We start from the raw sequence: 57,034 nt of genomic DNA, 5'->3' as shown, positions 1-57,034 counted from the left end.
CGTAGCGGGCGAGCAGGCGGCGTGGCCTCACAAAGTGGAAGGTATCAGTCGCTCGCGGGCAGCGGCTTGGCTTCCTTGAGAGACAGCGGTGTCGCGCCGACGCTCAGCGTGCCCGCGCCGGCTTTGGTGACGAGCACCTCGGCGCCGTTGTCGTCGACGTAGCGCTTGCCCATCGCGTTGCCCTCGGAGAACTCGGGGTCCAAGGCGGCGCCGGCATCCTTTTCGCCGTCCAGCGGGATCATCGGGACGCCGCCGGCGCGGAGGTCGTCGAGGCTGTCGGCGCTGCGCACCACGATCACCTGGGTGTCGCAGACCTGGCTCTGCAGTCGTGTGCCGTTCTTGATCATGTTCGGCTCCTTAGTTTTTCGCGCTTGTCTGCGAGTATTCGTCGACCAGTTCGCGGCGCAGCACCTTGCCCGTCGCGTTGGTGGGTAGTTCGTCTCGGAAGACCACCCGGTCCGGTGTGCGGGACCCGCGCAGCTGTCGCCGCACGAACTCACGCAGCTCGTCGGGGTCCGGGTCCGCCCGGCCATCGGACGTACTGGCGGGCACCACCACCGCAACGATGATCTGGCCCCACTCGGGATCCTCGGGTCCCACCACGGCGCAATCGTGCACCAGCGGATGTTCGACGAGAACGTCTTCGATTTCGGCCGGAGAGATGTTCTCCCCACCCCGAATGATGGTGTCGTCGGAGCGGCCGCCGATGAACAGGTAACCGGCGTCATCGAGCATGGCGATGTCCTTGGTGGGGAACCAGCCGTCGGCGTCGAGGACCGAGCCGATCTCCGCGTAGCGCCCCGACACCTGGTCCCCGCGGACGAACAGCTCGCCCGTCTCGCCGGGCCCGAGCACCTCGCCGCTCTCGCTGCGGATCTGCACCTCGATTCCCGGCACGGGCTGGCCGACCGAACCGAGCCGGCGCACAACGGCGTCGTCGGCTGCGTCGAGGGCGGCGCGATGGTCGTCGGGGGAGAGCACGGCAATGGTCGAGCTCGTCTCGGTGAGCCCGTACGCGTTGACGAACCCGACGTTGGGAAGCAGGTTAAGTGCCTTGCGCACCAACGGAAGGGCGACCTTGGAGCCGCCGTAGGCCAGGTTGCGCAGGGTGGGCAGTTCGGTCGGTTCGGCTTCGAGCGCCGTGACGATGCGGTCGAGCATCGTCGGCACCACGGTCGCGGTCGTGACGCCCTCGTCGCACACCAGCCGCACCCACCGGTGTGCGTCGAACTGGCGCAGATAGACCATCTTTCGGCCGGCATACAGGTTCGACAGCGCGGCGCCCACGCCGGCGATGTGGTAGGGCGGCACGCAGATCAACGCGGCGTCCGCGGGTTCCGCCGACGCGAACTCGACGGTGCCGGTGACGTAGCTGGTGAGATTGTTGTGCGTCAGCTCAACGGCTTTGGGCCGCGACGTGGTCCCGGAGGTGAAAAGCACGACGCCGACGTCGTCAGGATCGGGAAACTCTGCGGCGGGTTCGGCGGTGCGGGCAGCGGTGACGAACTCGGCGGCGTCGATCACTTGCTTACCCGCGCCGGCGATGGCGTCGCGGTACTCGCTGTCGGCGACCACCAGCGGGGCGGGCAACCGGTCGATCAGCTCACGCAACCCGTCGGCGCTGAGCCGGTAGTTCAGCGGTGTGAACGCCACGCCCGCGCGCGCGGACGCGAACAGCAACAGGGGCAACATGAAACCGCCGGTACCGACATAGGCGACGTGGGAGGCGCCGGAGGCGGCGATCACGCCTGCGCCGCCGTCGGCGAGCTCGCTCAGCTCGGTTGTGGTCAGGCGTAGTTCGTCTGACACCACGGCGGTTCGGTCGGGGTCGCTCGAGGACGCCATCTCGAGCAGGAGGGAGATGCTCATTTGTCGACGAAGATATCAAGGATGGGATCGTCCCCGCCGCCGTAGCGCGCGAGGTCGGTGGCGCCTGCCTCGGCGAGCAGAGCGGAGTCGATGTAGCACTGACCGTTGACGGCGGTGGGCGGGCGGGACAGGATCTCGACGGCCGCGTCACCCATGATCTGCGGGTCGCGCGATCGGGCTGCCAGGTTCGCGCCGTCGGCCAGGTTGGTCACCGCGGCCGTGGCGATATAGGTCTCGGGCCACAGGCAGGCAAAACCGATGCCCTGGTCGGCGTACTCGGCCGCCCAGCCCAGCGACAACAGCGTCATCCCGTATTTCGACAGCGTGTAGGAGGGGTGCGCGCCCAGCCAGTGCGGGCTCATGTTCAGCGGCGGCGCCAAGGTCACCACGTGCGCGTTGGCCGATTTGCGCAGATGCGGCAGTGCCGCCTTGGTGAGCAGGAATGTACCCCGGACGTTGATGTCCATCATCAGGTGGAACTTCTTGGCGCTCAGCTGCTCGGTCGGTTCGGTGGCGATGGCGCTGGCGTTGTTGACGACGATGTCGATGCCGCCGAAGCGCTCGACCGCGGTGTCGACCGCGCGCTGCACATCTTCTTCCTTGCGGACGTCACCCACGACGGGGACGCCCTTGCCGCCGGCGGCCTCGACGTCGGCGACCGCGGTGTGCACGGTGCCGGGCAGTTTGGGATGTGGTTCGGCCGTCTTGGCCAACAACACCACGTTCGCGCCGCGTCGGGCGGCCGCGAGCGCGATCGCCAACCCGATGCCGCGACTGCCGCCGGATATGACGAGCGTGCGGTCTGTGAGGGTGGACATGGACCTCCTCGGATGGCCGGCCTCGATGCTACGCGACGGCTGCTGGCGCCGGTAGTGGCGTTCTCATTTTACGCAAGTGCCATAACCGCTGTGTATCGGGTCTTCGGTGTGCGACGACCGGTCGCGTGTCGGCCTCACTCCGTGCGCGTTTGCCCCGTTCGGTATTGGCATTCTCATTTTTTGCAAGTACGTTATCCAGTGATGAGCGAGCCAGTACAGACCCCGTCCGGGATCCCGCTGGAGCCCGTTTACGGCCCCGGGGACCGGGCGGCGGACCCGCCTGCGCCGGGCACCTATCCGTTCACCCGCGGCAACTTCGCGAGCGGCTACCGCGGCAAGACGTGGACGTTTCGGCAGTACTCGGGGTTCGGGACGGCAGAGGAGTCCAACCGCCGCTACCGCTATCTGCTCGATCAGGGCGGCACCGGGCTGTCGGTGGCGCTGGACCTGCCGACCCAGTGCGGCTATGACTCCGATGACCCGGAGTACGGCGAGGAGGTCGGCCGTGTCGGGGTCGCCGTGGACACGCTGGCCGACGCCGAGATCCTGTTCGACGGCATACCCCTTGATCAGATCTCCACGAGTTTCACGATCAACGGCACAGCCGCGATTCTGTTGGCCTTCTATGTCGCGGCCGCGGAGAAGAAGGGTGTGCCGCGCGAGAAGCTCACCGGCACGATCCAGAACGACATCCTCAAGGAGTACGCGTCGCGCGGCACGTGGATCTGGCCACCGGAGCCGTCGTTGCGCCTGATCGCTGACACCATCGAGTTCTGCGCGGCAGAGGTGCCCCGGTTCAACGCGATCTCGGTGGCGGGCGCGCACTTCCGCGACGCAGGGGCCAACGCCGTTCAGGAGATGGCGTTCACCCTCGCCGACGGTGTGACGTACTGCGACACCGTGGTCGAGCGCGGCCGGATGACGATCGACAAGTTCGCCCCCCAGATCTCCTTCTTCTTCTACACGCATGGCGACTTTTTCGAGGAGATCGCCAAATACCGTGCGGGACGGCGGCGTTGGGCCACCATCGTGCGTGAGCGTTACGGCGCCACCACCGACAAGGCGTCGATGTTCCGGTTCGGCTGCGTGTCGGGCGGGGCATCGCTGTACGCGCCGCAGGCTCAGAACAACCTGGTGCGGGTCGCCTACGAGGCGATGGCCTCGGTGCTCGGCGGTGTGCAGTCCATGTTCACCGCGGCCTGGGATGAGCCGTTCGCGTTGCCAAGCGAGGAGTCGGCGACGCTGGCGCTGCGGACCCAGCAGATCCTCGCCTACGAGACGGGCGTGACCAAGGTGGCCGACCCGCTCGGCGGCTCCTATTTCGTCGAGGCGCTCACCGACGCCACCGAGGAGAAGATCATCGAGATCATGCACGATCTCGAAACCCACGGCGGCATGGTGCGTTGCATCGAGGACGGTTACCTGCAGGGCCTGATCGCCGACGAGGCGTTCAAGATCCACCAGGAGATCGAGTCGGGGGCGCGTCCCGTGGTGGGCGTCAACAAGTTCGTCGCCGACGAGCCGCCACCGGAGATCGCCACCTACGAACTCGACGCCGAGGGGCGCGATCTTCAGCTCAAGCGGCTGGCCAAGGTGAAGGCCGAGCGCAGCGACCTTTCGGTGAAGGAAGCCCTTGCGGCGCTGGCAAAATCGGCGGAAGGCGATCACAACCTGATGCACAAGCTGGTCGACTGCGCCAACGCCTACTGCACCGTCGGTGAGATGGTGTCCACGCTCAAGTCGGTGTGGGGCGAGTTCCAGCAGCCGGTGGTGTTCTGATGACATCCCCTGCGCCGAACCCGGTCCGCGTGCTGGTCGCCAAACCCGGCCTGGACGGCCATGACCGCGGCGCCAAGATCGTCGCGCGGACGCTGCGCGACGCCGGCTTCGAGGTGATCTACACCGGGATCCGGCAGCGCATCGAGGACATCGTGTCGATCGCCTTGCAGGAAGACGTTGCGCTGGTCGGACTTTCGATCCTCTCCGGCGCGCATGTCGCGCTGACCACCCGCACCGTCGACGCGCTGCGCGCAGCGGATGCCGGCGACATCGCCGTCGTCGTGGGCGGCACGATCCCGCAAGCAGACGTGCCCAAACTGCTCGAAGCCGGTGCGGCCGCGGTCTTTCCCACCGGAACGGCGCTGGACACACTCGTCGACGAGGTGCGCAAGCTGACCGCCGGCTCTCAGGTGGAGAGCTGATGGTGCTGAACTCCCGGAGGGGGAACTGACATGCGGCTCGGCGTGATGATCGGGGCCGAGCGCGGCGATATGACGCGCAAGGTCAAAAAGCTGCTCGACGACATCGAGTGGGCCGAGGCCGCCGGTATGGACACCGCGTGGATGCCGCAGGTGCCCAACGACTTCGACTGCCTGACCATGGTTACCTTGATGGGCAGCCGCACGTCGCGCATCGAGCTGGGCACGGCCGTCGTGCCGCTGCAGGCGCAACATCCGATCGCGCTGGCCCGCCAGGCGCTGTCGGTGCATGCCGGCGTCGGCAACCGGCTGGCGCTGGGTGTGGGACCGTCGCACCACTGGATCGTGCGCGACATGCTCGGCCTTCCCTACGACAAGCCCGCCGCCTACACCCGCGACTATCTCGAGGTGCTCAACGCGGCGCTGTCGGGTCCGGGCGACGTCGACGTGGAGAACGCCACGTTCACGGTGCACAACCCGACCGTGCTCGGCGCCGAGTCGCCGATGCCCGTGCTGGTCGCCGCGCTGGGGCCGGTGATGTTGCAGATCGCCGGTGAGCGCGCCGACGGCACCGTGTTGTGGATGGCCGACGAGAAGGCCATCGGTGAGCACATCGCGCCGAAGATCAACAAGGCCGCCGCGGAGGCGGGCCGCCCGGCGCCGCGCATCGTGGCCGGTATCCCGGTGTGCTTGTGTGCCAATTCGGAGATCGATGCGGCCAAGGACCGTGCCAACCGGATTCTGGCCGAGGCCGAGACGTCACCGAACTACCAGCGGCTGCTGGACCGCGGCGACGCCCGCAACGTCGGCGACCTCTGCGCGGCAGGCGATGAAGACGCCATCCTCGCGCGCTTCAAACAGTTCGCCGATGCCGGTGTCACCGACCTGTCGGTGCGGTTGCTGCCGATCGGGGACAACCGCGACGAGCTGATCGCGTCCAAGTACCGGACGCGTGAGGTGATCGCGGAGTTGGCCAAGGCGGTGCGGTGACCGCACCGCTGGCCGGTATCCGCATCCTGGAAGTCGGCGTCATGCTGGCCGGTCCGTACGCGACGATGCTGCTGGCCGATCTCGGCGCCGAGGTGATCAAGATCGAGCCGCCCGGCGGCGAGATCTCCCGGCAGGTATCGGACAGCTACTTCGCGAGCCTGAACCGCAACAAGAAGAGCGTCGTACTGGATCTGCGCTCGGCGGACGGACGGCAGCGGCTAGGTGAGCTTGTCGCGGAATCCCATGCGCTGCTGGTGAACATGAAGCCGTCGGCGATCAAGAAGCTCGGGCTGACCTACGAGTCGCTTCGGCAGTTCAACGAGGGCATCGTCTGCGTGGCGATGACCGGCTTCGGCCTCGACGGCGGTGACGACCCGGCGTTCGACTACGTCATCCAGGCGGCGACGGGTGTCGCGATGATGACCGGCGACCCGGCCGGTCCGCCGACGCTGCCCGGTTATTCGTCGGCGGACAACTCGACCGGGCTGGCGGCGGCGCTGGGTCTGCTGGCCCAGATCGTGTCGGGCCGCGGCGGTCAGGTGGACGTGTCGCTGCGCGACGTGATGCTGTCGCAGCTGAACTACCGTGCGTCGGCCTATCTCAACGACGGTGCGCCACCGCTGCGCTATCCCATGGGCGCGCATTCGTATTACGTTCCGGCGCAACTTTTCTTGACAGCCGACGGATATCTGGCGCTGTTCATCACCCACGACGCGTTCTGGCAGTCCTTCTGCGCGGAGGCCGGCATCGAGGGCTTCCCGACGATGGCCGAGCGCGCGGCCAGACGTGACGAGGTGCTGGCCGTGGTGTCAGCCGCATTGGCCACCGACACCGCAACCAGTTGGGAGGCGCGGCTACGTCCACTCGGGATTCCGGTGGCCGCGGTGCGGACGCTGCCCGAGGCGCTGGAGGCGACACCCGAGGTGGTCGTCACGGCGGGCGATTTCCGGTTGGTGGGCAGTCCCATTCGCGTCGCGGGCTACCGACCCGACTACCGGCCGCCACCACGCGTCGACGAACACGGCAGCGTCGGCCCGCGTACGGCTCACTCGTCGTAGGTGACGCTGACCGATGAGGTCTCCGGAACGGCCTGGCAGGTGAGGATGTATCCCTCTTCGACCTCATCGGGTTCGAGGGCGTCGTTGACGCGCATGGTGGCCTGGCCGGTGACCAGCTTGCCCATGCAGGTGCCGCAGTTTCCGGCTTCACATGAGAACGGCGGGGACAGGCCCGCCCGCCGGGCGCTCTCCAGCAGCGTTTCGTTCGCCACCTGCGGCACCGAAACCTTCTTTCGGTCCAGGATGATCGTCACCTCTCCGTCGCCGTCGCCGGCGGGCGGGGTCGGCATCGGATCTGCCGTCATCGAACCTCTCCTGGCATATAGATTCTATGAATAAGAGAATAGCATTCTCGTTAAGTGATACGCTATTCTCAGTACATCGTAGAAACTCGGCATGCGCCAGTGAGGACAGGGTGTGAGTGAGGCGACCGCGCTCGTTTTCGAGGAGCGCGAGTACACCCTGTCGCAGCTCGATGCGCTGGCCGCGGGGCTGGCCGGCACGCTGCAACGTCGCGGGGTAACCGCCGGACAGCGCGTGGCGCTGATGTCGTCGAACCGGCCCGAATTCGTGGTCGCGTTGCGCGCGATCTGGGGTCTCGGTGCTGCGGCGGTGTTGCTGAGCCCGGCGTGGCGGCGCGCCGAGGTGGAACATGCGCTGGCGCTGACCGCGCCCACGCATGCGGTCGGCGACCATCCGGTGCTCGCCGAGTTGATGCCGATGCTGCACCTCGACGAGCCGGTGACCCCGCAGCGCCGCGAACTGCCTGCGCCCGATCCCGCGGCCGACGCGCTGTTCGTGTTCAGCTCCGGCACCACCGGAATGCCCAAAGCGGTGCGGCACACCCACGGCGGCTTCGCCGTCGCCGTGCGGCACTGGCGCGACGCGCTCGGGCTCACGGCGGACGATCGCATGCAGATCACGACGCCGCCGTCGCACATTCTGGGACTTCTGAACATCGTGATGGCCCTCGACACCGGTGCATGGATCCGGTTGCACCGCCGGTTCGACATCGATGCGATGCTGGCGCACATCCAGGCCGACCGAATCACCATCGAAATGGCCGTCGCCCCTATTGCGCTGGCGCTGGCCGCCCATCCGAAGCTGGACTCCTATGACCTGTCGTCGCTGCGCTACATCATGTGGTGCGCGACCCCGGTGACCCAGAGCGTCGCCGAAGCCGTCACCGACAAGACCGGGGTGAACTGGGTGACCGCCTACGGCACAAGCGAATTGCCGGTGATCTCGTGCAACTCGCTGCAGGGGGCGCGGCTGGACACCGTGGGCCGTCCTGTGCGCGGCGTCGACGTGCGCATCGTCTCGCTGAAGGACGGCGCGCCGCTGCCGGCCGGTGAGGTGGGGGAGATCCAGGCCCGGTCGGATTCGGTGATGGGTGGCTACCTGCCGGATTCGGTGACGCCGCAGGCGTTTTCAGACGGCTGGTATCGCACGGGTGACGTCGGCTATCTCGACGCCGACGGTTGGCTGCGGATCACCGACCGGGCCAAGGAGATGATCAAGGTGCGCGGGTTTCAGATCGCGCCCGCCGAGATCGAGGCGGTCCTTCACGGGCACCCCGCCGTCGAAGACTGCGCGGTGTTCGGGGTCAGCCATCCCACCGACGGCGAGGCGGTGGTGGCCGCCGTCGCGTCGCGAGGTGAGGTCGATACCCAAGAGTTGAGTGACCTCGTCGGCGAGCGGTTGGCGTCCTACAAGCGTTTGAGCCGGGTCGTTGTTGTCCCGGAGATTCCGCGCTTACCTTCTGGGAAGGTATTGCGTCGAGTGCTTAAGGAGCAGCATGGATGTCCGACTGACGGCTGAACAGCAACAGCTGCGACAAGCGGCGGCGGCGCTGTCCGACGACCTCGGTCCCGGGTCGGTTGCCGACCTCGAGGATGTAGACCGGCTCGCGCGGCTGGAAAAAGCGGTGGACGCCACCGGCTTTCGTACGCTGCGCTCCGACGGCGCGTCGGGGGTGGAGGTGGCCATCGTGGCCGAGGAGTTTGCCCGGGGGTTGGTCGATGTCCCGTTCATCGGGCCGGTGCTCGCCGACGACCTGGGCCGCCGGCTCGGTCGCGACTGGACCGCCGGGCATGCGCAGCAAGACGGCGTCGATCTGACGAAAGCGCTTGCCGGGGTGGTGGAGTCGCCGGCCGAGCTGGGTGATCTCGACGCCGACAACGCCACCCGCTGGTACGCGTTGGCGCTGACCGCCACGTGCGCGGACCTGGTGGGTGCGGCACGCGGAACGCACGCCCTTGCGGTGGAGTACGCCAAGGTGCGCGAACAGTACGGCGCGACGATCGGGTCGTATCAGGCGGTCGGACACCTGTTGGCCGAAGCGCTCGCGCTCATCGAGGGTTCGATCAGCGTGCTGCGCCACGCGGCCTGGGCGGTCGACGAGTTGCCCGCCGCCGAGGCGGTCGAAGCCGCCCGGGTCGCCAAGATTTACTGTGCGCGGGCGGCGCTGACGGTCTGTGAGACGTCGATCCAGGTGCACGGAGGTATCGGAAACACCTGGGAGTGTCTTGCCCACGTGTATCTGCGGCGGGTGCTGGTCGCCACCGAGGCGTGGCCTGTCAAGCTGGAGGAGTTGACCATTGGACTTTCGTGATTCGTCCGAGGAGGCCGCGTTCCGCACCCGGCTGCGAAACTGGCTGACCGAGCAGAAGGGCAAGTTCCCGACATCGGGCGACGAGTACTGGGCCGCACAGGGCGCCTGGCATCAGGCGCTGTACGAGGCCGGCTTCTTCGGCACGTCGTGGCCGAAAAAGTACGGCGGACAAGACCTCCCTCCGGTGTACGACGTGATCGTCGACGAGGAGATCGCCAAGGCGGGCGCGCCCGCGCGGCCCAGCCTGGGATACCTCGTCGTCGGGCTGTCCCACCACGGCAACGAGGAACTGCGGCAACGGTTTCTGCCGGGCATGATCAACGGCACCGAACGGTGGTGCCAGGGCTTCTCGGAGCCGGGCGCAGGATCGGATCTGGCGTCGCTGACCACCACCGCCGTGCGCGACGGCGACGAGTACGTGATCTCCGGGCACAAGATCTGGACCAGCTACTCCGACGTCGCCGACTGGTGTCTGGTGTTGGCGCGCACTGACAAGGATGTTCCCAAGCACAAAGGCATCTCGGCGTTCATCGTCTCCATGCACCAGCCGGGCATCGAACAGCGGCCGCTGAAGATGATCAGCGGTGTCACCAAGGAGTTCGGTCAGGTCGCCTTCGACGGCGCCCGGGTACCCGTCGACCAGATGATCGGTGAGCCTGGAGACGGCTGGAAGCTGGCGATGACGGTCGTCAGCCATGAGCGCGAACCGTCGACGCTCGGTTTTTCGGCGCGGTACGGAAAGCTGGTCCGGCAGTTAGCCTCCCGGGTCGACGGCGCGACGCCCAATGAGCTGTCCTGGGCGTGGGTGCAGACCGAGATGTTGCGGTTGCACGTGCGCAGACGGTTGTCGGAGCAGCTCGACGGCCTCACCCACGGGCCTCAGGGGTCGCTCGACAAGCTGTTGATGACCTGGGTCGAGCAGTCCGTCGGGCACGCGGCGCTGGCGACCGTCGGCACCGGCGACCCGGAGTTGTTCGGCGCCTACATGTACAGCCGGGCGCAGAGCGTCATGGGCGGTACGTCACAGATTCAGAAGAACATCATCGCGCAGCGCATTCTCGGGTTAGGAGCCTAATTTGTACGACATGCCGGCAGAAATCGACGTGCAAGCCGACGGCGCGCTGCGCATCATCACGCTCAACCGGCCCGACGACCTGAACGCGGTCAACGACGCCCTGCATGTCGGGCTGGCGAAGCTCTGGGACGCGCTCAGCGAGGACGCCGACGCGCGCGCCGCGGTGATCACCGGTGCCGGCCGGGCGTTTTCGGCCGGTGGCGACTTCAACTACCTCGACGAGTTGCGCAACGACGAAGCCTTGCGCCAGAAGACGATCAAACACGGCCGCGACATCGTGATCGGCATGGTGCGCTGCCGCATCCCGGTGGTGGCCGCGGTCAACGGGCCGGCGGTCGGGTTGGGCTGCAGCCTCGCGGCGCTCTCAGACGTCGTCTACATTGCCGAAAACGCGTTCTTCGCCGACCCGCACGTCACGATCGGGCTCGTCGCCGCCGACGGCGGCCCGCTCGTGTGGGGTTCGCAGATCAGCCTGCTGCAGGCCAAGGAGTTCGCGCTCACGGGCGTGCGGATCAAGGCTCAGCGCGCCGTCGAACTCGGCATGGCCAACCACGTCGTGGAGGACCCGCTGGCCGAGGCCATCGCGTGTGCCAAGAAGCTGATCGAGCTTCCGCGCCAAGCCGTGGAGGCCACCAAGCGCCTGATGAATCTGCAGCTGGAGAAGTCGGTGCTGGCGTCGCTGGATTACGCGAACCTCGCCGAGTACGTGTCCTTCGGCACCACCGACTTCAACAAGATCGTCGACGGTCTGATCGACAAGTAACCCACTCTATTTTTGCGCGAGCGTGCGTGTCTGAGCCCGACACGCCGCTCGCGGGCGGCACTTTGCGCACGCTCACCGCGGGGGCAGTGGGCCGGTGAGGGTGCGCAAACTCGCTCTCTGTCACGGCGTGTCGTGTGCAAACACGCACGCTCGCGCTCGGAAGGTGAGTGCTCAGAAGGTGAGGGCCTCGGAGCGCTGGATGGTGCCGGTGACGCCGCTGGCGTCCTGCTGCGCCAGTCGCACCGCCGCGTTGGCCATCGCCTCCGGGGGTTCGACCATCTCGGGCGGCACCTGCATCCCGCCGCCGCCGGCCTGCCAACCCTCGGTCAGCACCACCCGTGACGGGGACAGGCAGTTCACCGCGATGTTGTCGGGCCGCAGATCGCTTGCCAGCCCGAGGTATAACCGCTCCACCGCGGCCTTGGATACCCAGTAGGCGTTGGCGCCGTGTTCGATCATCTCGACTCCGGTGGTCGTGATCGCGATCAGCGAACCGCCGCCGCGGGCGCGCACATGGGGGATGACGGCCTTCGTCACGAGAAACACCCCGGTCAGGTTCACGTTCAGGCACAGCTGCCATCGTTTGAGCGGTGTCGACTCGATCGGCCCCAGCCACAGCACCCCGGCGTTGGCGACCAGGATGTCGATGCCGCCGAACTCGGCAACCGTTGCCGCGACGGCAGTTTCGACCGACTCCTCGCTGGTGACATCACACGGCACCGGCAGCGCGCGCCCGCCTTCGGCCGTGATGCTCTCGGCGACACCAAAAATGGTGCCGGGAACCTTGCCTTCGCGCTCGGAGCGCGCGGCCACGGCGACTGCGGCGCCTTCACGGGCCAGCGCGGCCGCCACCGTCGCGCCGATGCCTCGGCTGGCGCCGGCGACGAACGCGACCTTGCCTGCCAACATCACTTGGGCGGGAACCGCAGCGCCCCGTCGAGGCGGATGATTTCGCCGTTCAGGTAGTCGTTTTCGACGATGCTCTGCGCCAGCTGCGCGTATTCGGTCGACCGGCCCATCCGCTTGGGGAACGGCACCTGGGGTCCCCAGTACTGCTCGAGTTGGTCGGCGGCCTGACCGTAGGCCGGGGTGTTGATGGTGCCGGGGGCGATGGTGACGACGCGGATCCCGAGCGGTGACAAATCGCGCGCCGCGTTCAGGGTCATGCCGATGACGCCACCTTTGGCCGCGGCGTAGGGCAGCTGACCGATCTGGCCTTCGTAGCCGGCGATCGATGCGGTGTTCACGATGACGCCGCGGCCGCCCTCCTCGAGCGGTTCGCTGCCGCCGATCGCCGCCGCGCTCAGCCGCATGATGTTGAACACCGCGGTCAGGTAGTACTTGATCGTGGTCTCGAAGGCGTCGAGCCCCATCGGGGTGCCGTCCTTACCGACCAAGCGCCCACCGCCGGCGGGGCCGCCGTGGGTGTCCACCGAGATCCGCAGCGGTGCCAGTGCCTGCGCCTCGGCGATCGCCGCGTTCACCGACTCCTCCGAGGTGGCATCGGTCGGCACGTAACGCACGCCGAGTTCGGACTCCAGCGCCTTGCCCTTATCGTCGGCGAGGTCGGCGACCACCACCTTCGCGCCCGCGCCGTGCAGGCGCCGAACCGTTGCTTCGCCAAGACCGCCCGCGCCGCCGACGACGATCGCCGAGCTACCTGCGATTTGCATATGGTTCCCCTTCTTGCAACTGGCACTCTCCAACTGAGAGAATAGCATTCTCGTCCTGCCTGAAACGGAGAATTCCATGCCCGAAGCCGTCATCGTTTCCGCGCTGCGCACTCCCATCGGTACCGCGATGAAGGGCACGCTGCGCGACACCGACGCCTACCAGCTTGCCGAGCACGTCGTGGGCGCGGCGGTCGGTGAACTCGGATCGCACCCGGTCGACGACGTGATGCTCGGTGAGGGTCTGTACGGCGGTGGGGTGGTGGCCCGACACGCGGCGATCACTGCGGGGTTGACCGCCGTGCCAGGTCTCGCGGTCAACCGGCACTGCGCGGCGGGCCAGGCCGCGGTGCAGGGGGCGGCGGCCAGCATCCGCGCGGGGATGGACCAGCTCATCATCGCCGGCGGGGTCAACTCGGCATCCACGTCGCCGAGGTTCAAACGCCGGGGCGGGGAAGGCGATTGGGTCGACTGGTTTCCGCCCACCCATCCCGACCGGCCGGACGCACCGAACATGGACATGTCGATCACCGTCGGCTGGAACGCGGCGGTCAAGGCCGGGGTCAGCCGCGCCGAGATGGATGAATGGGCGCTGGGCTCACACCGCAAAGCGATTCAGGCCATCGACGAGGGCCGGTTCAAGCACGAGATCGTTCCGGTGCAAACGCCGCACGGCTTGTTCGACACCGACGAGCATCCACGCCGCGACACCAGCATCGAAAAGCTCGCGAAACTCAAACCGCTGCACCCGGAAATCGACGGGTTCTCGATCACCGCGGGCAACGCCTGCGGCGCGAACGACGGTGCCGCGGTGCTCGCGATCGCCAGCGACCGCCTCGGGCTGCCGGCGCTGGCCACCGTGCGCGCCTGGGCCTCGGTGGGCGTCGACCCGGCGTCGACCGGGCTGGCGCCGGTGGAGGCAATCCCCAAAGCGCTTGCCCGGGCCCGGCTTTCCCTCGCCGACGTCGACGTGTTCGAGATCAACGAGGCGTTCGCGTCGATGTGTGTGGCCACCATCAAGTTGCTCGACATCGATCCGGAGCGCGTCAACGTCAGCGGCAGCGGGTGTTCGCTCTGCCACCCGGTGGCCGCCACCGGCGCGCGGATGCTCGTCACGCTGGTCCATGAGCTGCGCAGGCGCGGGGGCGGTATCGGGGTGGCCGCGATGTGTGCCGGCGGGGGAATGGGATCGGCCACGGTGATCGAGGTCGCGACACCGTAGACTGCGGAAGCCATGACGATCGACGAGCTGATAACGGCGGCGCGCAAAGGATCTGCCCGGGCCACCGGACGGTTGCTCACCCTGGTCGAAAGTCCCCGGCGCAGCGAGGTTCTCGACGCGCTCGGCCCGGTCGCCTCGCCGCGGATCGTGGGCCTGACGGGTCCGCCTGGCGCAGGCAAGTCGACGACGGTCGGGGTGCTGGTCGGCGCCTACCGCGAACGCGACATGCGGGTGGCGGTGCTGGCCGTGGATCCGTCCTCACCGTACAGCGGCGGCGCACTGCTGGGCGACCGGATCCGAATGGCCGCGCATATCAACGATCCCGATGTGCTGATCCGCTCGGTGGCGGCGCGTGGGCACCTCGGCGGCCTGGCCGCGGCGGTGCCTGCGGCGATCAGGCTGCTCTCCGCGCTGTCCTACGACCTGATCGTGCTGGAGACCGTCGGTGTCGGCCAGTCGGAGATCGAGATCGCCGCGGTGGCCGACCCGACGGTCGTCGTCCTCAATCCCGGTGGCGGCGACGCCGTTCAGGCGGCCAAGGCGGGTCTGTTGGAGGTCGCCGACATCGTGGTCATCAACAAGGCCGATCGCGAGGGCGCCGACCAAACCAAACGCGACCTACGAGGCGAGACCAAGGTGCCGATCCTCAAACTCGTTGCCACCCAAGGAGAGGGGATCACCGAACTGGTCGAGGCCATCGAGGCACATCACCGTGCGGACAACCCCGAGCGGCGCACAGCGCGTGCCCGGTCGCAGATCTTGTCGCTGGCGCAGACGCTGTTGCGTAACCATCCCGACCTGGATCGCCTCGCCCGGGCCGTGGCCGACGGCAGCGACGACGCCTACACCGCAGCCGAACGGCTGTTCGGCGTCCCCGCGCAGCAGTAGCGTGCGCTACGAACGCGCCGAGACGGCCAGGCCGGCCCGGTAGCCGAATACCATTGCGGGCCCGATGGTGCCGCCGGCGCCGCCGTAGGCCTTGCCGGTGGCGCCGGCCATCGCGTTGCCCGCGGCGAACAGCCCCGGGATGGCCGATCCGTTGACGTGCAGCACACGGCCATCGGCGTCGGTGCGGGGTCCGCCCTTGGTGCCCATCGCGCCGATCGACACCGGCACCGCGTAATAGGGCGGCGTATCGATCGGGCCCAGCGTCTTGCCCGCCGTCGTCGGCGCCGTGTCGTCACCCCAGTACCCGTCGTAAGTGCTTGACCCGCGGCCGAAGTCAGGGTCGAGTTCGTGGGCGACGTGGTCGTTCCACGCGGAAAGTGTGTGCGCCAGACCCTCGGCGTCGATGCCGGTCTTGGCTTCCAGCTCCGCCAGATCCGCCGATGCCGAAAACCATTCCGGCGCCTGGGCTCCTGGTTCCACGCCCAGGAACCCGTACCGCTTGAGATGCTGCGCGTCGAACACGATCCAGGCGGGATCGTTCGCGTAGCCGTGGCGCGGGTCCAGGTAGTGAAACGGGCCCGCCATCGAGTTGTACTCGCCTGCTTCGTTGAGAAACCGCCTGCCCGCGCGGTTGACGATGATGCTGCGCGGACGGGTGCGTTCCAGCCGAACGCTTCGGCTGCGCGGATGGCCTTCGTACGTGTCACCGGGTAGCTGCACGATCGGCACCCACCAGGCCTCGCCCATGTTGGCCAGGTCGGCACCGTGCGCCATCGCCATCCGCAGCCCGTCGCCGGTGTTGTTGGGCGGGGAGACCGCTCCGCGCATCGGGCCGCGCAGATAGGCCTCGACCAGTTTGGGATCCCATTCGAAACCACCGGTGCCCAGCACCACGCCGCGGCGGGCGCGCACGTTGAAATCCTTACCGTCCTGGGCAATCCGCACCCCCGTGATGCCCAAAGCGTCGGCGATGAGCTCGACTGCCCTGGCGTTGGTTCGTGGCACCACACCGCGGTCGAGCAGACCCTTCAACAGCCCGGCGATCAACGCGGTGCCGGCCACACAGTAGTCCCCGGAGTCGTCGTCGAGCGATGCGTGGATGCGGGCCCGGGTCTCGGCGTCGATACCGACGTTGCTGAAATCCGCGGGAAACGACGTGATGCGGTCACGCCATTCACCGAGGCGCGACAGGTCGACCGGTTTGGCGTTCAGGGACCGCCCGCCACCGGGGCGGCCGCCGGGCAGTTCCGGCTTGTAATCGGGGAAACCCTCGGCGATCTCGAATTGCAGGTCGCTGTTGGACTCCACGAACTCCAGCATCTTCGGACCGGTGCGCACGAACGTCTCCACCAGTTCGTCGTCCATGAAGCCCAGCGACTGCGCCCGCAGATACGCCATCGCATCCTCGACGGTCAGCTCGCCGTCGGCGGAGCGCGAATGCGCCGGAATCCACAGGATGCCACCGGAAACCGCCGTCGTGCCCCCGACCGTCGCAGCCTTTTCGTAGACCTCCACCGAAGCGCCGTTCACCGCAGCGGTGAGCGCCGACGTCAGGCCCGCGCCGCCACTGCCGAGGACGACGACGTCGACGTCGTGATCCCAGTCCGTCATCGGTAGCTCCTTTCGGATGCCGCGGCCCTCAGCTGAGGATCGCGGATAACTCGTTGGCCGCCTTGATCACTGCGTCGCGGCCGTCGACCACGACGTCCTCGCGATGCGAGATGAGGTTGATGCAGGTGGGCGGCGACGGCGGCCGTCGGCGTACCGGAACGGCCAGGCCGTACGTGTTCGGCTCCACCTCGCCGTGGGTGATCACCCAACCCTGCTGCCGGGCCAGCGGCACGAGGTCGCGTTCCCCCGGACGCTGCGGCATGCTGGCCAGCAGCGCGATGCCCGCCGCACCCCGCTCCAGCGGATAACGGCTGCCCTCGTGGAAGGACAGTTGGTAGAAGACGTTGGTCGGCACGACCACCGCGATCGCGACCTGCTGGTCGCCCTCGGCGACCAACAACGCCACGGTGCTGCCGATCTCGTCGGCCAGCGTGCGCAGCGTCGGCAGGCTGAGCTGGCGCACATTGTTGTCGAACGACGCCCCGAGCACGGCAAGGGCGGCGGCCGCGCGGTAGCGCCCGTCCTCGCCCTTGGCCACCAGCCGGAACTGCGACAGCGTGGACAGCAGCCGATAGGCGATCGTGCGATGCACCCCGATGCTGTCGGCGACCTCCTGGGCGTTGAGGCCTTGCTGCGCCGTCGCGACCAGCTGCAACGCGGCCAACCCACGTGCCAGTGTCTGTGATCCTGGAGCGCCGTTGGGCACACCGGAACCCGCTGCGGCCCTACGGCGTGCTCGGCCCTCTTGTCGGGCCTCGCCCTCACCCGGCGCCATCGCGGTCCCCTCCTGGGTTTCCCTTGACATTCCCCACTCGCGAGAGTGATGCTCTGACTATAGTGCACGTAGGTGTGCGATAAATGAGCAAAGTGCTTACAAATTACGAGAATTCAGTTCTCGCGGCCGAGAGGGTAAGCGTGTCGGAGTTCGAGAGCGTCTGGAGCGATCTTCAGGGCGTCGCGTTCTCGCAGGGCTACCTCGACGCCGGCGGGGTGCGCACCCGTTATCTGCACGCGGGTGACACCGACAAGCCGGCCGTGGTGTTCCTGCACGGCTCCGGCGGACATGCCGAGGCGTATGTCCGAAACCTCGAAGCACATGCCGAGCACTTCTCGGTGTGGTCGATCGACATGCTCGGCCACGGATACACCGACAAACCCGGGCATCCGCTCGAGGTGCACCACTACGTGAATCATCTGATCGCCGTGCTGGACGCCCTCGGCGCGAAACGCGCCCACATCAGCGGTGAATCGCTCGGCGGCTGGGTGGCGGCCAGGGCCGCAGTCGATCACCCCGACCGCATCGACAAACTGGTGCTCAACACCGCAGGCGGATCGCAGGCCGATCCCGAGGTGATGAAGCGCATCATCACGTTGTCGATGGCCGCGGCGGAGAACCCGACCTGGGAGACCGTGCAGGCCCGGATCAAATGGTTGATGGCCGACAAGTCCAAGGATTACGACGACATCGTCGCGAGCCGCCAGCGCGTGTACCGGCAGCCAGGGTTCGTCGCGGCGATGAAAGACATCATGGCGCTGCAGGATCCGGACATCCGCGCGCGCAACCTGCTCGGGCCCGAAGAGTACGGGGCCATCACCGCGCCGACGATGGTGGTATGGACAAGTGATGATCCGACGGCCGACGTCGCCGAGGGGCGCCGCATCGCGTCGATGATTCCCGGCGCGCGTTTCGAGCTGATGCCCGGCTGCGGGCACTGGCCCCAGTACGAGGACCCCAACACCTTCAACCGCCTGCACCTGGACTTCCTGCTGGGGCGCCAAGGATGACCGAGCAGGTCGATGTCGTCATCGTCGGCGCCGGGCCGTCGGGACTGACGCTTGCGAACATCCTTGGGCTGCAGGGTGTCCGGACGGTGGTGGTGGAGGAGCGCGACACGCTCATCGACTATCCCCGCGGCGTGGGTCTCGACGACGAGGCGCTGCGCACCTTTCAGTCCATCGGCCTGGTCGAGCGGGTGCTGCCGCACACCGTGCCGAACCAGATCCTGAGGTTCTTCGACGCCAACCGGCGGCTGCTCGCCGAGATGGCCCCGCCCGACGCACGGTTCGGGTGGCCCAAGCGCAACGGGTTCGTACAACCGATGGTCGACGCCGAATTGTTCGCCGGCCTCGAACGTTTCGACCACGTCGACGTCCGGTTCGGCCACCAGATGCAGACCTGCGTGGAAACCGACGACGGCGTGACGGTGACGTTCGCCGGCGGGCAGGACGGCCTGCACGCGCGCTACGTCGTCGGGTGCGACGGCGGGCGCAGCGCGACGCGCCGGCTGATGGGCGTGTCGTTCGACGGCACCACGTCCTCGACCCGCTGGCTGGTCGTCGACGTCGCCAACGACCCACTCGGCCATCCCAACAGCGAGGTGGGTGCCGACCCGGCCCGGCCGTATGTCTCTATCTCGATCGCCCACGGCATCCGGCGCTTCGAGTTCATGATCCACCCCGACGAGACCGACGCCAAGGCCGACGACCCCGCGTTCGTCAGAAGTATGCTGGCACAACGGGTTCCGCACCCGGAGAATGTCGACATCATCCGCCACCGGGTGTACACGCACCATTCGCGCATCGCAGGATCGTTCCGCAAGGGGCGGCTGCTGCTGGCCGGCGACGCCGCGCACCTCATGCCGGTGTGGCAGGGGCAGGGTTACAACAGCGGAATCCGCGACTCGGCCAACCTCGGATGGAAGCTGGCCGCCGTGGTGAACGGCCAGGCCGGTGACGCCCTGCTCGACACCTACGACATCGAACGCCGCAAACACGCCAGGGCCATGATCGACTTGTCCACCATGGTGGGGCGGGTCATCTCACCGACGAACCGACGGGTGGCCGCTCTGCGCGACCGGGTCATCCACGCCGCATCGGTGGTGCCGACGCTCAAACGCTACGTGCTCGAGATGCGGTTCAAGCCGATGCCGCGCTACCAGCAGGGCGCGGTCTTTCACGCCGAACACGCCGCGGCGAACTCACCGACCGGAACCCTGTTCATCCAACCCCGCGTCGACACCCGCGACCGGCAGAACGTGCTGCTCGACGACGTGCTCGGTGCCGGCTTCGCGGTGTTGTGCTGGAGCAACAACCTGCGAGCGATCCTGGGAGACAAGGCGTTCGACCGGTGGAAGGCGCTGGGTGCCCGGTTCATCGAGGCGCGGCCGATGACGCAGTTGTCGTGGCCGGGCCACGACGACGCCGACGTGACGGTGATCGGCGACAGAACCGGCGCGCTCAAGGGTTGGTTCGACACCTACACCGACTCGGTGTTGTTCCTGCGCCCCGACCGGTGCATCGCGGCGGCCTGCATCGCCCAACGTGCGGCCGAGACCAGCGAATCGCTCTTCGACGTGCTCTGTCTGACGCAGGGAGGAGGTTCAGGTTCTCATGGCAACACTGGCCCTGTGCTGTATGTCGCACAGCCCGCTGCTGGGTCTTCCGGGACCGTCGCGGGATCTCCTTGACGAGATCGACGCAGCGCTGACCGATGCGCGTCAGTTCGTCACCGACTACGACCCCGAACTGGTCGTCATCTTCTCGCCCGACCACTACAACGGCTTCTTCTACCGGACCATGCCGCCCTTCTGCATCGGCACCGCCGCGCAGGGAGTCGGTGACTACGGCACCCACGCCGGTCCGCTCGACGTGCCCGCCGACATCGCTACCGACTGTGCCCGAGCGGTTCTCGAGTCCGGGATCGACGTCGCGATCTCGGCGAGCATGGACGTCGACCACGGCACGGTGCAGCCGTTGCAGAAGCTGTTCGGCGATGCGACGGCGCGTCCGGTGATACCCATCTTCATCAACTCGGTCGCGGTCCCGCTGGGACCGCTGCGGCGGGTACGTGCGTTGGGTGCCGCGGTGGGCACCCATCTGGCGACGCTGGGCAAGCGGGTGCTGGTGGTGGGATCCGGTGGCCTTTCGCATGATCCGCCCGTCCCGACGTTGGCGAACGCACCGGCCGCCGCGCTGGAGCGCATCGTGCACGGGGCGCCGATGAGCACCGAGCAGCGCCAGGCCCGCCAGGTTGCGGTGATGCAGGCCGCGCAGACGTTCGCGCACGGTGACAGCCCGCTGCAACCGCTCAACCCCGACTGGGACGCCGCGTTCCTCGAGTTGATCGACGCCAACCGGCTCGCGGAGGTCGACGGTTGGTCCAACGCCTGGATCGAGAAGGAGGCCGGCCACTCGGCTCACGAGATCCGCACGTGGGTGGCGGCTTTCGGAGCGCTCGCTGCGCACGGGCCCTACCGCACCGGGCACCGGTTCTACCGCGCGGCACCCGAGTTGATCGCCGGCTTCGCGGTCAGGACGGCGGTGCTCGATGTCTGAGGTGTTCGACCACACCGTCGACGTGCTCATCGTCGGATCGGGCGGCGGCGGCATGACCGCCGCCTTGGCTGCCGACGCGTTCGGCCTCGACACGCTGATCGTCGAGAAGGCACCGCATTTCGGCGGCTCTACCGCGCTGTCCGGCGGCGGGATCTGGGTGCCGGGTGCGCCGGCGCAACGCAAAGCCGGCTACACCCCTGACCCCGAAGGCGTCGTGGAATATCTGCGCCGCATCACCGACGGCCTGGTCAGCGACGAGCGGCTGCGCCAGTACGTCGACACCGCGCCGGAGATGATGGAATTCCTGGAGAAGCTCAGCCCCTGGTTCGAGTTCGTCTGGAAACCCGGCTACGCCGACTACTACCCGGAGCTACCCGGCGGCTCCGAGCTGGGCAGCACCATCAACGTGCCGGAGATCGACCTTCGCAAGCTCGGCGACGAGGAACAACACCTGCTGCAGCCGTTGGCCCTCGCGCCGAAAGGAATCTGGTTCGCCCCCAAGGACCTTCGGCTGTTCTACCAAGTGCGGCAGAACTGGCGGGGCAAGGCCGTGCTCGTCAAGCTGATCTGGCGGATGGTGCGTGCCCGGGTGTTCGGCGACCGGATGGCCGCCATCGGGCAGTCCCTCGCCGCGCGCATGCGCCTGGCCCTCAAACAGCAGAACGTCCCGTTGTGGCTCGACACGCCCATGACCGAACTGATCACCGACGTCGACGGAACCGTGACGGGTGCGGTGGTCGAACGCGACGGCCGCCCGCAACGCATCGGCGCGCGCCGCGGCGTGATCTTGGCCGCAGGCGGCTTCGACCACGACATGCACTGGCGCACCCAGCATCTACCCGTGCTCAACCGCGTCCGTGAGCTCGCCGGTGAGGACACCGACTGGAGCTTCGGCAACCCGGCGAACATGGGTGAGGGCATCCGCGCGGGCGAGAAGGTCGGCGCCGCCACCGAACTGCTCGACGAGGCGTGGTGGTTCCCCGCCATCTGCTGGCCCGACGGCCGGCTGCAGTTCATGCTCAACGAGCGGATGATGCCGTCGCAATTCGTGGTCAACGGCGCCGGCAAGCGGTTCATCAACGAGGCCGCGCCGTACATGGATTTCGCGCACGCGATGATCGAGGGCCACGAGTCCGGGGTCACCCACATCCCGTGCTGGCTGATCACCGACATCCGGTCGTTTCACCGCTATGTCGTCGCCGGCCACCTGCCGATCCCGAAGATCCCCTTCGCGCCGGTACCGACCGGATGGAAGGTACCCAAGGCCTGGCTGGAATCCGGCGTCGTGCAGGAGGGCACCAGCTGGGAAGAGCTGGCCGACAAGATCGGCGTACCGAGAGGCCAACTGCGTGAAACCGCCGAGCGGTTCAACGAGCTGGCGCGCAAGGGCCACGACGACGACTTCAACCGCGGCGATTCGGCCTACGACAATTACTACGGCGACCCGACGCTGCCCAACCCGAACCTGCACCCGTTGGGCAAACCGCCGTACTACGCGTTTCAGATCATCCTCGGCGACCTCGGAACCTCCGGTGGTCTGCGCACCGATGAACACGCCCGAGTGCTGCGCGATGACGATAACGTCGTGGCGAACCTCTACGCGGTGGGCAACACCTCGGCTGCGGTGATGGGCCGTAGCTACGCCGGAGCCGGCGCAACCATCGGCCCGGCAATGACATTCGGCTATGTGGCGGCCAAACACATCGCCGACCAGTCGACCGACACCCCGACCGTCGATAAAGATCGAAAGGTAACCAAATGAAGATCTCGCTGTTCTACGAATTCCCGCTGCCGCGGCCGTGGAGTGACGACGACGAACACCAGCTTTTCCAGGACGGTCTCGACGAGGTGGAGCTTGCCGACAAGGCGGGCTTCTCGACGGTGTGGCTGACCGAGCACCACTTCCTCGAGGAGTACTGCCACTCCACCGCGCCGGAGATCTTCCTGTCGGCAGCCAGCCAACGCACCAACAACATTCGGCTCGGCTTCGGCATCATGCACCTGCCGCCGGCCGTCAACCACCCTGCACGCGTCGCCGAGCGCGTCGCGACCCTCGACCTCATCTCGAACGGCCGCGTCGAGTTCGGCACCGGCGAGTCCTCGTCGGTGGGCGAACTGGGCGGCTTCGGGATCGACCCCGCCGACAAACGCGCCATGTGGGAGGAGGCCCTCGAGGTCTCGATCCGCTGCATGACCGAGGAACCGTTCACCGGATATTCCGGCGAGCACATCGAGATGCCGCCCCGTAACGTCGTGCCCAAGCCGCTGCAGAAGCCGCACCCGCCGGTGTGGGTGGCGTGCACCCGGCCGGCGTCGGTGTCGATGGCGGCGCAAAAAGGCCTCGGCGCACTGAGTTTCGCCTACACTGGCCCCGGCCCGCTGACCGAGCGGGTCAATGGATACTACAAGGAGTTCGAGGAGAGCTGTGTCCCGGTGACACCGCAGATGAACCCGAACATCCTCGCGATCGGGGGCGATCTGTCGATGATGGTGGCCCCGACCGACGAGCAAGCCATCGAACGGCTCGGGATGGGCGGCGGGTTCTTCGCGTTCGGAATCATGCACTACTACATGACCGGGATGCACACGCCGGGCCGCACCGGTGTGTGGAAGCGTCACCTCGAGGAGATCGAGAAAGACCCGAGCGTGGTCTACGGCCCCGACCGTGGCCCGATCGGCAGCCCGGAAACCGTGCGCAACTTCCTGCGCGGCTACGAGCAGAGCGGCGTGGATGAGCTGATCCTGCTGCTGACGCCTCGCAGGCACGAGGAGACGATGGAGTCCATCGAGCTGATGGGCAAGGAGGTGCTGCCCGAGTTCATCGAACGCGATGAGAAGGCCTCCGCCGATAAGGCCAAGCGTCTGGCACCGATCCTGGAGAAGGCCGAGGCCCGGCGGCCCGAGTCGACGGCGCCGGTGTTCGATGAGAGCTACGCCTTCGGCGGGTTGCCGACGGGCCGGCAGAACTACACCGCCAACGAGGTCGCGCTGGCGATGGATGAAATGACCGAGGGCATCGAGGCCGCCGCCAAGAAGCTCAAGTCAGGGGAGGGGTGGACGAGCCGCAACCCGGCCGCCGACCAGAGCTGACTCATGGGGCAGATCGCCGACTTGTGGCGCTACGACGGCCGCAGGGTCGTGGTCACCGGATGTTCCTCGGGTATCGGGGAGCAGGTCGCGCGCCACGTCGCCGAACTCGGCGCCGACGTGATAGGGCTCGATATACGCCCGCCCGCAGCGTCATTCGGTGAGTTCATCACGCTCGACCTGTCCGATCCGGCATCGATCGACGCGGCGGTCGCGTCGATCGGCGGCCGCGTCGACGCGCTGTTCAACGTCGCCGGCGTGTCGTCGGGTATCGGGGATCCGCTGCGGGTTGTCACCATCAACTTCCTCGGTACGCGCACGTTCACCGAGGCGTTGGTGCCGTTGATGCCGCCGGGGTCCTCGATCGCGAACGTGTCGTCGCTGGCGGCATCGGGCTACCGGCTGAACGCCGACGTCACCGCCGGGCTGGTAGCCACCACGACGATGGCCGACGGGATCGAGTGGTGCCAAAGCCATCCCGACGCGGTCGCCGATGGCGGCGGCTACCGGCTGTCCAAGGAGGCGATCATCCTCTACGGCATGGCCAACGTCGCGGCGTTGGGTACCAGAGGAATCCGGATCAACTGCACCGCGCCCGGCGTCACCGACACGCCGATCCTCGACCAACTGCGCAGCGCCTACGGGCAGGAGTTCCTGGACGCGTTTCAGACGCCGCTGGGCCGGACCGCGACCCCCGACGAACAAGCCAGCGTGCTGGTCTTTTTGAACAGCCGCGCCGCCAGCTACGTCACCGGACAGGTGATCTGGGTCGATGGTGGCACAATCGGCGAGACCGACCTCGCCGGGTCGGTGCTGCGACAATGATGACGAGGAAGCAATGACGGCCAGTATGAAGGATTTTCGCCGCGTCGCCGACGAGGTTCGCAACTGGGGCCGGTGGGGCGACGACGACGAGCTGGGCACGCTGAACTTCATCACCCAGGACAAGGTCGCCGAGGCGGCGGCCACGGTGCGGCAGGGTAAGGTCATCTCGCTCGGTGGCGACTTCGGGTCGTCGGGACCGCAGGGCGCGTTCCAGTTCCGGCAGAACCCCATCCACGTCATGACCGTTGACGGCGGCGATGCGAACACCCTGTGTCAGTACGCACCTAACTGGCTGCGCAACTCCGTTGCCCAACAGCTCAGCTCGTTCTTCGCCGACAACCCGTTCCGCTTCAACGACGACATGATCGTGATGCCGCTGCAGGCGGCCACCCAGTGGGACGCCCTGTCTCACGTCTACTACGAAGACAAGCTCTACAACGGTTTCCCGGCGGACTCGGTCACCAGCTTCGGCGCCTTCCACTGCGGCATCGACAAGGTCGACGTCAAGGGCATCACCTCGCGCGGCGTGCTGCTCGACGTGGTAGCGCACCGCGGTGCCGAGGTGTTTTGTGAGCCCGGAAACCCCATCACCCCAGCAGAACTCGACGACATCGCGGCCAAGCAGAATGTGCAGATCCGGCGCGGGGACATCGTCGTCGTGCATACAGGATGGTGGACACGGTTCCTGTCCACCGGTGACGGCGAGGAACCCGGTTCCGGGCTCGACTGGACGTGCGCGTCGTGGCTGCACGACCTCGAGGTAGCCGCCGTCGCCGCCGACAACCTCATGGTGGAAGACCCCGACCCGGCCAACGGCGTGGAGGGCACCTTCCTACCGATGCACATGCTGTGCCTGCGCGATATGGGCATGATGTTGGGCGAGTACTGGGACCTGACCGGGCTGGCCGCCGACTGCGCCGCCGACGGGGTGTACGAATTCCAGTTGATCGCACCGCCGTTGAAGGTGGTGGGCGCGGTCGGCGCACCCGTCAGCCCGATCGCGATCAAGTAGGTGGGCGGGGTGGCGGCATTCTCACGCAAGTCTGTCCTGGTCGACGGGCTCGTCACGAGTTATCTCGAGGCCGGACAGGGTGATCCGGTGGTGTTGCTGCACGGCGGGGAGTTCGGCGCCGGCGCCGAACTCGGCTGGGAGCGCAACATCGCCGCGTTGGCCGCGCACCACCGAGTGCTCGCGCCCGACATGCTCGGCTTCGGCGACACGGCCAAGGTCGTCGACTTCACCGACGGCCGCGGCATGCGGATCCGGCACATCGCGCGGTTCTGTGAGCAGGTGGGCGTGGACTCCGCGTACTTCGTCGGCAATTCGATGGGCGCGGTCAACCTGTTCGTCGACATCACCTCCGAATCGGCGGTGCTGCCCGTGCGCGGCATGGTGGCGATCTGCGGCGGCGGTGAGATTCAGCGCAACGAGTTCTCGGCGGCGCTCTACGACTACGACGCCACGCTGCCCGCCATGCGCAAGATCGTCGAAGCGCTGTTCTACAGCCCGTCGTATCCCGCCGATGAGGCGTACGTGCAGCGGCGCTACCAGGCCAGCATCGCACCCGGCGCGTGGGAGGCGTTGGCCGCAGCGAGGTTTCGGCGCCCCGGGCTGGAGGCTCCGCCGTTGCCGTCGAGCACCCGTGCCTACGAGCGCATCACGGTGCCGACGCTGGTGGTGGAGGGCGGCGGGGACAAGCTGCTGCCTGCCGGTTGGGCTGCCGACATCGCCGGGCAGATCCGCGGTGCGCGATCGGCCGTGGTGGATTCCGCCGGGCATTGCCCGCAGATCGAACAGCCCGACGCCGTCAACGCGCTGCTGCTGGAGTTTCTGGCCGAGCACAAGGTCACGTCGACATGAGCGCATCTAGCCGCCGAAAGGGACATTTGGGCGGTTTCTACCCGCATTCTTTGTGCCCAATGTCCCTTTGGGCGAGAGAAGAGGGAGGGTCATGACGGGTGAGCTCGAGAGCAAGGTCGCGGTCGTCACCGGCGGCGCGTCGGGCCTCGGCGAAGGCCTGGCACGCCGCTTCGCCGCCGAGGGCGCCCAGGTGCTCATCGGCGACGTCGACCGCGACGGCGGCACGGCCCTGGCCGCCGACATCGGCGCCAACGCCCACTTCGTCGAAGCCGACGTCACCGACATCGAACAGGTCAGTGGCCTGGTGTCGACGGCCATCGACCGGTTCGACGGACTGCACGTCATGGTCAATAACGCCGGTGTATCGGGCACCATGCACCGCCGCTTCCTCGACGACGACCTGGCCGACTTCGACCACGTGATGCGCATCAACGTGCGCGCGGTCATGGCGGGCACCCGCGACGCCGCCCGGCACATGTCGCAGCACGGCGGCGGGTCGATCATCAACCTCACCTCGATCGGCGGCATCCAGGCCGGCGGCGGCGTGATGACTTACCGGGCCTCGAAGGCAGCCGTCATCCAGTTCACGAAGTCCGCGGCAATCGAGTTGGCCCACTATGAGATACGCGTCAACGCGATTGCGCCGGGCAACATCCGCACCGCCATCGTGCGCAAGTCGGCCACCGGCGAGGATCGCGAAAAGCTCGAGCAGTTCGAGGCCAAGATCCGCGAACAGATGCGCAACGACCGTCCGCTGAAGCGCGAAGGCACCATGGAGGATGTCGCGGAGGCGGCGCTCTACTTCGCCACCGACCGCTCGCGGTACGTGACCGGCACGATCCTTCCGGTCGACGGTGGCACCGTCGCGGGCAAAGTCATTGTGCGCAAACCGAAGTCCGACAACGAAGCCTAGCGGCCGTCAGCGCCGTCGGCATGTTCCCGAACCAACTGCGGAAACCTGCGGCGGTCCGGGCGGAAGATGTCGTGAGGCGAGTCGCCGAACTCGACCAACGTCGCATCAGGGAACTCGTCCCGATACCGCGACCACTGCTCGTCGGTAACCAGAACACGTTCGCCGCTGCGCACCACGAGCAACGGAATCTGCAGCGCAGCAAGCTCATTCCAGAACGACCGGGCACGAGCGGCCGCAAACGTCTTCATCGCCGCCTCGCGGTCGAGGCGCTCGCGCACCGGAGTACCCCGCCAGCGCCCGTCGAGCAGACGGCGCGGCGCACCCGGCGGCAACAGCCGTTCCTCGGGGATGTAGTCGCCGATCGCGAGCGAGCGCACCCGGTCGGGATTACGCAGCGCCCACCCGAGCGCATAGGCCGTACCGCGGGAGAACGTGACCAGGTGGACCGGTCCACTGGTCACCGCGTCGACGACCGCACCGACGTCGGAGCTCAACACCGCCTCGTCGTAGCCGTCGGCCGGGGCGGCGCTGCGGCCGTGCCCCCTTAGCTCCACGACCACGGTGCGCCTGCCGAAGGCCGGCAGCACTTCTTCGTAGTCCTCCGCGACGCACGTCATCCCCGGCACGAACACGATCGGTGCGCCGCCGTCGTCGCCCCCGGAGTCGACGAAGTGCAGCCAGACGCCACCGTTGTCGGTGAATCGGGAAACCGCCATGGTCCAGCAACTCTAGAGACCACACACGCCCTTCGACCGGACAACCAGACTTTAAATCAGTCGCTTGACTTAAGCCGCCGGGAGCGGTTGACTAGTGACCGTGACCACAGCCCGCAGTGTTCGCACCGACCGCGCGAGCGTGACGCGCGAAGCGATCCTGACGGCGGCCGAGCGACTGTTCGCCGAGCACGGCGTGTACGCCGTCTCCAACCGCCAGGTCAGTGAGGCCGCCGGACAGGGCAACAACGCCGCGGTCGGCTACCACTTCGGCACCAAACTCGACCTGGTGCGCGCGATCGAGCAGAAGCACCGGATCTCCATCGAGCAACTGCTGGAGCGCATGGTCGCCCAAACCGCGGACTCCACGGAGTTGCGCGACTGGATCGCCTGCATGGTGTGTTCGCTGACCGAGCACCTCGAACAGCTCGGGAACCCCACCTGGTACGCGCGCTTCGCGGCCCAAGCGTTGGCCGATCCGGCCTACCAGAAGATCGTGGTGCGCGACGCGCTCGCATCGCCGGCGTTGCAGCAAGTGGTCGGCGGCATCACCCGCTGTCTGCCCAACCTGCCGATGGCCGTCGTCACCGAACGCAACATCATGGTGCGCAACCTGATGATGCACACCTGCGCGGACTTCGAGCGCGCGTTCGCCGAAGGCGCCGACACCGCACGCACCAATTGGCGTTCGGTGGCATCGGGTCTGATCGACGCGATCGTCGGGCTGTGGCGCGCACCCGTCACGGGACGGATGTGACATGAAAATCACCGTCGACCAAGACAAGTGCGTGTCCTCGGGCCAATGCGTGCTCAACGCCGGCGAGGTATTCGACCAGCGCGACGACGACGGCGTCGTCATGTTGCTCAACGACAGCCCCGACGGCGACGACGCCGACAACGCCCGCAAAGCCGCGGCCGCCTGCCCTGCCCTAGCCATCCAGATCGAGGAGTGACGAGAGGCCATATGTCCGACACGTTGACCACCGGCACGACCGAAACCGCCGCCGACATCCCCGAATACCCGATGGAGCGCGATGCGGGCTGCCCGTTCGCCCCGCCGCCCCAGATGCTCAAGATGGGCGAGGCCAAACCGCTGTCGCGCGTGCGGATCTGGAACGGCACCACCCCGTGGCTGATCACCGGTCACGCGGTCGCCCGCGAGTTGTTCGCCGATTCGCGGGTCAGCGTCGACGACCGCATCGAGGGCTTCCCGCACTGGAACGAGCACATGCTGTCCACGGTGTACAAGCGGCCGCGTTCGGTGTTCACCTCGGATGCCGAGGAGCACACCCGGTTCCGCCGGATGCTGTCCAAGCCGTTCACGTTCAAGCGGGTCGAGGGTCTGCGCTCGGCGATCCAGGAGGTGACCGACGAGTGCATCGACAACATCCTGGCCGGTGAGCAGCCCGCCGACATCGTCGCCAAACTGGCGCTGCCGGTGCCGACCCGGGTGATCAGCGAAATGCTCGGCGTCCCATACGAAGACCACGAGTTCTTCCAGCACCACGCCAACGTCGGCCTGGCCCGCTACGCGTCGGCAGAGGACGGGCAGAAGGGTGCGATGAGCCTCGCGAAGTATCTCAGCGACCTCGTCAAGGCCAAGATGGAAAACCCGTCCGAGGACGCGGTGTCCGACCTCGCCGAACGCGTCAACGCCGGCGAGATCAGCGTCAAGGAGGCGGCACAGCTGGGCACGGGGTTGCTCATCGCCGGGCACGAGACCACCGCCAACATGATCGGCATCGGTGTGCTCGCCCTGTTGGAGAACCCCGAACAGGCTGCGCAGCTACGCGATTCCGACGATCCGAAGTTCATCGCCAACGCTGTCGAAGAGCTGATGCGCTACCTGTCCATCATCCAGAACGGGCAGCGTCGCGTGGCCCTCGAGGACATCGAGATCGCCGGGGAGACCATACGCGCGGGCGAGGGCATCATCTTGGACCTCGCCCCGGCGAACTGGGACGCGACCGCCTATCCCGAGCCCGACAAGCTCGACCTCAGCCGCGACGCCACCCAGCAGCTCGGTTTCGGCTACGGCCGGCACCAGTGCGTCGGCCAGCAATTGGCCCGCGCCGAACTGCAGATCGTGTTCCACACACTGCTGCGGCGCATCCCCACCCTGCGGCTGGCCGTGCCGATCGAGGAGGTGCCGTTCAAACACGACCGGCTCGCCTACGGCGTCTACGAACTTCCGGTGGCCTGGTAGTCAGGTCCATTCTTACAGCCCGATTGGAGTGTCAACGATGTCAGCAACTTCAACGACCCCCGCCCACCCCCCGACCACCTCCACCCTGTATCCACCCGAAGGCTACGGCGCCCCCAAGCACCGTAAGGGCCGCGCCACAGGCGATTTCGGGCTTCCGGCCGGCACCGAGATCTTCTCGGCCGACAACCACATCTCGGTGGCCGAGGACATCTTCTACGAACGCTTTCCCGACGAGCTCAAGGGCGCCGCACCCCGGATCTGGTATGAGGACGGCGCCTACATGGTCGGGATGAAGGGCAAGGCCTGGACCGGCGGGGATTTCGGCCGGGTCCTGATGCAGTACGACGACCTGGCCGGCGCGGCGACCAACAACATCGACGCTCGGGTCCGCGAGCTCAAAGAAGACGGTATTGACAAGGAGCTGGCGTTTCCCAACGCCGTGCTGGCGCTGTTCCACTACCCGGACAAGTCGTTGCGCGAGCGCGTGTTCCGCATCTACAACGAGCACATCGCCGATCTGCAGGAACGCAGCAAGGGCCACTTCTACGGCGTCGGGCTGATCAACTGGTGGGACCCCAAGGGCACCAGGAGTACGCTGGAGGAGCTGAAGTCGTTGGGCCTCAAGACGTTCCTGTTGCCGCTGAACCCCGGCAAGGACGACGACGGCAACATCTACGACTACGGCAGCACCGACATGGACGCCGTGTGGGACGAGATCGAGGACGCCGGCCTGCCGGTCAGCCACCATATCGGCGAGACGCCGCCAAAGACGCCGTGCCAGCACAACAGCGTCGTGGTCGGGATGATGGTCAACGTGGACTCGTTCCGCGAACAGTTCGCCAAGTACGTCTTCTCCGGCATCCTCGACCGCCATCCCAAGCTCAAGATCGGGTGGTTCGAGGGCGGCATCGCGTGGGTGCCCACGGCACTGCAGGACGCCGAACACATGCTCGCCTCGTATCGCCACATGTTCAACCACGAACTGGGACATCCGGTCCGGCACTACTGGGACAACCACATGAGCGCGTCGTTCATGGTCGACCCGCTCGGCCTGGAGCTCATTGACAAGATCGGCGTGAACAACGCGATGTGGTCGTCGGACTACCCGCACAACGAATCGACGTTCGGCTATTCGGAGAAGTCGCTACAAACCGTCGTCGACGCGGTCGGACCCGAGGACGCCGTCAAGATCGTCAGCACCAACATCAAGAACTTCCTGGGGATTTCGTGACCACCTTCGCAACACAGTCCACGCTGATCGACATCCCGGAGGTTCCCGACCGCGCACGCATGTACCGCGAGTGCGGGGCCAGGCTGCGCGACTCCATGCGCGAAAAGGGCGTCGACGCACTGGTTCTGCTCGGCAACGGCAACGTCGTCTACGCCACGGGCGTCAGCTGGCCGCTGCTGGATGCCGGCCTGTCCCACGTGGAACGCCCGGTGGCGATCGTGCTGGCCGACGATCCGCATCCCCACCTGTTCATGCCGCTGCGGGAGGGGTCGGCCTCGGCGTGTGAGGTGCCCGACGACCACGTGCATCCCGCGCTGTACCTCGAATTCGACGAGGGCGTCGAGCAGTTCGGCAAAGTGCTGGCCGACCTGGTGCCCGCGGGCGGCACGGTCGCCGTCGACGAGATGACCGGTGCGATGCGGCGCGCGTCGACAACCCTGTTCCCGTCCGGACCGCCGTCGGATGCCGCCCAGGTGGTCGGGCCCGCCAAGCTGGTCAAGACGCCCGATCAGATCTCGTGTGTGCGCAACGCGTGCCGCATCACCGAAGAAGCCATGGTCGACGTGCAGAAAGCGCTCGCCCCGGGCGTGCGGCAGGTCGACCTGTCGGCGGCGTTCGTCCGGCGGGCCTTCGAACTGGGCGCGACCGCCAACATGCTCGAGGCCATCTGGCAGGTGATGCCCACGACGAAGACCAGCGGGTCGGTGTGGACCACCACCGGCGACCTCGCCTTGCCGCTGCTGACCACTGAACGCGAACTCGAACGCGGTGATGTGCTGTGGACCGACGTCAGCATCACCTACCAGGGCTACTGCTCTGACTTCGGCCGCACCTGGCTGGTCGGCGACGAGCCGTCGCAGCGTCAGCAGGCGCAGTTCGACAAGTGGCGCAAGATCATGACCGCCGTTTTGTCCGTCACCAAAGCCGGCGCGACCAACGGTGATCTGGCGCGCGCGGCGATTGCCGCCAACGGGGGCGCCAAGCCGTGGCTGCCGCACTTCTACCTCGGCCACGGCATCGGCACCAACGCCGCCGAAATGCCGATGATCGGAACCGATCTCGGGGAGGAGTTCGACGACAACTTCGTGTATCCCGCGGGCATGCTGCTGGTGCTCGAACCCGTGGTGTGGGAGGACGGCACCGGCGGCTATCGAAGCGAGGAGATCGTGGTGATCACCGAGGACGGCTACCAGTCGATCACCGACTACCCTTACGCACCCTACGGACAGGATCGGATCTGAATGGCACTCGAGATTCTGCCCGACGCAGCCGATTTGCGCCGGGGCCGCCGCGAGCGGGCGCTGGCCCAGATGGAAGCCCGCGACATCGACGTCCTGGTGCTGGGCCGCCAGGCCAATGTGCGGTACGTGACCGGCGCCCCCCAACTGTGGGTGGCGGGCACCCGGCCGTTCGGGCCGATCTGCGAAGTCATCCGCTCGACCGGGGAGATCTTCCTCAACAGCACCTGGGATGAAGGCATCCCCGACGAGATCCCCCACGAGAACCTCTACGGGTTGGCGTGGAATCCGATGACGCTCGTCGAGGTGCTCAAGGCGCTGCCCGGTGCGGCCACCGTCAAACGCGTCGGAACCGATTCGCTGACACCGACATTCGCGCAGCTTTTGCCGATGGCGTTTCCCAACGCCGAGATCGTCGACGCGGAGCCGGCCCTGCGGGCGGCGCGGCGGGTCAAGACCGCCGACGAGATCGCGGTGCTGCGCGGCGCGCTGGCGGTGGCCGAGACGGCGCTCGACGCGGCCCGCGCGGAGTTGCGCCCCGGTGTGACCGAGCAGACGCTGACCGGCGCGCTGATGGAGTCGATGGCCGCGGGCGGTGTCACCACGCCGGCCACCCAGGACGGCGCGTGGGCGACCAGCAAGGACCACCCGTGGCGGCGGGCCCGCAGCGACGGCCGCATCGAAGACGGTGACCTGGTGGCGTTTTCGGCCGGTGTGCTGGCCGACGGCTACCTCGGCGAGGTCGGCCGCACGTGGACGGTCGGCGACATCGACGGTTCGGCGGTCCCCGCGCTCTACGATCGCTGGGACGAGTTGCGTGAGCGGCTGATCGCCGCCTGCCTGCCCGGATCCCCGGCGAGCGATCTGCTGGCGGTCTACGAGGCGGCCGGGGAGCGGCTGCCGGTGATGCCGGTGGCCCACGGCCTCGGTCTGGGATTCGACCCGCCGGTGGTGACACCACAGCTGCGCCAGACCTGCGCGCAGGAGATCCTCGAACCCGGCATGGTGCTGGCCGTCACCTCCTACGTGTGGGAATCCGGCGTCGGCGCGGTCTTCGGCCGCGAGGCAGTGCACGTCACCGCCGCCGGAGCAGAGGTTTTGACCAGCAGCCCTTCGCAGATGGGCGCTCGGGCCAAGAGTGCGGGCGAAAACGCCGGCGTGGGCATCGGCTGAAGGGAACTACATGTCTGAGAACGGAAGTCGGCCCAAGCCCGAGGAACTGATCCTCTACAGCAAGGACCCGAAGACCAAGATCGCGACCATCACGTTCAACCGGCCCGAGTATCTGAACGCGCCGACGTCGGCGGCGCGGCTGCGCTACGCGGATCTGCTGCGCGCGGCCACCGTCGACAACGACGTCAAGGTGGTGGTGATCCGCGGCGTCGGCGACAACCTCGGCAGCGGCGCGGACCTTCCGGAGTTCATGGAGGGCAACGACAACACCGATCTGCGCCTTGCCGAACTGCGCCTCGAGGACGACGGCGTCGGCGAGGTCACCTACCCGCCGAAAGGGTCGTTTCGGCACGGGGCCACGATCAGCGCCTGGTACGCCAACGTGCAGGCCGGTAACCGCCCACTGCAGGAGCTCAAGAAGATCAGCATCGTGGAGGCCAAGGGGTACTGCTACGGCTGGCACTTCTATCAGTGCGCCGACGCGGATCTGGTGATCTCCTCTGACGACGCGCTGTTCGGGCATCCGTCGTTCCGGTACTACGGCTGGGGCCCCCGGATGTGGACGTGGGTGCAGATGATGGGACTGCGCAAGTTCCAGGAGATGGTGTTCACCGGACGCCCGTTCACCGCCGAGGAGATGTATCAGTGCAACTTCCTCAACAAGGTGGTGTCGCGCGATGAGCTCGAGGCCGAGGTCGACAAGTACGCGCGGGCATGCGCCCGAAACCGGCCCGTCGACACCGTGTTTCAGCAGAAGATCTTCTTCGAGGTGTTCAAACAACACCAGGGCGAATACATGGGCAGCCTGTTGTCGGCGTTCTTCGAGTCGATGGGCAGCGGCGCGGCCAACGACGACACCGACGACCTGGACATGCACGAGGCCATCGACAGCGGGTTGGCCGACGCGGTCAACGACAACGATATGAGGTTCCCGGCCGAGTTCCGGCTGAGCAAATCCAACCGCAAGAAGGACTAGTGGCAGCACTGGACGGGTACGTCGTCGTCGACCTTTCCACCGGCATCGCGGGCGCCTACTGCACGAAGCTGCTCGCCGACGGCGGTGCACAAGTCATCAAAGTCGAGCCGCCGCAAGGGGACTGGCTGCGCCGGTGGTCGGCGTCCGGCGCGGAGATCGCGGCGGGTGAAGACGGTGCGCTGTTCAGCTTCCTGGCCGGCGCCAAGCACAGCGTGGTGGCCGACCCCGACAGCGACATCGACCTCGTCAACGCGTTGCTCTCCGAGGCCGACGCGGTGGTGTGGTCGCGCGGATCGTCGGTGGCCGAACACGTGGTGTGCACGCCGGCGGCGATCCGCTCGGCGCATCCTCACCTGACCGTCACGTCGATCACCCCGTTCGGGCTGTCTGGTCCGTGGACCGACTGTGCCGCAACAGAGTTCACCCTGCAGGCGTGGTCGGGCGGCATCGTCGGGTTGGGCCGCGGCTCGGCCGATCGCGCGCCGGTGTACGTCGGCGGGCAGGTCGGCGAGTACCTCGCGGGTGCGTACGCGAGCGCGGCGACGCTGGCGTCGCGGATGCGTGGCGGCGCCGAACTGGTCGACGTGTCGATGCTGGAAACCCAGATCCTCGGGCTCACCTACTATCCGGTGTCCTACTTCGAGATGCTGGGCAGGCCGTGGCGCGATGCCCGACGGTTGACGGTGCCCGGGATCGCGCGGGCCAAGGACGGCCTGATCGACATCGGCTGCGGCACCGCGCAGCAGTGGTTCGACCTGTGCGCGATGACCGGCCACGACGACTGGATCGACGAGGAGTCGCCGCTGTCGATCACCGAGCAGGCCAACGAGAAGGCCGACGAACTCTACGCGTGGGTCGAGAGCCACACCGTCGACGAGATCCGCGATCTGGCGACGGCATTTCGTATTCCCAACGCCCCGGTGGCCAACGGCGCCAACGCCGTCGCACTCGACCACTTCCGCGAACGCGGATCGTTTGTGAAAAATCCCCGCGACGGGTTCGACCAGCCCGGCCCGCCGTACCGCATGCAGCCGGCCGTGTTGCGCGCGCCCGAACCCGCTCCCCGCCTCGGCGAACACACCGAGCACTACCGCCCGAAGGGACATTCGGGACGAAAATCCCCCCCGAATCGCGCCGAAAGGGACATATCGGCGAAACTGCCGTTCGAGGGGTTGCGCGTCATCGACATGACCACCTTCTGGGCCGGCCCGTCGTGCACCCACCTGCTGGCGATGCTGGGCGCCGACGTCATCCACGTCGAGTCGACCCGCCGCCCCGACGGCACCCGGCTCATCGCCGGCATCCCGGTCACCGAAGACCAGTGGTGGGAGAAGTCGCCGATCTTCTCCGGACTCAACACCAACAAGCGCGGCGTGACGCTGGACCTGCAGAGCGCCGCCGGCCGGGACCTGCTCAACCGGTTCATCGCCACCGCCGACGTCATCGTCGAGAACTTCACCCCCCGGGTGATCGACCAGATCGGGCTGGATTTCGCGGCGGTGCAAGCGGTTCGGCCCGACGCGGTCATGCTGCGGATGCCCGGCTTCGGCCTCGACGGCCCGTGGCGCGATAACCCGGCGTTCGCCTACGTCATCGAAGCGGCGTCGGGCATCAGCTGGCTGACCGGCTATCCCGACCGCAACCCCTACGAGCCGTACTCGGTCGGCGACCCCAACGCCGGGATCCATGCGCTCAACGCGCTGCTGCTGGCGCTGGAACACCGCCGCCGCACCGGCCAGGGCGTGCTGGTCGAGGCCGCGATGGTCGACGCGGCGCTCAACGTCGCCGCCGAACAGGTCATCGAACACTCGGCCTACGGCGCCCTGCTGCAACGCGACGGCAACCGCGGCCCGACCGCGGCTCCGCAAAACCTCTACCGCACCAACGACATCGACGAGTTCGGTCGCACCGACTGCTGGGTCGCGGTGGCCGTGGCCGACGACGAGCAGTGGGCCGGCCTACGCGAGGCGCTCGGCCGTCCCGAATGGGCGGCGCACCCGCAACTGGCCACCACGGCGGGCCGTCACGCCCACCACGACACCATCGACGAGCACCTGGCCGCCTGGTGCGCCGATCGCAGCGGCGACGAGATCATTGAAACGCTGTGGCACCACGGCGTTCCGGTGGGCAAGGTGATGCAACCGCATCGCCAGACCGAACTGGCGCAACTGGCCGCGCGTGGCTTCTTCGAAGACGTCGGGCATCCGGTCAACGCCCGCACCCCGCACAGCACCCTGCCGTTCAAGATGTCGCGGGGCCCCGAGCGGGTTCACGTGCAGTCCGCGCCGTTGCTCGGACAGCACAACCATGAGCTGCTGTCCGAACTCGGGCTCAGCGACCAGGAGATCGCCGACCTGCAGGACCGCGGCGTGATCGGTAACGCGGTCGCGATGGGTCCGAGCAAGGCCAAGGCGTGACGGGTTAGCCTCGACGCCGTGGCCATCGATCCCGCCGACATCCTGCTGACCGGCCGCGTCGCGGTCGTCACCGGTGGCGGTGCGGGCATCGGCAAAGGAGTCGCCGAAGGCCTGGCGGCGTTCGGCGCGTCGGTGGCCATCTGGGAGCGCGACCCCGACACCTGCACCGCCACAGCCAAAAGCATTGGCGCGCTGGGTATCACCACCGATGTACGCGACAGCGCGCAGGTCGACATCGCGTTGGATCGCACCGTGGCCGAACTGGGCGAGGTGTCGATCCTGGTCAACAACGCCGGCGGCACATTCTTCTCACCGCTGCTCGACACCACCGAGAACGGCTGGGATGCCCTGTACAAGAGCAACTTGCGCCACGTCCTGCTGTGCACGCAGCGGGTTGCGCGACGCCTGGTCGACGCCCGCCGGCCCGGCAGCATCATCAACGTGACGTCGATCGAGGGCGTGCGCGCCGCACCCGGCTACGCCGCCTACGCCGCCGCCAAGGCCGGCGTCATCAACTACACCCAGACCGCCGCCTTCGAACTGGCGGCTCACGGCATCCGGGTCAACGCGCTCGCCCCCGACCTGACGATGACCGAAGGGCTGATGCAGTTGTCGGGCGGGACATTTCAGCCCGACGCCGACGCCCCGGGGATCCCCATGCGCCGCGTCGGAGATGTCGACGAGATCGCCAGCGCAGCAGTGTTTCTCGCCTCCGATATGGCCGGCTACATCACCGGGCAGACCATCCACGTCGACGGCGGAACGCACGCGGCGGGCGGCTGGTACCACCACCCGCAGACCGGCAGACCGACGCTGGGGCCGCCGGCTCAGTGAGCCCAGCCCTCGGCCGCTTGCTCGTCGAAAGCCCGGTCGATGCGTTCGAAGCGGCGCCGGATGGATCCGCGCGCCGCGCTGTGCGGCAGCACATAAAGCCGGTTGGCCAGGATCGCGTCGACGGTGAGCCGAGCCACCTCGTCGACGTCGAGCACCGAGTCGTCGGCCGGGTTCGGCGCCAGCTGCTGCACCGTGTCGGCGGGCGAGGGGGTGGCCGGACCGTAGTCGTCGCTGCGGACCCGCTCGGTGTTGGCGAGCAGGTTGGTGTCGACGATCATCGGACACAACACGGTGACGCCGATGCCGTCGGCGCGCACCTCACGCGAAAGTGTTTCGGCCAGCGCGACGACACCATATTTCGCCACGCAGTACGGGCCGAGCCCGACATTGGGGATCAGACCGGCAAATGACGAAGTGAACGCGATGTGGCTGTCGGCCTTCTGTGCGATCAGCCGCGGCAGAAACGCTTCGACGCCGTGGATCGGCCCCCACAGGTCGACATCGATGACGAAGCGCCAATCATCGTGGCTCGCTTGCGCTATCGGGCCGGCGTAGGCGATGCCGGCGTTGTTGAACACCACGTGCACTTCACCGAACATCCCGAACGCCCCGTCGGCCAGCCGGGTGACGTCGTCGAGCTTGCGCACGTCGCACAGCACGCCGTGGGCGTCGACGCCATCACCGCGCAGGGTCGCCACCGCATCGTCGAGCGCGCTCTGGTCGATGTCGGCGAGCATGATGCGGGCGCCGCGGCGGGCGAATTCTCGTGCAGTGGCGAAACCGATGCCGCTGGCGCCGCCGGTGATGACCGTTGCGCGGCCGTCCAAGTTGTCCACGGTGCGCACCCTACGGCTTGTCGGGGCCTGGTTCGCCTAACTTGCGACGGATGGCTCCCCACGGGTCGGCATAGCGGCCCGGCTGTTTCCAGTAGGCGCCGCGGCGCGCCAGGATCATCCGGACCAGGGGAGCGAGCGGGCGCAGCAGGTAACGGGTCCAGCCCGCGTTCGCGCGCATCTCACCGACCATGTCGTCCCACGAGTAATGCTGGAATCCCAGCGCTTCCTGCGCCCGACGGGTATCCATCCAGTCGGTGACGAACCAGTCGTCGTCGCTGTCGGGATCGCCGGGACGGCCCGGCGGCAACCCACCTTTGAGCCCGCGCGCAGCCGCCAGCGCCGGTCCGACCTCGCCCTGTCTGATCAGGTGCGAGTCGTCACCGGCGACCAACAGGATTTCGCCGACGGCATCCGCCGTCGTCGCCGCGGCGAACGCCCAGGCGACATCGCGAACATCAACGCTGTGCAGCTTGCCGTCGGTGGGCAGCAGGCTTTCGAAATACAGTGCGTCGGTGGAGAACGCCATCGCCGACGGATCGGCAGTGAGCACCCCGCCCAGCCGCAACACCACCCATTGCAGGCTCGATGCGCGGACGATCTGCTCGGCTTCGATCTTGTGCGCGCTGTAGAGGTCGGACGCCTTCATCGGCATGTCGGCCCGGGCCGGCTCGCCGGAGCGGTGAGGGTTGCGCGAGCCGAAGACCGCGTTGCTCGACGCCTGCACCCATCGCGGCGGGGTAGGTTGGGACTCCGCGATCTGGACCAGCGTCGCGGTGGCATCGACGTTGACGCGCCGCGCGAGTCTGGCGTTGCGATAGATCGCGGGCGGAATGACCGCTGCGAGATGGATGATCGCCGCGGGTGCGACGTCGGCGACGAGCCGGCCGGCCTGCTCGCGGTCCGTCAGGTCGGCCCAACGCACTTCGACACCGCGGGGCAGCCTCGAGATCGCCTTGCGGTTGGCGGGGGTGTCCAGGTCGGTGGCCACCACGCGCCGGCCCAGTTCGGCCAGCCGTCGCACCGTTGCGGTTCCGACAAGGCCGAACGCGCCTGTGACGAGCACCGGGTCGGACATCGAATCCCCCAGGGTTATAGCGTTCTCTTTTTCGGAGAGTAACATATCCGCAGGTTCGGTTAGGTTTGGGTTGGCTCGAGAAGCGGAACTAAAGGACATGACCAGTAGCGGGACGGGCAGACCAGAGGTCGCCAAGTGGGATCCGGAGTTGACCCGGCGCATCACCGACTGGGTCGGTCCGGTCATCAGGCGCTATTTCCGTGCGGAGGTCCGCGACCTGGACGCCATCCCGGCCGCGGGCGGAGCGCTTCTGGTGTCCAACCACTCGGGCGGCATGCTCACCCCCGACGTGCTTGTCTTCGCGCCGGCCTTCTACGAGAAGTTCGGCTTCGATCGGCCCGTCTATACGCTCGGGCATGACGCGATCTTCGTCGGACCCGTCGGCACGCTGCTGCGTCGCGCCGGCGTCATCGGCGCCAACCGGGAAAACGCGGCGAAGGCGTTGCGGGAGGGCGCGGTGGTGCTGGTGTTCCCCGGCGGCGACTACGACTCCTACCGGCCGACGTTCACCGAGAACGTGATCGACTTCGCCGGCCGCACAGGATACGTCCGGTCCGCTGTCGAGGCCGGAGTTCCGATCGTGCCCATGGTGTCGATCGGCGCCCAGGAGACACAACTGTTCCTCGCACGTGGCGACTCGATCGCTCGGCGCATCGGACTCAAGCGCTTACGCGCCGAGATCCTGCCGATCAGTTTCGGCTTCCCGTTCGGGGTGTCGGTGTTCTTCCCGCCGAACCTGCCGCTGCCCGCCAAGATCGTCACCCGCGTGCTCGACCCGATCGATGTCACCGCGGAGTTCGGCGAGGATCCCAACATCGAAGCCGTCGACCTGCACGTTCGAGCGGTCATGCAGGCGGCGTTGGACGAACTGGCTGCCGAGCGTCGCTTCCCGGTGCTGGGATGAGCACCATGGCCGACAGTTTTGGACTTCTGCAGACCCTGTGGCGGGCTCGGTTGATCGCACCGATGCGCCCCGACAAGTACGTGCGCATGGGCGCGGCGATGCGTCGCGTGGGCGTAACCGCGACGGTCGGCTTCGCCGTGGCGGCGCAGCGTTGCCCCGACCGTGCCGGTTTGGTCGACGAACGCGGCACGCTGACGTGGCGTCAACTCGACGACCGGTGTGACGCGGTGGCAGCCGGGCTTCAGGAACTGCCCGGCGTCGCCCCGAAATCCATTGCGCTGATGTGTCGCAACCACCGCGGGTTCATCGAGGCGTTGGTGGCGGCCAACCGGATCGGCGCCGACGTGTTGCTGTTGAACACGTCCTTCGCCGGGCCGGCGTTGGCGCAGGTGATCGAACGTGAAGGCGCCGACGTCATCGTCTTCGACGAGGAGTTCGCCGAGATCGTCGACCGTGCCATGGCCGACAAACCCGACGCGACGCGGATCCTCGCCTGGACCGACGAAGCTACGGACGGGCTGACCCTCGATCAGCTCATCGAGTCCAATCTCGGCAAGCGACCCGCCGCCACCGAACGTAACAGCGACATCATCCTGCTGACGTCGGGCACCACGGGAACCCCGAAGGGCGCCAAACGCGGTCAAGGCAGTGGCGGCGCAGGCGATCTCAAGGCGGTGCTGGACCGAACGCCGTGGCGCGCCGAGGAGGCGACCGTCATCGTCGCGCCGATGTTTCACGCGTGGGGCTTCTCGCAGCTGTTGTTCGCCGCGCTGCTGGGATGCACGATCGTCACCCGCCGCAAGTTCGACCCCGAGGCCACGCTGGAGCTGGTCGACCGGTACAAGGCGACCGGTCTGGCGGTGGTGCCGGTGATGTTCGACCGGATCATGGATCTGCCTGACGAGGTGTTGAACCGCTACAGCGGCAAGTCACTTCGCTTCGCGACGGCGTCAGGTTCGCGGATGCGACCCGATGTGGTGATCAAATTCATGGACCGGTTCGGCGATGTGATCTACAACAACTACAACGCCACCGAAGCGGGCATGATCGCCACCGCGACGCCGTCCGACCTGCGAGCGGCTCCCGACACGGCCGGGACCCCCGCCGACGGCACCGAGATCCGCATCTACGACGCTGAATTCAACGAACTTCCCGCCGGGGAGACGGGTCAGATCTTCGTACGCAGCGGCACATTGTTCGACGGCTACACCTCCGGCAGCACCAAGGACTTCCACGATGGCTTCATGGCCTCGGGAGACATGGGTTACCTCGACGACGCCGGCCGGTTGTTCGTGGTGGGCCGCGACGACGAGATGATCGTGTCCGGCGGGGAGAACGTCTACCCGATCGAGGTGGAGAACGTGCTGGCCGCGCACCCGCAGGTGGGCGAGGTGACCGTGCTGGGCGTCGACGACGAGCAGTACGGTCAGCGCCTGGCAGCCTTCGTCGTCCTGGGGCGCTCAGCCACCGTCACCGCCGACGACCTCAAGCAGTATGTGCGGGAGAACCTCGCCAATTACAAAGTGCCGCGCGAGATCCGGGTTCTCGAGGAACTACCGCGCGGCAGCACCGGCAAGATCCTGCGCAACGACCTGCTGGACCTGGTGACCTAACCGGACGCGGTGGCCGGCGGCATTGCCGTGGCGACGGTGATCGGGGCTTTCAGTCCGGCGGCTAGCCGGATCTCGGTGAAACTGTGGATCATCGCGTCGGTCGCCTCGTGCACATCGTCGAAGGTCTGATCGTCGGAGAGCACGGCGATGTCGACCTGGTCGACGTAGCTCCAGACGGTCATGTTGAAGGCACTGCCGGCGGAAAGCACGCCTACGGAGTAGATCTCGCTGACGCGGGCGCCGCCGATATGGCCGTGCTCACGAGGTCCGGGCACGCTGGAGATCGCGACGTTCATGACCCTGTTGTGTGCGGCGCGTTTGGATCGCCACCGGAACAACGCCGGTGTCAACGGCGGCGGCAGATACTCCATCGCCTGGCCCTGCAGCCGTGGCCCGAGAAGGTCGTGGACCTCCTTGGCGTTGGAGGTGGTCAGCGCCGTCAACCGGACCCGCTCGAGCGGATCGTCGATGTGCACGGGCAGCGATACGGTCAGCCCGCTGATCTCGTTGCCGGTGACCCGATCCGCGGAGCGGTCGGTGGAGACCGGAACCGACGCCAGGATCGGACGGTCGGCTCGTCCGTCGTAGCGCAGCAGCAGCTCACGCAAACCACCGGCCGCGGTGGCGAGCACGATGTCGTTGAACGTCACGTTCAGCTGTTTGGCGGTCTCTTTGACCTCGGCTAGCGCAAGGGACGCCGTCGCGAAGGCGCGGGTGGGGGAGACGACGTGGTTGAGAAATGTCGACGGTGTCTTGAACAGCTTGGCCGTCTCGTGCTGTGCCGTCGGCGGCCGCGGCCGCCGACGCAACCGCGCCACACCGCGTACCGCATCACGCACCAGCGCAGGCAGCCCGGCGACGCGCTGAACGTGGTCACGGCCTGCCGCCCGCAACAGATTGGCCTTCGACGGCGGCTCGCACGCGGTGTAGCCGTCGTGTTCGTCACGTGCCGAACCCGACAGGTCCATCAGGCGCGCAAGAAGGTTCGCCGAGGCGACACCGTCGGCCAACGCATGGTGCACCTTGCCGATCAACGCGAACCGGTCGTCGGCCATCCCCTCGGCGAAGTGGAACTCCCACAGCGGACGGCTGCGGTCCAGCGGTGTGCTCGCGATGTGACCGATCACCTCGTCGAGTTCACGGCGGCCGCCTGGGCTGGGCACCTGAACGCGGCGCAGGTGGTAGTCGAGGTCGACCGGACAGTTCTCCAGCCACATCGGGTGGTGCAGCTTCCACGGGATGTCGACCAGTTGGTAGCGCAGCGGATCCAGCAGATGCAGCCGTCGCGCGACGGTACGGCGGAACACCTCGAAGGTGAACTCCGAGCCGTGTTCGGTCCGGTAGCCCGCGGCGTCGATGATCGCCACCTTCAGCGTGTGTGTGTGCAGGGTCGGCGTCTCGGTGTACAGCAGCATGGCGTCCATGCCATTGAGTCGCTTCACATCCCAGCCCTTCGGACGAGTACGCCGAGGGCTCCATCGAACCACCCCGACCATCATGATCGCGGGCTTTCGGTAAACGACTGGCTGCTAGGCGATCGCGTCGAGGGCAGCGCGGGTGTCGAGGTCGAGGAACGCCGCGGAGTAGCGCTGGGCCAACGCCAGGCAGATATCGGCACCTTGCCAGGCATCGCCGCCTGACAGCGTCGCCATCCAGATCGCCAGCCCGTGCGCGACGGACGCCCGGTAGCGCAGCCACACCTCCTCTGCCGTCGGCTTCTCGTCGGCGGGCAGTGTCAGCGCGTCGCGGTACTCGGTGAGCAGGTCCCGCTCGGCGCGTCTGCGGTCATCGATCGTCAACGCGCCCTGCAGGAAGTAGCCGACGTCGAGGGACCAGTTGCCGCGCCGCGCCATCTGCCAGTCCAGGAATCCGACCTCGTCATCGGGCAGCACGTAGGTGTTGCCGATGTGCGGATCGCCGTGCAGCAGAGTCTGTGGCGAGCTGGTCAGCGTCCCGATGTAGCGCGCCCAGATGTCGACGAACAGTTCGGTTCCGCTCAGCGCGGGGATCTCGGCGGGAACGCTGTCGCCCAACCGCTCATGGGCGATGTGCAGCGGCGCGTGCTCGAGCCCTTCGAACGCGACGAACGGCTCGAGCCAGCCCAGTGCCGGTTCGCTCGCCAAGCGCTCACCCCAGAACCGGCTGTGCATGCGCGCCAGCCCACGCACTCCGCTGGCCACCTGCTCGACCGTCATCGGCCGCGTCGAGTCGCGGGGATCGGCGCCGCGGGCGACGACGTCCTCCATGATGAGCAGGAAGTTCCTGGCGTCCTCGTCGATGAGCGCCGCGTAGACCGCCGGATGATCCAACGGCAACGCGACACCCGACATGAACAGCCGCGGTTCGTGATACAGCCCGCTGGTCAGCGCCACCAGGTCGGCGTGCTCGGGGTCGACCGCCTTGGCGAACACCGTCGCCGGCCCGCTGCCCGCCGCGTACGTCAGGGCCAACCGGGCGCGCCGGTTGGTGCCGTCGTCGCGAAGCGCCACCGTCACCGTGTCGACCACTACCCCCGGATGGTCACGTGCAAGTGCCGCCGTCATCCAATCCGGGGTGATCTCTTCCCATTCCCGCGGCAGCGACAGCTCCGCGACAGTCACGTCGCCTGCCTTACTTCAGGCAGCTGCCGCCGTCGACCGGCAGCGTCACACCGGTGACGAAGCGCGCCTCGTCCGAGGCCAGGAACAGCACCGCGTTGGCGATGTCCTCGGGCTCCACCCAGCCGATCGGCAGCGTGTGCATCATCTGGCCGACGACCTTCATGTCCTCGGGGCCCGGGTTCTCCAAATCGGGCCGGAACAGCCTCATGGTGCCGTCGTTCATGAACAGCGGGGTGTTGACGTTGGTGGGGTGCACCGAGTTGACGCGGATGTTCTGGGCGCCGAGTTCGACGGCGAACGTCCGCATCAGGCCCACCACACCGTGTTTGGCGGCGACGTAGTGGCCCGTGTGCGGGTAGGCCTTCAGGCCGCCGACCGAGCTGGTGAGGATGATCGAACCGCCGCGGCCGCCTTCGAGAATGTGTGGCACACCCGCCTTGACGGTCTTCCACACCCCGCCGAGGTTGATGTCGATCATCGCCGTCCAGTCTGTTTCGCTGGTCTTGTCCAGCGTCTGGCCGCCGTTGCCGATGCCGGCGTTGGCCACGATGATGTCGAGCCGGCCCAGTTGCTCCACGCCGGTGTCGACCGCAGCCTTGAGCGCGTCGTAGTCGCGCACGTCAACCTCGGCCGTGTAGATGCGGCGGTTGTAACCCTTGACCAGATCGGCGGTTTCGGCCAGATCCTCCGGGGTGGAGGCCTCGATCAGGTCGACCGTGTCGATCTTCTTGCAGATGTCCACGGCGATGATGTCGGCGCCCTCCTGGGCCATCCGCACGGCGTGGGCGCGGCCCTGACCGCGCGCGGCGCCGGTGATGAACGCGACCTTGCCTTCTAGACGTCCTGCCATACTGTTCAAATCCTTTGGTGTTGTTGGGTGTTGGTGGTGCTCACGCCTCGGTGACGAAGGTGGGCATGGATTCCCAGCCGCGAACGGCCGTGGTCTCCGATGGACGCGCGTTCGGCCAGTCGACCTCCCACGCCGGGAACCGTTTGAGGATCTCCTCGAGGGCGATCCGGCCCTCCAAGCGTGCGAGCGCATTGCCCATGCAGAAGTGGGTGCCCGCGCCGAACGTCATGTGCGAGCGCTGTTCCCGGTGAATATCGAAGACGTCGCCGTCGGGCGGGAAGCGGCGGTGGTCGCGGTTGGCGGCCCCCACCAGCATCAGCATCGCCGACCCTTCGGGGACTGTCTGCCCGTAGTACTGCACGTCGCGGGTGACGTAGCGGGCCATCTGCAGGGCGGGCGGCTCCCAGCGCAGGATTTCCTCGATCGCCTGCGGGATCAGGTTGGGGTTGGCCACCAGCTCGGCGCGCTGGTCGGGGTAATCGGCGAGTGTCTTTCCGGCCCAACCGATCAGCCGCGTCGTCGTCTCGCTGCCGGCGGTGGCGATGACGGTCAGGTACATCAGCAGCTCTTCGCGGCCCAGCTTGCGTACGGTGCCGGTTTCGTCTTCGAACTCGACGTTGAGCAGGTCGGTCATGATGTCGTCGGAGGGATGTTTGGTGCGGTAGTCGATGAACTCGGCGAACACCTCGCCGGTGGCCAGCAGGTCGACGTTGTCGCTCTGCAGGGTCGCTTCACCGTGTTCGGTGACGCGACGCTGGTCTTCTTCGGGGATGCCCAGAAGCATGCCGATGACACGCATGGGCATCTGCTCGCCGAGATCGTTGACGAAGTCGAACCGGCCCGTGCCGACCAGCGGATCGAGACAGCGTGCGGTGAACTCGCGGATCTGCGGTTCCAGCGCCTGCACCTTGCGCGGGGTGAACACCCGCGACAGCAGGTTGCGGTGGATGTTGTGGATCGGTGGATCTTCGAAAATCAGTGTGCCGGGCGGAATCTCCATCCCGGACTTGATGATCTCGAGCAGCGCGCCGCGCCCGGAGATGAACGTCTCGTGGTCGATGACGCCCTTGTTGACATCTTCGAAGCGGCTCAGCGCGTAGAAGTCGTGCTTGTCGTTGTAGTACAGCGGTGCCTCCTCGCGAAGGCGGGCGAACACCGCGTACGGGTTCATGTTGATGTCGATGTTGTAGGGGTCGTAGTACAACTCGTCGTCTGTCGCGGCGGGTTGTACGCCGGGATTTTCAGCGCTGATCGTCACGGGTCGCCTCTCGCTGGACCAGGGTCAGATAAGACATGGGGCTGACTTTTGTCTCACAACTTTGGCATTCGCCCCGAAGGGTGTCAATAACGTGACCGGTTTTGGCGATTTATACTCTCCGCTTAGCAGAACGGTCTTCTCGCCACGGCACCGACGTGCCGAAACGTCCGGGTGATTCCTACGCGTACGGCGCCGCGAAGAGGCCGTCAGCGCTGGCATCCGGCCGTCGGCATCGTGTCCGGTGATATCGCGACCGCCGAGCAGATCTGGCCAGAGATCGGGCACCTGCCCAGTGTAAGTCAGCTTCTCGTCAGCGAGAACATAGTTCTCGCGAGAATGTGATTCTCCGCCTACTCGGCGGCGAAGCCGCGGGCGCAGAAGTCCCAGACCTCGTCCGCGGTGATGGGGTTGACGGCGCCTGTGTCGTCGGTCTCACCGCTGGATTGCGCGACGAACATCACGGTCTGCATGGTCATTGCGGCCATCCGCTTGGGGTTGATGCCCTCACGAAGTTGGCCGGCGGCGCTGGCCTCTTCCATCAGCTCGGTGAGCAGGGCGAGAAGCGGTGCATGGGCGATTTTGACTTCGGACGGATGCGAGACCAGAAGACGCGGCGCGAAGTCGGTGAACAGCGGGCGCTTGGCGGTCGGATCGGGTCGCGACGACTCGAAGAGAAGCTGGACCGCGACCTTCAGGCGCTCGATCGGCTCGTCCTCGGTGGTGGTGGCCGCCCGAATCTGATCGGCCGAGCGGCTCAGCGCATCCTCGAACAGCGCGAGCAACAACTCATGCTTACCGTCGAACTGCAGGTAGAAGCTGCGCAGCGACTGCCGCGAACGGTCGACTACTTCCTGCACCGTGAAGTCGGTGCTGCCCTTCTCGATGATGATCGCCTGCGCCGCGTCCAGGAAACGCTGCACGCGCTGCGCAGCACGCAGCTTGGCGGTTTTGATCGATCGCTCGACCGCACGTTGCTTCCAGGCCGGCTCCTCGCTCGGGCTGGTCACCGGCGGCTCAGATGCGTGCCGATTTGGGAGAACATGAACTGACTGTACCGGAGAACGCCTTGCCATTGCGGTCCTCGACCCCCTCGCGGCCTACGTGTCAGAGATTGTAACTTTCTCACGATGAGAATAGTATTCTCATTTTGTTGATAACAGTAGGCCTTACCAAAAATTTGATCCACCGGGAGTGCCGTGCAGCTCACCTTTGATGCTGACGTAGAGGCATTCCGCGCCGAGTTCAACGCGTTCCTCGACGAGAACCTTCCGCGCGATGCGGAGGCTCTCGCACGGTCGCATTCCAGCAGCGACGTTCCCGCCTGGGCGCGCGAGTGGCAGCGTCTCATGTTCGACCACGGTTGGTTGCTGCCCGGTCATCCGCCCGAGTTCGGCGGTCGTAACGCCACCCTGTTGCAGCAGTATGTGCATCAGCAGGAGCTGGCGCGACGACGCGTCTACCTGACCTTCAACCCGCAGGGCGTCGGGATCGTGTCCGCGTCGCTGATCACGTTCGGCACACCGGAACAACAGCGCCGCTGGGCGGTGCCGATCCTGCGTGCCGAGATGACCGCCTCGCTGGGGATGAGCGAGCCCGGCGCCGGATCCGACCTCGCATCGCTGCGCACCAGGGCCGAGTTCGTATCCGGCGACGAGGGCGACCACTTCGTGGTCAACGGGCAGAAGGTGTGGACATCGGGCGCACACGACGCAGACGTACTGCTGACCTTCGTGCGCACCGATGCCGACGCGCCCAAACACAAAGGCATCAGCGTGCTGCTGATCCCGACCGATCTGCCGGGCGTGGTGCGACGGCCGTTCGCATCGGTGTGCGACCAGAACGACCTGGACTTCAACGAGGTCTTCTTCAACGACGTGCGGGTGCCCGCCGAGAACCTCGTCGGACCTCTCAACGAGGGTTGGCGGGTGGCCAGCGGTTCGCTCGGGCATGAGCGGAATATGTTGTGGCTCAGCTACGCCGACCGGCTGGCCGAGCTGACTGAGGACTTCCGGCCCGCCTCCGCGCTGGACCGCGACCGGTATGCGACGTTGGTCATGGACAATCTGGCGCTTCGCCTGCTCGGCTCGATTGCGCTGGCCCGCGCGGCTCGCGGTGCCGAAGACGCGTCCGCGCTGTCGGTGCTCAAGCTCATGGGCTCGGAGGCTTCGCAACTGGCCACCGAATACGCGCTGGACGCAACGGGTGTCGACGGGCTGGCTCACCCGACCATGTCCGGCCCGTACAGCGCACACCACCTCGACGCGTACCGGTGCGGCTGGTTCGAACGCTACGTGCGTTCGTTCGGCGGCACCATCGCCGGCGGAACCTCCGAAATCCAACGCAACATCATCGCCCAGCGGCTGCTGGGACTGCCCCGAAACTAGAAGGACTCACCATGTATATCGACTACGAGGTCGCCGACCGCATCGCGACCATCACCTTGAACCGCCCGGAGGCGGCCAACGCTCAGAACCCCGAGCTGCTCGACGAACTCGACGCGGCGTGGACCCGCGCCGCAGAGGACAACGACGTCTCGGTGATTCTCCTGCGCGCCAACGGGAAGCATTTCTCGGCCGGACACGATCTGCGCGGCGGCGGGCCGGTGCCCGACAAGATCACCCTCGACTTCATCATCCAGCACGAAGCCAAACGCTACCTCGAGTACACGCTGCGCTGGCGGAACGTACCCAAACCGTCGATCGCCGCGGTGCAGGGTAGGTGCATCTCCGGTGGCCTGCTGCTGTGTTGGCCGTGCGATCTGATCATCGCCTCCGACGACGCGCAGTTCTCCGACCCCGTCGCGCTGATGGGCATCGGTGGCGTCGAATACCACGGCCACACCTGGGAACTGGGACCCCGCAAGGCGAAGGAGATTCTGTTCACGGGCCGGGCGATGACCGCGGAGGAAGTGGCCGCCACCGGCATGGTCAACCGCGTCGTGCCCCGCGACCAACTCGATTCGGAGACCAGGGCGCTGGCCGAACAGATCGCCAAGATGCCGCCGTTCGCGTTGCGCCAGGCCAAGCGCGCGGTCAACCAGACGCTCGATGTGCAGGGGTTCTATGCGGCGATCCAGTCGGTGTTCGACATCCACCAGACCGGACACGGCAACGCGCTGAGCGTGAGCGGGTGGCCGGTGTTGGTGAACCTCGACGAGATGAAGGCCAACATCAAATAACTTCCCCGCTCGCGCAGGGAAATTAGACAGGTAATTAGAGTTGTGCGAGGCGGGGCACCGAGCCGCGGGCCCGCAATCCCGCCCCCACCTTGCGGGTGAGTTCCTTTGAGTTACCGAGCAACCCGTCGAGCACCAACGCGCGCTTCACGTGCCGGTGCAGGTCGTGCTCGGCGGTGAAGCCGATCCCGCCGAGCACCTGCTGACAGTGTCGGGCCGCGGTCAGCGCGGCCTTGCCCGCGGCGGCCTTGGCCAACATCGCGGTCAGATCCGGGCTTTCGGACTCGGGCAGCGCAAGCGTCGCCTCCGCACCTTCGATGGCCACCAGTGTCTCGGCCAGCCGATGCCGGATCGCCTGAAACGACGAGACCGGTCGGCCGAACTGGACGCGGTCCATGGCATGTTGGCGCGCCAGCGTCAGCATGGCCCGCGCCGAGCCGACCAACCACCAGCCCACCGCCCTGCGCGCCTCGCCCATTCGCATCAGCTCGCCGTCGGGAACCCGGCGTAGCGGTAATTCGCCGAGCGTGGTGTCGCCGGACCCGCTGCGTTCCCACACGACCCAGCCGCCGCCCGCATAGGGCATCGGCGGGGTGCCGCCCGGCAGGCCGCCGATCGTCTCCAGCAGCACGTCGTTGATAACCGAAGCGTGCGAACCGGTTTCGCCAAGCAGCCGGAACACCAGCGGGATCGCCAGGTCAGGCATCTCGGCCAGCATGTCCGCCCAGCCCAGTTCGGCCAGCGCGGTGTCCAGCTCGGCACCGGACGTCGACAGCATCGTCTTGCGCAGGGTGTCTTCGAGCATCCCCAGCGATTCGGCGTCAAAGCCGTTGTCCACGGTCACTCCTTACCGAGGTCCAGGAGGCGACGGGCGATGATGTTGCGCTGCACCTCGGCGGTGCCGCCGTAGATGGTGGCCGCCCGCGAATAGAGATACTCGGTGCGCCATTCGTTGTCGTCGAGTTCGATGACGCCCGGCAACAGATCGCGCGCCGTGTCGTAGAGCTGCTGTTCGGCGCCGGCCAACAGCACCTTGTCGATCGAAGTCTCTGCACCGAGCTTGTGCCCGTCGGCCAGCCGGTGCTGGGTGGCCCGCGATCGGCAGCGCAGCGTATGCAGGGCCAGGTAAGTCTCGCCGAGGTCCGAATCGACCGATTGGCCTTGGCGTTTCACCTCACCGATCAACGCGTCGAACCGTGAGTACAGGTAGGCGATGCGCTGCCAGAAGCAGGTCGAGCGCTCGTAGGGGAGCAGGTCCATGGCCAGCCGCCAGCCGTCGCCCTGCTGGCCGAGCATCCGGTCCGCTGGCACCGCGACGTCGTCGAAGTACACCTCGCAGAACTCGTCGACGTCGTGCATGGTGCGCAGCGGCCGAACCGTGACACCCGGTGTGTCAAGATCGACGAAGAACGCCGTGATGGCCTCATGGTTGGGGGTGTCCGGCCCGCCGGTGCGGGTGAGCAGGACACACCGTGTCGCGTACTGCGCGAAGCTGGTCCACACCTTCTGCCCGTTGATGATCCACCTGTCGCCGTCCTGCACGGCGCGCGTGGTCAGCGACGCGAGGTCGCTGCCCGAACCGGGTTCGGAGAACCCCTGGCACCACGACTCCTGGCCGGACAGCAGCTTCGGCACCATCTCGGCGGCCAGTTCGGGTCGCGCATAGTCGATCATCGTCGGGGTCAGGACCTCGAGCATGGAATACGGTCCGGGATGGTCGATTCCGCGGCCGACGATCTCCTCGCCGACGATCGCGCGCAGGATCTCCGGGCCGCCGAGCCCACCCGCCGACTCGGGCCAGCCGTAGCGCATCCAGCCGGCGTCGTAGAGCGCCTTGAGCACCCGCAGATGCTGGGCCTGGTGAGCATCCAGCGAGGCGTCGTCGGGCGGAGGCGTCAGGGCGTTGGCTTCGAGCCATTCGCGCAGGGCGGTGCGGAATGCGTTGGGCTCGAAAAGGTTATCCGTCATCGGGCTTCCGGAGCCGCTCCGGCGGCGACGTCGGGATCCGGCCTTCCGATGGCGTGCGGGCGGCCGGAGTCGTGTTCGCCGCTGCGCCGGATGAACGTCATGGCACGGGTTTTCAGCCGCCAGCCGTTCTCGGTGCGGACATAGGTGTCATTGTAGTAGCCGATGCGCATGTCGTGTTTGGAGTGCTCGATGAAGCACAGCGGCTGCGTTCCGCTCGCCTTGTCCGGGTCGTCGGCGTCGAGGTGGACCAACGACGTGCCGGTCATGAACAGGCCCTTGGGCGCGGCATCGACGAGCTCGGGGAAGCGGTTGAGCGTGTAGGTCGACCCGAACGCGCTGTATGTGCCGTCCGGGGTGAACACCGAGATCAGGCCTTCGATGTCACCTTGGGTGATGGTGACGGCGTATTTGGCCAGCAGCTGCTGGATCTCGACGAGATCCTCGATTCGCTTCGACTCAGTCATGTCGGAAGACCTTACCGCCCTTCATTACGAAGTTGACGTCTCGTGTAACGCCGATATCGGCAAGGGGATCGCCGGGCACCGCAATGATGTCGGCGAGGTAGCCCTCGGCGAGACGACCCAGGTTGGGCTTGTTGATGAGATCCGCGGCCACGACGGTCGCCGCGCGCAGCACCGCCGCCGGGGGCAGACCCCATTCGACGAGCGTCACCAGTTCGTCGGCGTTCTTGCCGTGCGGGATCGCCGGAGCATCGGTGCCGACGGCGATCTTCGCCCCGGCCTCGTAGGCCGCCTTGATCGACGTCCGGGCTTTCGGGAACATCTCGGCGGCCTTGTCCTGTAGTTCTTTCGGTGCCCGAGACACATCCATCGCCTCGGCGAGCCTGCGGGTCGAGACCAGGAAGCGGTCGTTGTCGACGAGCATCTGGATGGCTTCGTCGTCCATCAGGAAGCCGTGTTCGATGCAGTCGATACCGCACGCGACGGCGTGTTTGACCGCCTCCGCGCCGTGGGTGTGCGCGGCGACGCGCAACCCGCGGCGGTGGGCTTCGTCGACGATGACGCGCAGTTCCTCATCCGAATAGTGTTGCGCCCCGGCCTCGCCGGTCAACGACATCACACCGCCGGAACAACACACCTTGATCAGCTGTGCACCGTGCTTGATCTGGTACCGCACCGCTTTACGGATCTCGTCGACCCCGTTGGCGATGCCCTCCTCGATCGTCAGCTCGAGCACACCGGGCATGAAGGCCGCGAACATCGTCGGGTCGAGATGCCCACCGGTGGGGGTGATGGCATGCCCGGCGGGGATCACCCGGGGTCCCTCGATCCAGCCTGCGTCGATGGCCTTGCCCAGCGCGACGTCGAGCAGGTACCCGCCGGTCTTCACGAACAACCCGAGGTTGCGCACCGTGGTGAAGCCCGCACGCAGTGTGCGGCGGGCGTTGCCGACCGCGCGCAGCACCCGGGTCGCCGGGTCATCCTGCACCTGGGACAGACCGGGGGTTTCGCCCCGCCCGCCCATGAGCAGGTTGACCTCCATGTCCATCAGGCCGGGCAGCAGGACCGCGTCGCCCAGATCGATGACGTCGGTTTCGTCGGCCGAGCCCCCGATACCGACGATGCGGCCGTCGTCGACCCGGACGACCCCGGGCGTAACGATCTCGCCGGCGTCGACGTCGAGCAGGCCTGCTGCTTTGAGGGTCAGCACAACTTAGACCACCGGCTCCTTGATGCAGGTGATGTAGGTGGCGCCGCTGTCGAGCACACGCGGCTGCTTCCACACCTCGATCGGGAACGACACGTTGACCAGTGACTGCATCATGTGGATGAGCGCCTTTGCGTCGTCGGGCATTCCGTCCAAGGGGAACCTGGCGTCGCAGTATTCCATGACGGCCTCCAGGCGGGGAAACGCATTGTCGTAGAACTCCTGCATTTCCTCCATGGTCGAGGACAGCCGCTTCTGGTAGCGCTCTTCCTCGGTGGGCAGGCACCAGTCGGTGAACCGCTCGAGGTCGGCGAACTCTTCGGGCAACTTAGGCATTGATCGCATCCTTTGAACCGGCCGACGTCGCGGTTTTTCCATTGCCGGAACCGTCGGTGAGACCCTTTTCCTTCTTGTAGGCGTTGACGTGATCCCACGCCGTCTTGTGCAGATGGCGCAGCAGGACTTCTTGGTCGCACAACAGGAAATCCTTGACCACACCGGTGTTGATCATCGTCTGGGTGGCCTCGAGGGTGTTGGCGTCCTGGAAGGCGTACTCCTTGAACGTCACCGCCGCGAGCTCATGGGCTAGCCGCTCCCGAGTGTTGGTGGCGGGCACGAAGTACAGCGTGCACTCGAAGATGTGCTTGTCGACGTCGGTGGGCCAGTAGTGGTAGGTGAGGTACCAACCCGGCGCCCACAGCAGCAGCGTGAAGTTCGGGAAGAACTCGAACGAGTCCTGGCCCCAGGCATGGTGGCGCGACGGGTTGACCGCCGGTGGCAACTCGTCGGGCAGGATGCCCTCGATGTTGGGCCGGTCCCACGGGCCGAACAGCCCGCTGTGCAGCACCCGTTCGATCGGCTTGACCATGTTCGGGTCCTTCGGGGGGCTCATCCCGCCCCACGACGAGATCATCGAGTGCCTGCCCTTGATGTCGTAGTGCAGCGCCTCGAAGCCGAAGCTGGCCAGCTTATCCGCCTCTTCCTTGACCGCCTGCTTCATGTGCAGCACCGGTGCGTGGTAGAACTCGACGAACGCGTCGATGAACAGCTTCCAGTTCGCGTTGACTTCGGCGCGGTAGGAATAGGTTTCGGTCATCTCGTGGAAGGGATAGCCCTCCAGGCCCTTCGCGAAGTCGCCGAGGTAGTCGGTCAACGGTTCGGCATCGTCGTCGAAGTTGATGAAGATGAAGCCTTCCCACACCTCGCAACGCACCGGCACCAAGCCGTAGTCGGCCTTGTCGACGTCGAAGAACTCGTCCTCCTGCTGGATGAAGGTGAGGTCTCCCTTGAGGCTGTAGCGCCACGCGTGGTACTTGCAGGTGAACTGGCGGCAGGTGCCCGACACCTCCTGGCCGGGATAGTCGTTCCACACCAACTTGTTTCCGCGGTGGCGGCACATGTTGTGGAAGGCGCGGACCTCGTTGTCGGTGCCCTTGACGACGATCACCGACGTGCCCTTACCGGCGGACGGCATCTCCTTGGTGAAGTAGCTGCCCTTCTTGGGGAGCCGCTCGACCCGGCCGACGTTCAGCCAGCATTTCCGGAAGATCGCCTGCTGTTCGAGCTTCCAATGCTCGGGATCGATCGAGTCGGTGTAATCCACCGGCCCTGTGCCGAGCTCGGGCCAATGCTCGGTCCAGCTGCCCTCGGCAGGTTTGGGAAAAAATGCCATGGTGATTACCTCTCTGCGAGATTTTCGGAGTCGGGTACCACTCCGAAAGTGTTGATGGCCATGGCGAGTGCGCCATAGCAGCCGATGGTGAAGACGAGATCCATGCGTTGACGCTCGTCGAGATGCTCGGACAACGTTGTCCAGGTGGCATCGGAGATCTCCGATGCGTCCTCGAGTTCGTCGACAGCGCACAGCACGGCACGGTCCAGTTCGTCGACGGCCTCGCCGCGCTCGATTCCGGCGATGACGTCCTCGGTCAACCCGGCGTCGAGGCCCATGCGCACGTGGTGGCGCCATTCGTACTCACAGCGGCGCCGATGCGCGACGCGCAACACCGCCAGTTCGCGCAGCCGTTCGGGCAACGTGGAGGAGTACAGCAGGTGGTTGTTGAAGCGAAGGAATGCCCGCGTCAGCTTCGGGTGGCGCACGAGGGTGGCCAGCAGGTTGCCCGTCTGCTCGGGAGTGCGCCGGTCGGCGGGGATGCTGGACAGGGCATGGTCGACCGCGTCATCCCACTGATCGGCAGGCAGCGGCAGAACTCGCACCGATAGCTTCCTCTCGCTCGCGAGAATCAGGTTCTCATATTTGGCTAATAGATTTCCATCTTTACCCCAGAAGGTCAATCCCCCTGGTCAGACGCGCCGGTCACGGCGGTGCCGGCCGGAGTACAACGGCGCTGCCTGGTGGCCCTGCGGCGGTTTACGGACATTGATTCTCGCGTTTAGAGAAGCTAGTTTTCTCTAGTAGAGAACCTTGTCGATCTAGGGTGGGGGTCAGCGACGACCCCGACGAAGGGAACAGGCATGAACAAGGACGACATGATTCTGGTC

56 protein-coding genes (1 of these 56 cut by a window edge) are annotated in these 57,034 nt (G+C 66.8%); 32 read left to right on the top strand and 24 right to left on the bottom strand.

All coding sequences use genetic code 11. From position 1 onward, the window contains the following. The 4 genes in view from ABQE93_RS25255 to ABQE93_RS25240 are tightly spaced (at most 13 nt apart) and all read right to left on the bottom strand, a layout consistent with a single transcriptional unit that may run on beyond the window. On the bottom strand, positions 1–31 hold the 5' portion of the coding sequence (locus tag ABQE93_RS25255) for an adenylate/guanylate cyclase domain-containing protein (protein WP_448411521.1). 1,445 nt of this gene lie to the left of the window's left edge; only the first 31 of its 1,476 coding nucleotides appear in the window; its start codon is at positions 29–31; the stop codon falls past the left edge of the window. Positions 32–44: 13 nt separating this feature from the next. Further along, positions 45–347: a hypothetical protein gene (locus tag ABQE93_RS25250; RefSeq protein WP_448411519.1), complete on the bottom strand. Its 303-nt coding sequence runs from the start codon at positions 345–347 to the stop codon at positions 45–47. Between the two features lie 10 nt (positions 348–357). Continuing rightward, positions 358–1,869, bottom strand: a complete 1,512-nt coding sequence (locus ABQE93_RS25245) for a class I adenylate-forming enzyme family protein (protein ID WP_448411518.1) — start codon at positions 1,867–1,869, stop codon at positions 358–360. Further along, positions 1,866–2,687, bottom strand: a complete 822-nt coding sequence (locus ABQE93_RS25240; RefSeq protein ID WP_448411516.1) for an SDR family oxidoreductase — start codon at positions 2,685–2,687, stop codon at positions 1,866–1,868. Before ABQE93_RS25240 ends, ABQE93_RS25245 begins: the two co-directional genes overlap by 4 nt. Positions 2,688–2,888: 201 nt before the next feature. Here ABQE93_RS25240 and ABQE93_RS25235 point away from each other — a divergent pair, with 201 nt between their 5' ends. From ABQE93_RS25235 to ABQE93_RS25220, 4 genes are read left to right on the top strand one after another with little or no spacing between them, the layout of a single operon-like run. Next, complete coding sequence (locus ABQE93_RS25235) at positions 2,889–4,466, top strand: methylmalonyl-CoA mutase family protein (RefSeq protein WP_448411514.1); 1,578 nt, start codon at positions 2,889–2,891, stop codon at positions 4,464–4,466. After that, positions 4,466–4,888 (top strand): cobalamin B12-binding domain-containing protein, encoded by a 423-nt coding sequence (locus tag ABQE93_RS25230; RefSeq protein ID WP_448411513.1) that lies wholly within the window; start codon positions 4,466–4,468, stop codon positions 4,886–4,888. Before ABQE93_RS25235 ends, ABQE93_RS25230 begins: the two co-directional genes overlap by 1 nt. A gap of 30 nt (positions 4,889–4,918) precedes the next feature. Continuing rightward, on the top strand, positions 4,919–5,875 hold the full coding sequence (locus ABQE93_RS25225; RefSeq protein WP_448411511.1) for an LLM class F420-dependent oxidoreductase: 957 nt from the start codon (positions 4,919–4,921) through the stop codon (positions 5,873–5,875). Further along, the gene (locus ABQE93_RS25220; protein ID WP_448411509.1) at positions 5,872–6,933 is read left to right on the top strand and encodes a CaiB/BaiF CoA transferase family protein; all 1,062 of its coding nucleotides are present in this window, start codon (positions 5,872–5,874) and stop codon (positions 6,931–6,933) included. Before ABQE93_RS25225 ends, ABQE93_RS25220 begins: the two co-directional genes overlap by 4 nt. Here ABQE93_RS25220 and ABQE93_RS25215 read toward each other — a convergent pair. Further along, the gene (locus ABQE93_RS25215; protein WP_448411507.1) at positions 6,921–7,238 is read right to left on the bottom strand and encodes a 2Fe-2S iron-sulfur cluster-binding protein; all 318 of its coding nucleotides are present in this window, start codon (positions 7,236–7,238) and stop codon (positions 6,921–6,923) included. The genes ABQE93_RS25220 and ABQE93_RS25215 overlap by 13 nt on opposite strands. A 112-nt stretch (positions 7,239–7,350) precedes the next feature. On the opposite strand from ABQE93_RS25215, the gene ABQE93_RS25210 reads away from it, so the two are divergent. The 4 genes from ABQE93_RS25210 to ABQE93_RS25195 are packed head-to-tail and all read left to right on the top strand — an operon-like array spanning position 7,351 to position 11,385. Next, positions 7,351–8,754 (top strand): class I adenylate-forming enzyme family protein, encoded by a 1,404-nt coding sequence (locus ABQE93_RS25210; RefSeq protein WP_448411505.1) that lies wholly within the window; start codon positions 7,351–7,353, stop codon positions 8,752–8,754. Continuing rightward, positions 8,732–9,547 carry an acyl-CoA dehydrogenase family protein gene (locus tag ABQE93_RS25205; RefSeq protein ID WP_448411504.1) on the top strand — a complete coding sequence of 272 codons (816 nt, stop codon included), beginning with the start codon at positions 8,732–8,734 and terminating at the stop codon, positions 9,545–9,547. The genes ABQE93_RS25210 and ABQE93_RS25205 overlap by 23 nt, the downstream gene beginning before the upstream one ends. Further along, the gene (locus ABQE93_RS25200; protein WP_448411502.1) at positions 9,534–10,622 is read left to right on the top strand and encodes an acyl-CoA dehydrogenase family protein; all 1,089 of its coding nucleotides are present in this window, start codon (positions 9,534–9,536) and stop codon (positions 10,620–10,622) included. The genes ABQE93_RS25205 and ABQE93_RS25200 overlap by 14 nt, the downstream gene beginning before the upstream one ends. A gap of 1 nt (position 10,623) precedes the next feature. Next, on the top strand, positions 10,624–11,385 hold the full coding sequence (locus tag ABQE93_RS25195) for an enoyl-CoA hydratase/isomerase family protein (RefSeq protein WP_448411500.1): 762 nt from the start codon (positions 10,624–10,626) through the stop codon (positions 11,383–11,385). A gap of 171 nt (positions 11,386–11,556) precedes the next feature. Here the strand turns inward: ABQE93_RS25195 and ABQE93_RS25190 are convergent, their stop codons facing one another. Further along, positions 11,557–12,297, bottom strand: a complete 741-nt coding sequence (locus ABQE93_RS25190) for an SDR family NAD(P)-dependent oxidoreductase (protein WP_448411498.1) — start codon at positions 12,295–12,297, stop codon at positions 11,557–11,559. Next, the gene (locus tag ABQE93_RS25185; RefSeq protein WP_448411496.1) at positions 12,294–13,058 is read right to left on the bottom strand and encodes an SDR family NAD(P)-dependent oxidoreductase; all 765 of its coding nucleotides are present in this window, start codon (positions 13,056–13,058) and stop codon (positions 12,294–12,296) included. The genes ABQE93_RS25190 and ABQE93_RS25185 overlap by 4 nt, the downstream gene beginning before the upstream one ends. A 76-nt stretch (positions 13,059–13,134) precedes the next feature. Here ABQE93_RS25185 and ABQE93_RS25180 point away from each other — a divergent pair, with 76 nt between their 5' ends. Next, on the top strand, positions 13,135–14,277 hold the full coding sequence (locus ABQE93_RS25180; protein WP_448411494.1) for a thiolase family protein: 1,143 nt from the start codon (positions 13,135–13,137) through the stop codon (positions 14,275–14,277). A gap of 12 nt (positions 14,278–14,289) precedes the next feature. Continuing rightward, positions 14,290–15,165 carry a methylmalonyl Co-A mutase-associated GTPase MeaB gene (gene meaB / locus ABQE93_RS25175; protein WP_448411492.1) on the top strand — a complete coding sequence of 292 codons (876 nt, stop codon included), beginning with the start codon at positions 14,290–14,292 and terminating at the stop codon, positions 15,163–15,165. Positions 15,166–15,171: 6 nt separating this feature from the next. Here meaB and ABQE93_RS25170 read toward each other — a convergent pair whose 3' ends face one another. Continuing rightward, a complete protein-coding gene (locus ABQE93_RS25170) occupies positions 15,172–16,776 on the bottom strand; it encodes an FAD-dependent oxidoreductase (protein WP_448411490.1) in 1,605 nt (534 codons plus the stop codon). A 28-nt stretch (positions 16,777–16,804) separates the two neighbouring features. Further along, positions 16,805–17,551 (bottom strand): IclR family transcriptional regulator, encoded by a 747-nt coding sequence (locus tag ABQE93_RS25165; protein ID WP_448411489.1) that lies wholly within the window; start codon positions 17,549–17,551, stop codon positions 16,805–16,807. Between the two features lie 140 nt (positions 17,552–17,691). On the opposite strand from ABQE93_RS25165, the gene ABQE93_RS25160 reads away from it, so the two are divergent. The 9 genes from ABQE93_RS25160 to ABQE93_RS25120 all read left to right on the top strand — a co-directional run bounded on the left by ABQE93_RS25160 (position 17,692) and on the right by ABQE93_RS25120 (position 27,797). Then, a complete protein-coding gene (locus ABQE93_RS25160) occupies positions 17,692–18,561 on the top strand; it encodes an alpha/beta fold hydrolase (protein WP_448411487.1) in 870 nt (289 codons plus the stop codon). Beyond that, a complete protein-coding gene (locus tag ABQE93_RS25155) occupies positions 18,558–20,243 on the top strand; it encodes a bifunctional 3-(3-hydroxy-phenyl)propionate/3-hydroxycinnamic acid hydroxylase (RefSeq protein ID WP_448411485.1) in 1,686 nt (561 codons plus the stop codon). Before ABQE93_RS25160 ends, ABQE93_RS25155 begins: the two co-directional genes overlap by 4 nt. Then, entirely contained in the window at positions 20,167–21,111 is a 945-nt protein-coding gene (locus ABQE93_RS25150; protein ID WP_448411484.1) for a 3-carboxyethylcatechol 2,3-dioxygenase, read from the top strand. The genes ABQE93_RS25155 and ABQE93_RS25150 overlap by 77 nt, the downstream gene beginning before the upstream one ends. After that, the gene (locus ABQE93_RS25145) at positions 21,104–22,873 is read left to right on the top strand and encodes an FAD-binding protein (protein WP_448411482.1); all 1,770 of its coding nucleotides are present in this window, start codon (positions 21,104–21,106) and stop codon (positions 22,871–22,873) included. Before ABQE93_RS25150 ends, ABQE93_RS25145 begins: the two co-directional genes overlap by 8 nt. After that, the gene (locus ABQE93_RS25140; protein WP_448411480.1) at positions 22,870–24,201 is read left to right on the top strand and encodes an LLM class flavin-dependent oxidoreductase; all 1,332 of its coding nucleotides are present in this window, start codon (positions 22,870–22,872) and stop codon (positions 24,199–24,201) included. The genes ABQE93_RS25145 and ABQE93_RS25140 overlap by 4 nt, the downstream gene beginning before the upstream one ends. 3 nt (positions 24,202–24,204) lie before the next feature. Further along, positions 24,205–25,023, top strand: coding sequence for a coniferyl-alcohol dehydrogenase (locus ABQE93_RS25135; RefSeq protein ID WP_448411478.1), 819 nt, complete (start codon positions 24,205–24,207; stop codon positions 25,021–25,023). Positions 25,024–25,036: 13 nt separating this feature from the next. After that, positions 25,037–26,035 (top strand): cyclase family protein, encoded by a 999-nt coding sequence (locus tag ABQE93_RS25130; protein ID WP_448411476.1) that lies wholly within the window; start codon positions 25,037–25,039, stop codon positions 26,033–26,035. Between the two features lie 9 nt (positions 26,036–26,044). After that, complete coding sequence (locus tag ABQE93_RS25125) at positions 26,045–26,884, top strand: alpha/beta fold hydrolase (RefSeq protein WP_448411474.1); 840 nt, start codon at positions 26,045–26,047, stop codon at positions 26,882–26,884. Between the two features lie 91 nt (positions 26,885–26,975). Next, complete coding sequence (locus tag ABQE93_RS25120; protein ID WP_448411472.1) at positions 26,976–27,797, top strand: SDR family NAD(P)-dependent oxidoreductase; 822 nt, start codon at positions 26,976–26,978, stop codon at positions 27,795–27,797. Here ABQE93_RS25120 and ABQE93_RS25115 read toward each other — a convergent pair. Continuing rightward, entirely contained in the window at positions 27,794–28,513 is a 720-nt protein-coding gene (locus ABQE93_RS25115; protein WP_448411470.1) for an alpha/beta fold hydrolase, read from the bottom strand. The genes ABQE93_RS25120 and ABQE93_RS25115 overlap by 4 nt on opposite strands. A gap of 100 nt (positions 28,514–28,613) precedes the next feature. Here ABQE93_RS25115 and ABQE93_RS25110 point away from each other — a divergent pair, with 100 nt between their 5' ends. From ABQE93_RS25110 to ABQE93_RS25070, 9 genes are read left to right on the top strand one after another with little or no spacing between them, the layout of a single operon-like run. Then, on the top strand, positions 28,614–29,267 hold the full coding sequence (locus ABQE93_RS25110; RefSeq protein ID WP_448411636.1) for a TetR/AcrR family transcriptional regulator: 654 nt from the start codon (positions 28,614–28,616) through the stop codon (positions 29,265–29,267). 1 nt (position 29,268) lies between these two features. Continuing rightward, positions 29,269–29,463, top strand: coding sequence for a ferredoxin (locus tag ABQE93_RS25105; RefSeq protein WP_448411468.1), 195 nt, complete (start codon positions 29,269–29,271; stop codon positions 29,461–29,463). Positions 29,464–29,474: 11 nt separating this feature from the next. Next, entirely contained in the window at positions 29,475–30,716 is a 1,242-nt protein-coding gene (locus tag ABQE93_RS25100) for a cytochrome P450 (RefSeq protein ID WP_448411466.1), read from the top strand. A gap of 37 nt (positions 30,717–30,753) precedes the next feature. Next, positions 30,754–31,947 (top strand): amidohydrolase family protein, encoded by a 1,194-nt coding sequence (locus ABQE93_RS25095; RefSeq protein WP_448411464.1) that lies wholly within the window; start codon positions 30,754–30,756, stop codon positions 31,945–31,947. Positions 31,948–32,006: 59 nt separating this feature from the next. Beyond that, entirely contained in the window at positions 32,007–33,188 is a 1,182-nt protein-coding gene (locus ABQE93_RS25090; RefSeq protein ID WP_448411634.1) for a M24 family metallopeptidase, read from the top strand. Continuing rightward, positions 33,189–34,358: a M24 family metallopeptidase gene (locus ABQE93_RS25085; RefSeq protein WP_448411462.1), complete on the top strand. Its 1,170-nt coding sequence runs from the start codon at positions 33,189–33,191 to the stop codon at positions 34,356–34,358. It abuts the gene before it with no gap. A gap of 10 nt (positions 34,359–34,368) precedes the next feature. Next, complete coding sequence (locus ABQE93_RS25080) at positions 34,369–35,334, top strand: enoyl-CoA hydratase/isomerase family protein (RefSeq protein WP_046750252.1); 966 nt, start codon at positions 34,369–34,371, stop codon at positions 35,332–35,334. Then, positions 35,334–37,751 carry a CaiB/BaiF CoA-transferase family protein gene (locus ABQE93_RS25075; RefSeq protein ID WP_448411460.1) on the top strand — a complete coding sequence of 806 codons (2,418 nt, stop codon included), beginning with the start codon at positions 35,334–35,336 and terminating at the stop codon, positions 37,749–37,751. The genes ABQE93_RS25080 and ABQE93_RS25075 overlap by 1 nt, the downstream gene beginning before the upstream one ends. Positions 37,752–37,769: 18 nt before the next feature. Next, the gene (locus tag ABQE93_RS25070) at positions 37,770–38,585 is read left to right on the top strand and encodes an SDR family NAD(P)-dependent oxidoreductase (RefSeq protein WP_448411458.1); all 816 of its coding nucleotides are present in this window, start codon (positions 37,770–37,772) and stop codon (positions 38,583–38,585) included. Here the strand turns inward: ABQE93_RS25070 and ABQE93_RS25065 are convergent. Continuing rightward, positions 38,579–39,421 (bottom strand): SDR family NAD(P)-dependent oxidoreductase, encoded by an 843-nt coding sequence (locus tag ABQE93_RS25065; RefSeq protein WP_448411456.1) that lies wholly within the window; start codon positions 39,419–39,421, stop codon positions 38,579–38,581. The two genes, ABQE93_RS25070 and ABQE93_RS25065, sit on opposite strands and share 7 nt — an antisense overlap. A 10-nt stretch (positions 39,422–39,431) precedes the next feature. Next, entirely contained in the window at positions 39,432–40,496 is a 1,065-nt protein-coding gene (locus ABQE93_RS25060) for an NAD-dependent epimerase/dehydratase family protein (RefSeq protein WP_448411454.1), read from the bottom strand. A gap of 97 nt (positions 40,497–40,593) precedes the next feature. On the opposite strand from ABQE93_RS25060, the gene ABQE93_RS25055 reads away from it, so the two are divergent. Together ABQE93_RS25055 and fadD12 are read left to right on the top strand one after the other, a co-directional pair. Further along, positions 40,594–41,400: a lysophospholipid acyltransferase family protein gene (locus ABQE93_RS25055; protein WP_448411452.1), complete on the top strand. Its 807-nt coding sequence runs from the start codon at positions 40,594–40,596 to the stop codon at positions 41,398–41,400. A 5-nt stretch (positions 41,401–41,405) separates the two neighbouring features. Next, positions 41,406–43,013, top strand: a complete 1,608-nt coding sequence (fadD12, locus tag ABQE93_RS25050) for an acyl-CoA ligase FadD12 (RefSeq protein ID WP_448411450.1) — start codon at positions 41,406–41,408, stop codon at positions 43,011–43,013. Here the strand turns inward: fadD12 and ABQE93_RS25045 are convergent. The 5 genes from ABQE93_RS25045 to ABQE93_RS25025 form a co-directional block, all read right to left on the bottom strand. Continuing rightward, positions 43,010–44,455, bottom strand: a complete 1,446-nt coding sequence (locus ABQE93_RS25045; protein ID WP_448411448.1) for a WS/DGAT/MGAT family O-acyltransferase — start codon at positions 44,453–44,455, stop codon at positions 43,010–43,012. The genes fadD12 and ABQE93_RS25045 overlap by 4 nt on opposite strands. Before the next feature lie 87 nt (positions 44,456–44,542). Beyond that, complete coding sequence (locus ABQE93_RS25040; protein ID WP_448411446.1) at positions 44,543–45,613, bottom strand: phosphotransferase; 1,071 nt, start codon at positions 45,611–45,613, stop codon at positions 44,543–44,545. A gap of 10 nt (positions 45,614–45,623) precedes the next feature. Continuing rightward, entirely contained in the window at positions 45,624–46,463 is an 840-nt protein-coding gene (locus ABQE93_RS25035) for a mycofactocin-coupled SDR family oxidoreductase (RefSeq protein ID WP_448411444.1), read from the bottom strand. A gap of 40 nt (positions 46,464–46,503) precedes the next feature. Continuing rightward, entirely contained in the window at positions 46,504–47,634 is a 1,131-nt protein-coding gene (locus tag ABQE93_RS25030; protein WP_448411632.1) for a cytochrome P450, read from the bottom strand. A gap of 437 nt (positions 47,635–48,071) precedes the next feature. Then, the gene (locus ABQE93_RS25025) at positions 48,072–48,794 is read right to left on the bottom strand and encodes a TetR/AcrR family transcriptional regulator (protein WP_448411442.1); all 723 of its coding nucleotides are present in this window, start codon (positions 48,792–48,794) and stop codon (positions 48,072–48,074) included. A 123-nt stretch (positions 48,795–48,917) separates the two neighbouring features. Here ABQE93_RS25025 and ABQE93_RS25020 point away from each other — a divergent pair, with 123 nt between their 5' ends. Together ABQE93_RS25020 and ABQE93_RS25015 are read left to right on the top strand one after the other, a co-directional pair. Beyond that, positions 48,918–50,105: an acyl-CoA dehydrogenase family protein gene (locus tag ABQE93_RS25020; protein ID WP_448411440.1), complete on the top strand. Its 1,188-nt coding sequence runs from the start codon at positions 48,918–48,920 to the stop codon at positions 50,103–50,105. Positions 50,106–50,116: 11 nt separating this feature from the next. Continuing rightward, positions 50,117–50,899 carry an enoyl-CoA hydratase gene (locus ABQE93_RS25015; RefSeq protein WP_448411439.1) on the top strand — a complete coding sequence of 261 codons (783 nt, stop codon included), beginning with the start codon at positions 50,117–50,119 and terminating at the stop codon, positions 50,897–50,899. A gap of 34 nt (positions 50,900–50,933) precedes the next feature. Here the strand turns inward: ABQE93_RS25015 and ABQE93_RS25010 are convergent, their stop codons facing one another. From ABQE93_RS25010 to ABQE93_RS24980, 7 genes are read right to left on the bottom strand one after another with little or no spacing between them, the layout of a single operon-like run. After that, on the bottom strand, positions 50,934–51,701 hold the full coding sequence (locus ABQE93_RS25010) for an acyl-CoA dehydrogenase family protein (RefSeq protein WP_448411630.1): 768 nt from the start codon (positions 51,699–51,701) through the stop codon (positions 50,934–50,936). Positions 51,702–51,736: 35 nt separating this feature from the next. Next, positions 51,737–52,864, bottom strand: coding sequence for an acyl-CoA dehydrogenase family protein (locus ABQE93_RS25005; RefSeq protein WP_448411437.1), 1,128 nt, complete (start codon positions 52,862–52,864; stop codon positions 51,737–51,739). Further along, a complete protein-coding gene (locus ABQE93_RS25000; protein WP_448411436.1) occupies positions 52,861–53,328 on the bottom strand; it encodes a nuclear transport factor 2 family protein in 468 nt (155 codons plus the stop codon). Before ABQE93_RS25000 ends, ABQE93_RS25005 begins: the two co-directional genes overlap by 4 nt. Further along, complete coding sequence (locus ABQE93_RS24995; protein ID WP_448411434.1) at positions 53,321–54,535, bottom strand: metal-dependent hydrolase family protein; 1,215 nt, start codon at positions 54,533–54,535, stop codon at positions 53,321–53,323. Before ABQE93_RS24995 ends, ABQE93_RS25000 begins: the two co-directional genes overlap by 8 nt. Before the next feature lie 3 nt (positions 54,536–54,538). Further along, positions 54,539–54,868, bottom strand: coding sequence for a hypothetical protein (locus tag ABQE93_RS24990; RefSeq protein WP_448411432.1), 330 nt, complete (start codon positions 54,866–54,868; stop codon positions 54,539–54,541). After that, positions 54,861–56,204, bottom strand: coding sequence for an aromatic ring-hydroxylating oxygenase subunit alpha (locus tag ABQE93_RS24985; protein WP_448411430.1), 1,344 nt, complete (start codon positions 56,202–56,204; stop codon positions 54,861–54,863). Before ABQE93_RS24985 ends, ABQE93_RS24990 begins: the two co-directional genes overlap by 8 nt. A gap of 5 nt (positions 56,205–56,209) precedes the next feature. Then, entirely contained in the window at positions 56,210–56,749 is a 540-nt protein-coding gene (locus tag ABQE93_RS24980) for a carboxymuconolactone decarboxylase family protein (RefSeq protein WP_448411428.1), read from the bottom strand. Between the last annotated feature and the right edge of the window lie 285 nt (positions 56,750–57,034).

This window comes from Mycolicibacterium sp. XJ662 (assembly GCF_053484035.1).
Note: the sequence above shows the minus strand (reverse complement) of the source record. Positions and strands in the feature narration are given on the sequence as shown.

Coding starts and splice junctions, on each gene's coding strand:
- ABQE93_RS25250 (WP_448411519.1), bottom strand. CDS start 347: ATGATCAAGAACGGCACACGACTGCAGAGCCAGGTCTGCGACACCCAG.
- ABQE93_RS25245 (WP_448411518.1), bottom strand. CDS start 1,869: ATGAGCATCTCCCTCCTGCTCGAGATGGCGTCCTCGAGCGACCCCGAC.
- ABQE93_RS25240 (WP_448411516.1), bottom strand. CDS start 2,687: ATGTCCACCCTCACAGACCGCACGCTCGTCATATCCGGCGGCAGTCGC.
- ABQE93_RS25130 (WP_448411476.1), top strand. CDS start 25,037: ATGACGGCCAGTATGAAGGATTTTCGCCGCGTCGCCGACGAGGTTCGC.
- ABQE93_RS25150 (WP_448411484.1), top strand. CDS start 20,167: ATGGCAACACTGGCCCTGTGCTGTATGTCGCACAGCCCGCTGCTGGGT.
- ABQE93_RS25205 (WP_448411504.1), top strand. CDS start 8,732: ATGGATGTCCGACTGACGGCTGAACAGCAACAGCTGCGACAAGCGGCG.
- ABQE93_RS25135 (WP_448411478.1), top strand. CDS start 24,205: ATGGGGCAGATCGCCGACTTGTGGCGCTACGACGGCCGCAGGGTCGTG.
- ABQE93_RS25230 (WP_448411513.1), top strand. CDS start 4,466: ATGACATCCCCTGCGCCGAACCCGGTCCGCGTGCTGGTCGCCAAACCC.
- ABQE93_RS25145 (WP_448411482.1), top strand. CDS start 21,104: ATGTCTGAGGTGTTCGACCACACCGTCGACGTGCTCATCGTCGGATCG.
- ABQE93_RS25090 (WP_448411634.1), top strand. CDS start 32,007: ATGTACCGCGAGTGCGGGGCCAGGCTGCGCGACTCCATGCGCGAAAAG.
- ABQE93_RS25055 (WP_448411452.1), top strand. CDS start 40,594: ATGACCAGTAGCGGGACGGGCAGACCAGAGGTCGCCAAGTGGGATCCG.
- ABQE93_RS25140 (WP_448411480.1), top strand. CDS start 22,870: ATGAAGATCTCGCTGTTCTACGAATTCCCGCTGCCGCGGCCGTGGAGT.
- ABQE93_RS25025 (WP_448411442.1), bottom strand. CDS start 48,794: ATGGCAAGGCGTTCTCCGGTACAGTCAGTTCATGTTCTCCCAAATCGG.
- ABQE93_RS25030 (WP_448411632.1), bottom strand. CDS start 47,634: ATGAACCCGTACGCGGTGTTCGCCCGCCTTCGCGAGGAGGCACCGCTG.
- ABQE93_RS25015 (WP_448411439.1), top strand. CDS start 50,117: ATGTATATCGACTACGAGGTCGCCGACCGCATCGCGACCATCACCTTG.
- ABQE93_RS25120 (WP_448411472.1), top strand. CDS start 26,976: ATGACGGGTGAGCTCGAGAGCAAGGTCGCGGTCGTCACCGGCGGCGCG.
- fadD12 (WP_448411450.1), top strand. CDS start 41,406: ATGGCCGACAGTTTTGGACTTCTGCAGACCCTGTGGCGGGCTCGGTTG.
- ABQE93_RS25100 (WP_448411466.1), top strand. CDS start 29,475: ATGTCCGACACGTTGACCACCGGCACGACCGAAACCGCCGCCGACATC.
- ABQE93_RS25080 (WP_046750252.1), top strand. CDS start 34,369: ATGTCTGAGAACGGAAGTCGGCCCAAGCCCGAGGAACTGATCCTCTAC.
- ABQE93_RS25115 (WP_448411470.1), bottom strand. CDS start 28,513: ATGGCGGTTTCCCGATTCACCGACAACGGTGGCGTCTGGCTGCACTTC.
- ABQE93_RS25005 (WP_448411437.1), bottom strand. CDS start 52,864: ATGACGGATAACCTTTTCGAGCCCAACGCATTCCGCACCGCCCTGCGC.
- ABQE93_RS25180 (WP_448411494.1), top strand. CDS start 13,135: ATGCCCGAAGCCGTCATCGTTTCCGCGCTGCGCACTCCCATCGGTACC.
- ABQE93_RS25225 (WP_448411511.1), top strand. CDS start 4,919: ATGCGGCTCGGCGTGATGATCGGGGCCGAGCGCGGCGATATGACGCGC.
- ABQE93_RS25095 (WP_448411464.1), top strand. CDS start 30,754: ATGTCAGCAACTTCAACGACCCCCGCCCACCCCCCGACCACCTCCACC.
- ABQE93_RS25060 (WP_448411454.1), bottom strand. CDS start 40,496: ATGTCCGACCCGGTGCTCGTCACAGGCGCGTTCGGCCTTGTCGGAACC.
- ABQE93_RS25215 (WP_448411507.1), bottom strand. CDS start 7,238: ATGACGGCAGATCCGATGCCGACCCCGCCCGCCGGCGACGGCGACGGA.
- ABQE93_RS25170 (WP_448411490.1), bottom strand. CDS start 16,776: ATGACGGACTGGGATCACGACGTCGACGTCGTCGTCCTCGGCAGTGGC.
- ABQE93_RS25085 (WP_448411462.1), top strand. CDS start 33,189: ATGGCACTCGAGATTCTGCCCGACGCAGCCGATTTGCGCCGGGGCCGC.
- ABQE93_RS24990 (WP_448411432.1), bottom strand. CDS start 54,868: ATGCCTAAGTTGCCCGAAGAGTTCGCCGACCTCGAGCGGTTCACCGAC.
- ABQE93_RS25035 (WP_448411444.1), bottom strand. CDS start 46,463: ATGGCAGGACGTCTAGAAGGCAAGGTCGCGTTCATCACCGGCGCCGCG.
- ABQE93_RS25165 (WP_448411489.1), bottom strand. CDS start 17,551: ATGGCGCCGGGTGAGGGCGAGGCCCGACAAGAGGGCCGAGCACGCCGT.
- ABQE93_RS25000 (WP_448411436.1), bottom strand. CDS start 53,328: ATGACTGAGTCGAAGCGAATCGAGGATCTCGTCGAGATCCAGCAGCTG.
- ABQE93_RS25185 (WP_448411496.1), bottom strand. CDS start 13,058: ATGCAAATCGCAGGTAGCTCGGCGATCGTCGTCGGCGGCGCGGGCGGT.
- meaB (WP_448411492.1), top strand. CDS start 14,290: ATGACGATCGACGAGCTGATAACGGCGGCGCGCAAAGGATCTGCCCGG.
- ABQE93_RS25010 (WP_448411630.1), bottom strand. CDS start 51,701: ATGCTCGAAGACACCCTGCGCAAGACGATGCTGTCGACGTCCGGTGCC.
- ABQE93_RS25155 (WP_448411485.1), top strand. CDS start 18,558: ATGACCGAGCAGGTCGATGTCGTCATCGTCGGCGCCGGGCCGTCGGGA.
- ABQE93_RS24985 (WP_448411430.1), bottom strand. CDS start 56,204: ATGGCATTTTTTCCCAAACCTGCCGAGGGCAGCTGGACCGAGCATTGG.
- ABQE93_RS25105 (WP_448411468.1), top strand. CDS start 29,269: ATGAAAATCACCGTCGACCAAGACAAGTGCGTGTCCTCGGGCCAATGC.
- ABQE93_RS25235 (WP_448411514.1), top strand. CDS start 2,889: ATGAGCGAGCCAGTACAGACCCCGTCCGGGATCCCGCTGGAGCCCGTT.